Genomic DNA, 57,671 nt, shown 5'->3' on the forward strand with positions numbered 1-57,671 from the left:
TCTCGAGATGCCGGACATGCTGCGCGGCCTGCATCGGATCGTTGCCGACCTAATGTATGCGGAGAACTTCTACATCGCGCTGTACGACCGCGAGTGCGACAGCATCCGCTTCCTGTACTTCATGGACGTGGTCGATGCGACGCTGCCGGTGGAAGGCGATTCGATCCCACTGTCGCGCATCGAGCACGGCCTCACCTGGCACCTGATCCGCGACCGGCGCCCGCTGATGGGGAGCACCGCGGAGATGCGGCGGCAGGTTTCCGGCCCGCTGCGCCTGCATGGCGCGGACAGCAGCGACTGGCTCGGCGTGCCGATGATGCGCGAGGGCGAGGTCCAGGGCGTGGTGGTGGTGCAGAGCTATACCGGCCAGCGCCACTACACGACCGCGGAGATGTCGCTGCTGGCCTTCGTCGCCGAACACATCCTCACCGCCCTGGAACGCAAGCGCGGGCGCGCCGAACTCGAACAGCGCGTCGTCGAGCGCACCCAGCAGCTGGAAACGGCGAACCAGGAGCTGCGCCGCGAAGTGAGCGAACGCGAACGCGGCGAACGCCTGCAGGCCGCGCTGTACCGGATCGCCGCGCTGGCCAGCTTCGACGAGAGCAGCGCTTCCTTCTACCGGCACGTCCACGCCATCGTCGGCGAGCTGCTGGATGCGCGCAATTTCTACATCGCGCTGCGCTCGCCCGATGGCACGAGCGTGATGTTCCCGTACGCCGCCGACCAGAGCGCGCGCGAATGGCCGGCGCGCTCGTCGGGCCGCGGCCTGACCGAGTACGTGCTGCGCACGGGCCGGCCGCAGCTGGTGGACCACGCGCGCGCAAAGGCGCTGCTCGCGGAGGGCGAGATCGACTCATCGCTGATGGACGACGCTACCCGCGTATGGCTCGGCGCGCCGCTGCTCGGCATGGAAGGTTCGATCGGCGTGGTTGCGCTGCAGAGCTACGACGACGCGACCATCTACAACGAGCGCGACGCCGAGCTGCTGACCTTCGTGTCCTACCAGATCGCCAGCAGCCTGCAACGCCGCCACGCCGCCGAACTGCTGCGGCAGGCCAACGCGGAGCTCGAGGTGCGCGTGGAAGAGCGCACGCTCGAGTTGCGCGAGCAGATCCGCGTACGCGAGCAGATCGAAGCGCAGCTGCAGCACCAGGTGATGCACGACGCATTGACCCGCCTGCCCAATCGCGTCTACCTGCGCGACCGCATCGAACGCGCGATCGCGCGCGTGCGGCGTGATGTCGGCGACGGCTTCGGCCTGCTGTACATCGACGTCGACCGCTTCAAGGTCGTCAACGACAGCCTTGGCCACCGCGCGGGCGACGAGATGCTGCTGGAAGTCTCGCGCAGGCTCGCATCGTGCGTGCGCGAACCCGACACGGTCGCGCGCCTGGCCGGCGATGAGTTCGTGCTGCTGCTCGAGCACGTCGTGCAGCCGGAGGACTCGTGCAAGGTGGCGCAGCGCGTGCTCGAAGCGCTCGAGCAACCGATGCAGGTGGCCGGGCGCGAACTACGGATCTCCGCCAGCATCGGCATCGCCCTGGCCGGCAGCGACTGCGAATCGGCCGACCGCATCCTCCACGACGCCGACGCCGCGCTCTATCGCGCCAAGAGCACCGGCCGCAACCGCTTCGTCCTCTTCGACGAGGCGATGCACCGCACGGCGATGGGCGTGCTCGACATGGAGCAGGCGCTGCGCAGCGCGCTCACGCGCGACGAGTTCCTCCCGTACTTCCAGCCGATCGTGCGCCTCGACGACGAGCGCATCGTCGGCTACGAGGCGCTGTTGCGCTGGCGGCATCCGCAGCGCGGCATCCTCGGGCCGCCGGATTTCCTGAAGGTGGCCGAAGACAGCGGCCTGATCGAGGAGATCGACTGGCGGCAGTTCCGCCTCGCGCTCGAAGCCGCGCGCGAACTCGTGCAGGACGGCAGCTTCATCACGCTCAACGTTTCGCCGCGCCTGTTCGCCCACAACGACTTCGACCAACGCCTGATCGCGATGACGCGCGAAGTAGATTTCGACCCCCGCCGCCTGCGCCTGGAGGTCACCGAGGGCACGCTGCTGGGCGATCCGCAAACCGTCGCCGCGACGCTGCATCGGCTGCGCGATGCGCACATCGAGTCGGCGCTCGACGATTTCGGCACCGGCTACTCGTCGCTCGGCCATGTGCATCACTTCCCGCTGAAGATGATCAAGATCGACCGCAGCTTCATCACGCCGTTCGCGGCCGGCGTGGCGCCGCGCAGTTCGGCGGTGATCGAGGCGATCCTCGCGCTCGGCCATGCGCTCGGCGCGGAGATCGTCGCCGAAGGCATCGAAACCCAGTACCAGCGCGAAGTGCTGCAGGCGATGGGTTGCGTGTACGGGCAGGGCTTCCTGTTCTCGCGGCCGGCGCCGGCGGGGCACTGGCTCGCCGCTCTGCGCAAGTGATCCCGCGCGTCGTCGCGATCACTCGATCTGCCGCGCCGGATCGCTCAGTTCGAGTTCGCGCAGCACCACGCCGGCCTGGGTGCGGTTGCGCACGCCCAGGCGCTCGAAGATCGCGGTGAGGTGCGCCTTCACCGTGCGCTCCTGCACGTCGAGGCGGTCGGCAATCTGCTTGTTGAGCAGGCCTTCGGCGACCAGCACCAGTACGCGGAACTGCTGCGGCGACAGGCTCGCCAGGCGCGCGGCGAGATCGGCATCGTGCGTGGACGAGCGCGCGCGCGACACCGGCGCGCGCAACGCGGCGGGCAGCCACTGTTCGCAGGCGAGCACGGTGCGGATCGCCTCGCGCAGCTCGTCGAGGCCGGAACTCTTGGGCAGGTAACCCGCGGCGCCGTGGTCGAGCGCGCGGCGGATCACGCGCGGATCGTCGTTAGCCGACACGACCACGACTGCGACGCCCGGAAACTGCGCGCGAACCGCCGCGAGGCCGGCCAGCCCGTGGTTGCCCGGCATGTGCAGGTCGAGCAGGACCAGGTCGATGTCGGGTTCCGATTCGAGCACCGCCAGCACGCTTTCAAGCGAATCGGCCTCGCGCACGCGCAGGTCGGCGACGGCGTCGGCCGCGGCACCGCGCAGCGCGGCACGGAACAGCGGGTGGTCGTCAGCGATCAGCAGCGTGGGCATGCGCGCCTTGCAGCTCGAGGGTCATGAAGATGCTGTTCGGATCGGCGGTGTAGCGGCCGAACGGAGCGCACTCGGTGAAGCCGAAGGCGGCGTACAGCCGGCGCGCCGCTTCGAAGTAGGCCATCGAGCCAGTTTCCAGGCTCACGCATCGATAGCCGGACGCGCGTGCTTCGGCAAGCAGGTGCTCCAGCATCGTGCGTGCCACGCCCTTGCGCAGATGCGCGCGCGCGGTCCGCATCGACTTGATTTCGGCATGGGCACCGTCGAGACGCTGCAAGGCACCGCAGCCCAGTAGCGCGTCGCCATCGTGCAGCGTCCACACGCGCACATCGGGATGGCGGAGTCCGTCGAGATCGAGCGCGTGCTGGCTCTCCGCCGGCGCGGTCGCCTGCATGGCGGCGCGGTGTTCCCCCAGCAGTGCTGCAAACGCGGGGCTGTCGAGGTCGGCGTGCCGGATCTGCATCGCGCTACTGCACCGTCCAGCCACCGTCTACGTCGATCGTATGCCCGGTGATGTTCCGTGCCGCTGGCGACATCAAAAACGCGGTGATGCCGGCGAGTTCCTCGAAGGTGATGAACACGCCCTTCGGCATCGGCTTGAGCATGACTTCGCTCACCACCTGGGACTCGGGAATGCCGCGCGTGCGCGCCTGGTCGGCGATCTGCTTGTCGACCAGCGGCGTCTTCACGTAGGTCGGGCAGATCGTGTTGACGGTGATGTCGGTATCGGCCGTTTCCAGCGCGACCACCTTGGAGAAGCCGAGGAGGCCGTGTTTCGCCGCGACGTACGCGCTCTTGTACGGGGAGGCGACCAGCGAGTGGATCGAGCCGATGTTGACGATGCGGCCGAAGCCGCGTTCGCGCATGCCCGGCAACAGCGCGCGGGTGAGCCGCGCGACGCCGACCAGCATCACGTCGACCAGGAACTCCCACTTCTGCATCGGGAATTCCTCCAGCGGCGCGACGTGTTGAAGGCCTGCGTTGTTGACCAGCACGTCGACCGGGCGCGAGACCGCGCCGAGCGCGGCTTCGATGCTGTGGTCGGAGGTGACGTCCAGCGCGAGCGCCTGCGCGGAGCCGCCCGCCGCGCGCAGCGCTTGCGCCACGGTTTCGGCGGCGTCGAGGTTCACGTCGGTGACCACGATGTAGTGGCCGGCGTGCGCGAGTTCGGCGGCGATGCCGGCACCGATGCCGCTGCCGGCACCGGTGATGAGGATGCAGCGGGAAGCCATGGTGGGAGTGTCATGAAAGCCGCGGGAAACCGCAGCCTAGCAGGCGCGCATCGGCGCCTCGTGGTACCAAAGTACGATGCCGCGCGCGGTGCGGCTTGCTAGGGTCGCGGCATGACGAAGATGCCCAGGCTATCGGCGAGCCACGCCGGAATCGCACACGGTGCGGCCACGTTCTGCTGCCTCGTGCTCGCCCTGGCGGGCTGCGCCACCGGACCTCGACCACAGGAGTCTGCCGCCATGCTGGTTTCGAGCGTCCGGGTGACCACGCACCGCGACGGCGACGACCTGCTCACCGCGGGCCTGGGCCGCGACGGCCTGCGCGCCATGGTCGCGCCCGCCTTCGCCGATCCCGCGCATCCCACGCCGGTCGAACTCCGCCGCCGCGCGCTGTGGAGCAACTGGCGCGGCATCGCCGACCTGACGCCCGGCGGCGGTTACGGCGACTGGTACGGCAGCACCGCGACGGTGCCCGGCCGCGAATTCAGCGCACTGGCGACGTTGCCCGGCGCGAAGCAGCCGCATCGCGTGCTGGTGCAGCTGCCGGATGCGTTCGAGGCGGCGAAGCCATGCGTGGTGGTGGCCGCATCGTCGGGGTCGCGCGGCATCTACGGCGCGATTGCCGTGGCCGGCCCATGGGCGCTGCCGAAGGGCTGCGCGGTGGCGTACACCGACAAGGCCGCGGGCACCGATTATTTCGACCTAGATGCGGGGCAGGGCGTCGCGCTCGACGGCACCGTGGCGGGCGCCGATGCAACGCTCGCATTCGCACCCGCTGCGTCTCCCGCGCACGGCATCGCCGTCAAGCACGCGCATTCGCAGGACAACCCCGAAGCCGACTGGGGCCGCCACGTGAAGCAGGCGGCGGAGTTCGCCCTGCAGACGCTCAACGATGCGTATCCGCAGCGCGGTTTCACCTTCGCCAACACGCGCGTGATCGCCGTCGGTATCTCCAACGGCGGCGGCGCGGTGCTGCGCGCGGCCGAGCTCGAAGGCGACTGGCTCGACGCCGTCGTCGCCGGCGAGCCGAACGTCAATGCCGAAGGCGCGCGTCCGCTCTACGACTACACGACCGAAGCCGCGCTGCTGATGCCGTGCGCAATGCTCGATCTCGAAGGCCTGCCGGCTTCGCCGCTGTCCGCGCAGGCGCGCGCGATGGCGCCGGTGCGCTGCACCTCGCTCGCCGCGAGCGGTGTGTTGCCCGCGGGCGATATGAAGACGCAGGCGCGCGCCGCGCATGAAGCGTTGCGCGCGTCGGGCTGGACCGAGGCGGCGCTACGGTCGGGCGCGCTGTCGGTCGATTTCGACCTGTGGCGCGCGATCGCGGTGACGTATGCATCTGCTTACGGACGCTACGCGCCGGGCGAGCATCCCTGCGGCTACGGTTTTGCCGCGCAGAACCCCGACTTCACTCCGCGTGCGGCGAAGGACAGCGAACGCGCCGCGTGGTGGGCCGACGGCAGCGGCATTCCGCCGGGCGCGGGCGTCGGCATCATCGATACGAAACTCGCCGCGCCGGACTTCACCCTTGCCGGACTGCAGTGCCTGCGCGCGCTATGGACCGGGCAGGGCGCGGACGCCGATCGCGTGCGCGCCGGCGTGGCCGAATTGCGCGCCGGGCTGCCGCGCGCGGAGCTGCCGGTGGTGGTGATCCATGGCGTCGACGACGGCCTGGTGCCGATTACCTTTACCAGCCAGCCGTGGGTCGCGAAGGCGCAGACGGCGGGGCGCGACGTGCGCTACTGGCAGGTGCGCAATGCACAGCACTTCGATGCGTTCCTGGCGTTGCCGGACTATCGTGTGCGCTATGTGCCGCTGCTGCCGTACGTGTATGCGGCGCTCGATCGGGTCATGGCGCACCTGGACGATCCGGCGCAGCCGTTGCCGCCGAGTGCGGTGATCGAGACGGCGCCGGCGGCGGGTCCGCTGACGGCGGGGCAGTTGGCGATTCCGCACTGACGGCTGTTTGGCCGATACGAGTGTTAGCCGTACGACTCGCTCGCGATGATGTCCTGCTTCTCCCCGCCTGCGGGGAGAAGCTGCCCGAAGGGCTGACGCCGTAGGGAAGCACCCTTGGGGTGTGAGGGGCGCGAGCGCAGCGAGCTGCTTTAGCCGGCCCCGCACCCTGCATCGCTTCGCGATGCTGTCCCTCTCCCCGTAAACAGGGCGAGGGGAAAATTGGGCGTAGTTGCGAGTCGCCACACGGGCTCACGCCGCGGCACCTCCGCTTTTTTGCGACAATCCCCGCCCCTTTGCACCGGTTGCCGTATTCGTGGACTTCCAGGAACTGCTCGCCTTCGCCGAACGCCATTCCATGCTGTCGCTGGGACTGGTGGCGATCACCGCGGCGCTCATCTATACCGAGGTCGCGCACCTGTTCCGTGGCTACAAGTCCCTGCGGCCCGCCGAGCTGACCGGGCTCATCAACCGCGAGAACGCGCTGGTGGTCGACCTGTCGGCGAGCAACGACTTCGAAAAGGGCCACATCGCCGGCAGCAAGTCGGTGCAGGTCAGCCAGTTCGATCCCGAGAACAAGCTGCTCGCCGCGGCGAAATCGCTGCCGGTGGTGGTCGTCTGCCGCAACGGCCAGGCGTCGGCGGATGCCGCCAAACGCCTGAAGAAGGCGGGCTTCGAGCAGGTCTACTGGCTCGACGGCGGCATCGCCGCCTGGCAGCAGGCCGACCTGCCGCTGGTGAAGGGTCGCAACTGACCGCGGGGCGAGTTCGCGAAAAAGACTCTTGCGAAGCGCCTCCGACCGCCCCACGTCGAGTGCTACGGCGGTTGTCCTGACTGAAACGGCCGTCCCATCCGGCCATGCCATAATCGCCGCCTTTTCCGAAATACCTGCTGGAGTAACACTGATGTCCGAAGAACTTGCCAACGGCGCCGCCGCCCCCGAAGCCACCGGACCGGTGTTCACGGTCGAGAAGGTCTATGTCAAGGACGTCTCGTTCGAAGTCCCCGGCGCCCCGGGCGTGTTCAACGAGCAGGCGCAGCCGCAGCTGCAGATGAACCTGCAGCAGGCCGTGCAGCGCCTCAACGAGAGCGCCTATGAAGTCGTTCTTGGCATCAACCTGACCTGCGCCATCGGCGACAAGAGCATCTACGTCGCCGAAGTGAAGCAGGCCGGCGTGTTCGGCCTCGCCGGCTTCGACGCCGCGGCGCTCGACGGCATGCTCGGCGTGCATTGCCCGACCGTGCTGTATCCGTACGCGCGCCAGCTGATCAGCGACCTGATCCAGGCCGGCGGCTTCCCGCCGTTCTTCCTGCAGCCGATCAACTTCGAAGCCCTGTATGCCGAAGGCCTGCGCCAGCGCGCCGCCCAGCAGGCCACCGACGGCGCCAGCCTCGCCGGCGCCGAAACGGCCGGCAACGCCTGATCCCTGCGCCTGACGGCACCCACTCCGACGTGGTAGCGCAAGCGCCTGCAACGGTTGCGGTGGTGGGTGCCGGTTCCTGGGGCACCGCGCTTGCCGCCCTGATCGCCCGGCACGGCTGCAAGGTCGTGCTGTGGGGCCGTGACGCCCACGGCATCGCGACCCTCAATGCGCAGCACGAGAATACGCGTTACCTGCCCGGCATCGCGCTGCCCGACAGCATCGTCGCCACGACCGATCTTGCCGCCTGTGTCGGCGCGGCCGACCTGGTGCTGGTGGTCGTGCCTTCGCACGCTTTCGCCGAAACCCTGCGCGCCCTGGCGCCGTACCGACCCGCGCATGCGGGCGTGGCGTGGGCGACGAAGGGCTTCGAGCCCGGCAGCGGGCGCTTTCTGCATGAAGTCGCCGCCGAGGTGCTCGGCGAGGACGTCCCGCTCGCCGTAGTCACCGGCCCGTCCTTCGCCAAGGAAGTCGCGATCGGCCTGCCTACTGCGCTCACGGTGCATTCGGACACCGACGCATTCGCGCAGGATGTCGCCGACGTCCTGCATGGTCCCGCCTTCCGTGCCTACACCGGCGACGACATGCTCGGCGCCGAGCTCGGCGGCGCGATGAAGAACGTGCTCGCGGTCGCCACCGGCGTCGCCGACGGCATGCAGTTGGGCCTCAACGCCCGCGCCGGCCTGATCACCCGCGGCCTCAACGAGATGCTGCGCCTGAACCAGGCGATCGGCGGCAAGGCCGAGACCCTGATGGGCCTGGCCGGCCTCGGCGACCTTGTGCTGACCTGCACTGGCGACCTCTCGCGCAATCGCCGCCTGGGGCTCGCGCTCGGCCGCGGCCAGTCGATCGCCGATGCGGTGCGCGAGATCGGCCAGGTCGTGGAATCGGTGCAGACCGCCGACGAAGTCATGCGGCAGGCCGACAGGCATGGCGTGGAACTGCCGATTTCCAGTGCCGTGCAACAGGTGTTGCACGAAGAGCTGACGCCGGCGGAAGGCCTGAAGCTGCTGCTCTCGCGCGAGCAGAAGCCGGAGTATCCGGTCGGTTTGTTCGGCTGAGTCTGTCGCCGCAGCGGCCCTGCGCGCAGCGGCAAGACGCCCCCTTATCCGCTTCGGTACCTGCTCCCCGCACGTGGAGAAGGGTTAGCGCGGACCTGGCACTTCAGGGCGGAAGCGCTCCTGCTTGCTCGTCATTGCCGTGAAGGCGGGTATCCAGTGACTTTCGGGTTTGCCTTGCTCTCGTGCGTAAAGGCGCAAGAGCCCGAGGCAAGGTCGCGGATGACCAGGCTTCCGCTGTGATGAAGCACGGCCCGCCTTCGCGGGAATGACGACTGCAAATGCCGTGCGTACGAAGGCCGGCGCCATCCCTTCTGCGTCCACAACCTGCAGACAAAAAGAAGCCCGGAGATTCCGGGCTTCAAATACGCGACCCTTCCGGGGGAGAGAGAGAATTGTCGCGTGGAGCAATAGATGGAACGGACCGGGGAGGGGGAACCGGCCGTTCCGCCGCGCCTAGAACGTCAGGCGCGGACCAACGAAATACTGCGTGTCACCATCGGAGAACTTTACGTCGCCGGTGACGCCCCAGTTCTGGTTGAACTTCACCTGGGCGCCGACACGGCCGTAGAAGTCGCCGTCGAAGCGATCGCCGTCTTCGTAACCCGCCAGAGCGTAGCCTTCAAAGTTCGGTGCCAGCGCGCTGCGCACGCCAACCTCGGCGCTGTAGCCGTCGAGGCGGTCGTTGTCGCCTTCGATGTCGTAGTTCTCGTAGGCGACGCGGGCGAGTAGGTCGGTGTTGGCTGCGACCGGCTGGTTGTAGCCCAGGCCGACGCGCCACTGGTCGACGTCGATGCCTTCGAAGCGCACGCCGCCGATGGTTTCATCGTCCGTCTTCTGGCCGCTGTAACCGCCGAAGACGTGGAAGTTGTCGGCGATCGCGCCGGAGCCATTCACTCCCCAGCCGTCGGCATCGCCGGCGTCCGTGTTGGTGGCGACATAGCCTCCTTCCACATAGTTGTAGGACAGGCCATCGGCCGCGGAGGCGGCGAACGGGAGGGCGGCCATCAAAGTCAGGGCAAGCAGGGATTTCTTTTTCATAAGGTCTCAGCCTTTTGGTTTGTGGGGCCGGAGCTGACCGGGGAAATCGCCGGGGGGAAGAAGACCAGTTCCGGTGTGCGCCAGTATCCGAGCGGGGCCCGAATCCGGGCTTAATAACAAACTAACAAGTACAGGAACTATCCAGCTTCAGCGCGGTCGCGGCGGCAGAGGGCATGTCGACTCAGCAGGCATTCCGGCCGCTGAGCGGCGCCGCACCCGCCGAAAGACCGAAGCCCCGGCATTCCGGAGGCTTCGTGCTCCGCCACGCGGAAATAGCGATCAGAAATCGAACCGCACCTGCAGCTGCGCCAGGTCGGCATCCGCGTCCTCGACTTCGAAGCGGCTGTATTCGCCACGCAGGGCGACCCGATCGTTGAAGCGGTATTGCCCGCCGATGCCATAGGTCGGGTCGGTGCCGCTGTCGTCATCGTTGCCGGTCAGCCCGGGCAGCGAGGTGTCGACGTTCCAGCGGTGCACGCCGGCCTTGGCGTACAGCGCGAAGTTCTCGCTGACCGGCAGCGTGCCGACGGCGGTCAGGTAGGCGCTGTCGCCTTCCAGCGCCGGGCCGGCGACCTCCGGTTCGATCTTGCCAAAGTCCGCGTAGCCGGCTTCGAGCCCGAAGTAGCGGTTGAACTGGTAGCCGCCGAAGACGGAGAACGCGGTGTCTTCGTCGTCATAGGCGCCTTCGTCGACGAAGGACTGGCCGACGCCGGCGCCGGCGTAGAAGCCCGAGTCCTGGGCCTGCGCGCCGAACGCGGCGGCGCCGAGGGTGACCGAAAGAAGCAGGGTCGAAAGCAGCTTGGTCTTGCGCATTGTTCTGGTTCCTTGGATTCCGGCCGCGGATGTCGCGAGCCGACGCGTGGGTCCCGGCCCCATGCCGGGACTGCCATCGCAGCGGAACCTGTGTATGGGTCAACACCACTGGAACAATGCGGGAAACGGAGGATTCTTTTTCCCGTGAGTGGGACGATAGCCAAGGCCTACTTCGTGGCCGGCGCCGCGCCACCCGCGGGCACGATCCGCCAGACCTTGTTGCCGACGTCGTCGGCCACCAGTACGGCGCCGCGGTTATCGATGGCAACGCCGACCGGACGTCCGCGCGCCTCGCCCTTTTCATCGAGGAAGCCGATCAGCACGTCTTCGATCGGTCCCGAAGGTTGGCCATTGGTGAATGGCACGAACACCACCTTGTAGCCATTGAACGGATCGCGGTTCCAGGAACCATGCAAACCGATGAAGGCGCCATTCGCGTAGTGCGCGGGCAACAGCTTGCCGTCGTAGAACGCCAGGCCCAGGGCGGCGACGTGCGCGCCGAGCGCGTAGTCGGGCACCACCGCGCGCGCGACCAGCGCCGGATCCTGCGGCTTCACGCGGGTGTCGACGTGCTGTCCGTAGTAGCTGTACGGCCAGCCGTAGAACGCGCCTTCGCGCACCGAAGTGAGGTAGTCGGGCACGAGGTCGCTGCCGAGTTCGTCGCGTTCGTTCGCCACCACCCACAACACGCCACTCTGCGGTTGCCAGTCCAGGCCCACCGGGTTGCGGATGCCGCTGGCAAAGACGCGGCCCTGCCCGGTCCTGATGTCGATCTCGTGGATCGCGGCGCGTCCGGCTTCGATCTCCATGCCGTGCTCGGCCACGTTGCTGTTGGAACCCACGCCGACATAGAGCTTCGTCCCGTCGCGACTGGCGAGCAGGCTCTTGGTCCAGTGATGGTTGCGTGGTGCGCCGGGCAAGTCGGCGAGTTTCACCGGCGCCGCGCCAACGCTGGTTTCGCCATTGCGATAGGGAACGCGCATCACCGCGTCCGCATTGGCGACGTAGAAGTCATTGCCGACCAGCGCCATGCCGAAGGGCGACATCAGGCTCTGCAGGAACACGGTTCTGGTCTCGGCCACGCCATCGCCGTCCGCATCGCGCAGCAGGGTGATGCGATTGGCGCTGGGCGCCGCCGCGCCGGCTTTCTTGAACGCGGCCTCCATGAACACGCCGCGGATCGGATTCTTCGGCGGATCGGGCGTCGGCGGGCGATTGGTTTCCGCGACCAGTACGTCCCCGTTGGGCAGGACGTACAACCAGCGTGGATGCTCGAGCCCGGACGCGAATTCGTTCACCGCGAAACCAGGCGCCGCGGCGGGCGTTACGCCCGCGGGCCAGCCGGTCGCGGTCGCTACCTTGACGGTGGGAATCGGTGAGGGATTGGGTTCGGCGAGAACCGGATCCGGGCCGGTATCGGCCCTTGCGGTGAGGCGCGCGGATTCACCGCACGCGGCAATCGCCAGCAACGACAGCGCAAGCGCGGATACCTTCAGCACACGGGACATGGCGGCCTCCTCGCATGGCGGCAGGGCCGCCGCCTGCTGAGGCGAGGGTCGCGCAGGCGCTATGAAATCGACGTGACATCTCGCCAGGCGTGTTAACGACGCGTCAGCAATTCAGCGCGATGCCGCGTGCCAACGCCATTCGAACCCGACCGTGACGTTGCGCCCCGGTGCAGGTTCGTAATAGCGGCGGTTGCCCTCGTTGACGATCACCGAACCCGCATAGCGCCGATCGAACAGGTTGCCAATCGCAAGAAACACGCGGCCGTCGCCATCGCCGCGCTGCAGGCCATAACCCGTGCTTGCGCCGAAAACGGTGTAGGCGGCCGCACTCTCGTCATCGATGGTGTTCACGCGCACCGCACCGATGTACTGCGCCTGCAGCCGCGCGTGCCAGCCTGCATCGCTTCCCCACTGCACCCCGGCATGCGCGCTGGTACGCGGCACGCCCGGAATGTGCGTCCCGGCGGCAACGGGCACGTCGGGCACGGCGCAAGGCGTCCCGGCGCACGCAAGGAAACCATCGCGGAACGTCGCCTCCATCCACGTCAACGCGACTTCGCCGCGCCAGTGCGCCGACAGCGGAAAACGCGCGGACCATTCCGCGCCGTGGCGACGCGCATCGCCGGCGTTCTGGAATGTCGTGCGGCCACCGCTGCTGGCGGCGACGGCGAGTTCGTCGCGCGTATCGGCCCGGAACAGCACGAGCTCGGAATGGACCTCGCCACGGCGGAACTTCACGCCGGTTTCGACGCTGCGCGTGCGCGCCGGACGCAACGCGAAGTTGGGCCCGCTCCCGCCGTCGTTGCGATAGGCAAGTTCGTTGAACGTCGGTGTTTCGAAGCCGCGTCCCCAGGCGGCGAACCACCGCCAGTGCGGCGAAAACTTCCAGCCGAGCCCCGCCACGGGCGACGTGGCGCGATATCGCACTTCGCCGCTGTCGTCGGGATTGCCGGCAACAACATAGCGATCGCGCGAACGGAAACGGATGTCGCTATGGCGTACGCCGGCCATCACCGACCAGTCGTCCACGGGCGACCACGTCGCCTGCGCATACTGGTCGAACGCCCGTACCTCATCGTCCTGCGACAGGCGCAACGCGCCACGCACGCCCAGTTGAGTGCCGATGAAATTCTCGAAGCCGCGGCGATCCTGTCGTTGCCGGTCGACGCTGGCGCCGGCCACCACGTCGAACGGCCGCCCGGCGAGCGACGCCGTCCACGTCCAGCGTGCATCGACGCCCTGGTAAGGGGACGCGAGGTCCACCACGCCGCCGCCGCTGAGCGGATTGCCTTGCGTGGCGACGGGGATGGCGAGGACCTGCGTGGTTTCGCGCCGCCCCGCATACGCCAGCACCCGCCACTGCGACCGGCCGATGTCGTGCGTGACCGTCGCGCCGAGTTGCCGCTGCGCCACCGACTTGCGCGTGTCGAACCGGTGCGCACCGTCGGTCGCCTGCCGCGGGTCGTCGTCGAACTGCGCGCGATCGAGGCCGAGGGGATCCTGCACATCAGGCGCCGACAAGGCATTCGCCACGAGCGTCATCCGCGTATCGCCGCGCGCGACGTTGAGCTTGCCGTTGAACACAGTGCGCTCGGCGCGGCTGTGGTCGCGATAGCCGTCGGTGGCGAAGTGGTTGAGCCCGAGCACGTAATCGATGGCGCCGCGCCGGTCGCGCACTTCGACGCCAAAGCGACGGTTGCCGTCGCCGCCTGCGGCGGCTTCCATGCCGGCTTCCATCGGCGCGACCCCGTCGACCGTGAACAGCTGCAGCACGCCACCCGCGGCATTGCCGTACAGCGCCGAAAACGGTCCACGCAGCACTTCGATCCGCTCCGCGTCGAGCAGCGGGAAATGCGAAAGTTGGCCCTGGCCGTCCGGCATCGTCGCGGGAATGCCGTCGACATACAGGCGCACGCCGCGGATGCCGAAGCTCGCGCGCGTGCCGAAGCCGCGGATCGAGACCTGCTCGTCCTGGGCGAAGTTCTGCCGCGAACGCGCGAGCACGCCAGGCACGCCGAGCAGTTGCTCGGACACGGTCGCGCCGAGCGTGTCGCGCCGCACGTCGCGCATATGCACGACGCTGATCGCGGCAGGGACTTCATCGGTATCGCGCGGAGTGCGCGTCGCGGTGACCTGCACGCGATCGAGCGTGGTCACGTCATCGACGGGCGCCGCGTGCGCACTGTCCACGGCCAACAGGGCGAAGCAGCCGAGGCAGCAGTGAAAGGCGGCGTGCATGCGGATCTCGTTTGCGGACGCCGCAGCCTACAACAGCCGCTGGCGCCGGCATGTCGCCATGCGTGGGTGAAGCGTGAAGAACGCGCCGCCGCCGCCACGCCTCCTATACGAGCTCGGTCCTAACGTGCACGGGCATGAAGCGGCGGCATCGCGTCGCTGCCAAGCTCAAGAGGAGATCGCGATGAACACCAAAACGGACACGGCAATGAAGTTCGCGCGCATACCGTTCGCCGCCGCAGTGGTCCTGCTGCTCGGCCTGGCCGCCTGCGATCGCCGCGATGTCGAGGACGACACCACCGCGACGCCGGCCGAAGCGACCGCATCGCGCGAAGCCGGTACGCCACCACCCGCCACCGACGTCGAGGCACCCACGGCCACCAATGCGCCCGAACCGCCGGACGCCAGCGAAATGCCGGCCGGTTCGACTGCCCCGGGCACTGCACCAGCCGGGGCCACGACCACCTCGCAGGCCGATGCATTGGCGATGCTGATGACCGTCAACGAGCATGAGATCGCCGCGGCCGACCAGGCGCTCGGCAAGAACGTCACCGGTGCCGTCCGCGACTTCGCGCAGATGATGAAGACCGATCACAGCAAGAACCTCGCGGATACCACCAAGCTCGGCGGCGCCGCTTCCACGTCACCGGGCGTCAAGGCGCTGAAGGACAAGGGCGACGCCGACCTGCGCATGCTGGACGCGCAGACCGGCAAGGCTTACGAGAAGGCCTACATCGACGCAATGGTGAAGGGCCACACGGATGCGCTGGCGATGATCGACAACACCCTGCTGCCGGCCGCGACCGACACCAACATCCGCCAGCACTTCACCACGACCCGCGCGGCTGTCGCGCGTCACCTGGAGAAGGCGAAGGAAATCCAGGGCACGCTGAAGTAGGGCGCGTGTCTTCGTAGCGGATGTGATCCCCAGTCGCGCCGGCGTTGCCGGCGCGACATTTCTGCGCGCGACGGAAGGCGCGTTACGAAAGACGCTGCGCGTATTCGGCTTCGAGCCGCGTGTGCGTGCGCCACAATCCATCGGGCGTCTGCCCCGTCATGCGCGCGCGCAGGACGTTGAGGTGCGCGTGCCAGCCGGCGGAAACGCTGAGCATGCCCTCGCGCGTGGCCAGGCGGCTGTGGACCAGCAGCAGGTGCACCTGTTCACCCTGTTTCGTGAGTTCGAAACGCACCTGCGACGGCGCGTCGCCACTGCCGAAGGTGAAACCCAGTACGTGCGGTGGATCGAATTCGGTGATCACGCATTGCATCCGGTGCTCGCCGACGTTCGCGTACTTGGGCGGCGGCGGATCGTCGTTCTCGGTGAGCGTCGAATTGTGGAACTGCAGGTCCATGCGCCCGCCGGCATGTGGTTCCAGTTCGCCGCCGGCAAACCACTGCGCGCGCAACTGCGGATCGGTGAGGTATCGCCAGACGCGTTCGATCGGGCCCGGCAGCAGGCGCTCGATGCGCACGGTGTCGGGCGCGGTACGTACGCCGTAGTCGGCTTCGGGCATGGCGAGGTTGTTCATGGCTTTCTCCGTGGGGGGCGGGTGGCGGTGCTGCGTTTCGCAGGTCGCTTCGCAGCGGGCCTGGGGGCGTTCTCGGCCTTGAGCAGCGCCTCGAGGACGTCGAGTTTCTGGTTCCAGAAGCGTTCGTAGTGGCGTATCCATTCGGCGCCCGCGTGCAGCGGCCGCGCGTCGAGGCGGCAGGTGTGCACGCGGCCCTGCACTTCGCGCTGGATCAGGCCTGCGCGTTCGAGCATCTGGATGTGCTTGGACGCACCCGCGAGCGAGATGTCGAAGGGAGCGGCGAGTTCGCTGACCGTGCGCGGCTGCTTCGCGAGGTCGCGCAGCATGGCGCGGCGCGTGGGATCGGCGAGGGCGCGGAAGACGGCGTCGAGGCGTTCGGGTGATTTATCAACCATAGAGTTGAATATACACCGCGATTGGCGGTTGTCAACCGTTTGGTTGAGATATGACAACTCCCATGGTCCGCGTCTCTCTTTCTCCCGCTTGCAGGAGAAGGTCGAAGCGTGAAAGTCGCAGAAGCTCGGTGGATACGAAGGCTTTCGCCACGTCCCCTCACCCTGCGCCGCCTGCGCGGCGCTGTCCCTCTCCCCGCAAGCGGGGAGAGGGATTGCTTGCCTTTCTCCCGGCAAGTGGGCGAAGGATTGCTTGCCTTTCTCCCCGCGAGCGGGGAGAAGGTGCCCCGAAGGGGCGGATGAGGGGCGCGCCGCGCAGCGGCGCAAAGATCACTCCATGCAAACCGCTTCCACATTGTTCCCATCCGGATCGATCAGGAACGCCGCGTAATAGTTCGGCGCATAGTCCACCCGCAATCCCGGCGCGCCGTTGTCCTTGCCGCCGCTCGCAACGCCCGCCGCATGGAACGCATCGACGGCCGCGCGATTGCCCGCCTGCAGGGCGACGTGCGTGCCGCCGTGCGCCTTCGCGTTCTCGTACAGCCACAGCGCGGCGGCGCCTTTCGGGCCAAGACCGGCGCCACCTTCGTAACGCGAATCGAGCACATGGCCGAGTGGCGCGAGCACCGCTTCGTAGAAGCGCACGCTGGCATCGAGGTTCTTCACTTGCAGGCCGAGATGGTCGTACATGGGATTTCTCCGCTTTGGGGAGGCCAGCTTCGCGCGATCGCGGGCGACGTACTTGGAGAAAATTGCGCTGCGATCAGTGGCGCCGCCGGCCGGCCTGTGCCACCAGTGCCGCGATGCGTTCGCGATCGCCGCACGCGGCATGGCGGAAATGGCGCGGCGGCAATCCGGCGACGCGATGGAAGCTGCGCACGAAGTTCGACAGGTCGGCGAAGCCGGCCTCCAGCGCGATGTCGGTCACCGGGCGTTCGTCGCTGGCGAGCATGCGCGCGGCCCGGCGCAGGCGCGCGCGCAGCAGGTACTGGTGCGGCGTCACACCGACGACGCGCGCGAACATGCGCAGGAAATGCCATGGACTCAGGCCCGCCTGCGCGGCGGTGGTTTCGAGGTCGATGTCTTCGTGCGCGTGTTCGTCGAGCCACAACGCGCTCTCGATGGCGCGGTGGCGGTCGCGTGCATGCGCCTGCAGCGTGGTGCGGCGCTTGCCGTCGGCGAGGGCAAGGTAACGAGCGACCAGCAGCAGCCCGGCTTCGTCGACGCCGAAATCGTTGGCGCCGTCGGCGGCGGCCTGCGCGAGTTCGCCGAGCACGACCAGTTCCGGCAACGGCGGCAGTCCCCCGGCGCGCCAATGCTGCAGCTTTGCGCCGAAACTGTCGGCGAGTTCCGGCGCGAGCTTGAACGACAGGCATTCGTCGCCGCCGTGATGGTGCGCGTGCGTGCACAGGAATTCATCCCCCGCATGGCCCACCAGCACCGACCCGGCGACGAGTTCGAATTCCTCGCCGCGCGCGCGATAGCCGAAGCTGCCGCGGCGCACGTACGAGACCGACGTGAAGTCGTGATGTTCGACCTGCGCCGGTGTGTGCGGTCCGGCCTGGCAGCGGAAATCGATCACCGACAGCGCGCCGTGGTGCAGCGGCGATACGTGCATCGCAGCGCTGGGTTCGCTCACGGGCAGCAACCGTTCGGCCATGCCAGCAGCCTACGCTCCGGATGGCTACGCCGCCGTGGCGGAAGATGGCGCGCTGCGTTCCAGCAGCAGTGGTCAGGCGCCGCCTTCGAAACCGATCTGCCGCCACGCTTCGAAGACGACGACCGCGACGGTGTTGGACAGGTTGAGGCTGCGATTGTTGGGCCGCATCGGCAGTCGCAGGCGCCGCTCGTCACTCACGGCTTCCAGAACCGAGCCCGGCAGGCCGCGGGTTTCCGGGCCGAACAGGAACGCGTCGCCACGGCGATAACGCGGTGCGTCGAAACGCGTGCTGCCGCGCGTGCTCAGCGCGAACAATCGTGGTGGCGCGCCGTTTTCCTGCGCGATGGCGTCGAGTGCTTCGCCCAGCGATTCGTGCACCTGCAACGTGGCGTATTCGTGGTAGTCGAGGCCGGCCCGGCGCAGCTGCGCGTCCTCCAGCGTGAAGCCCAGCGGCTTCACCAGATGCAGGCGCGCGCCGGTGTTCGCGCAGAGGCGAATCACGTTGCCGGTGTTTGGCGGGATCTCGGGCTGGAACAGGATGACGTGGAACATGACGGACGGATTCGTTTGGATGAGATGGCTTGCACGCAGCGATATCCATCAACGCCGCGTACGGCAAGCGCTGGATATCACTGGCGCAATCCTACGGATCAGAGTCACCACGGCATCGGCTTGCCGAAGCGGTCGAAGAACCCGCCGCTGCGTTCCGGCGTTACCGCGTCAATCACCTGCACCAGGGCCGACACCGATTCCGCCGGCGTGATCTGCGCGCTGCTGCCGCCCATGTCGGTGCGCACCCAGCCGGGACACAACGCGATCACCGGGATGCCGCGTGATTCGAGCGCCTTGGCGAGCATCCGCGTGGCCATGTTCAGCGCGGCCTTGCTGATGCGGTAGCTGGGCGAGTGGAAATCGGGATCATCGCTGATCGAGCCCATGCCCGAGGAAATGTTTGCCACGGTCGCGCGCTCGGCGAGCTGCGAGGCGAGTGCCTGGGTCAGCAGGAACGGCCCCATTGCATTCGTGCGCAGGCTGTCGGCGAGGTGGGCTTCGCTCACGCTGCCCCAGCGTTCGCCCGAGTGCAGCACGCCGGCGTTGTTGATGAGCAGGTCGATGCCATCGGCGACCAGTGGCAGTTCATGGGCGAAGGCGGTACGCGATTTTTCATCGGCCACGTCGAGCGGGAGCACGTGCAGGCGGCCCGGATACTCGCCGGCGAGATGGTTGAGTTCGCTGGCCTTGCCGGGATGGCGGCAGGCCGCGATCACGTCGTCGCCGCGCGCGAGCAGCTGGCGGGTGAATTCCAGGCCGAGGCCGCGGTTGGCGCCGGTGACGATGCTGCGACGGGTCATGCGCGTGCTCCGCTCACGGGAAGGGCAGTATCCGCTTCCGGTCGTCGTTGCGGGGCCGTCATCGGTGGAGCGCTCCGCCGGGACCCACAGCGGAGTCCCACCGAAGCCCGCCCGCACGATCCACAAGGACTTGTGACCCATGTCCATCCGGTCACGCGCCGCTACCATGCCCCGCACGCGGTGGTTGGGGCCGACCACCTTCTGTTTCGTTCCTACCGTTGCCTTGCAGGAGTTCGCATGTCCCTCGCTTCGTTCAAGCGTGCCGCCCGTCCGCGCGCCGCCGTCCTCGCCGTTGCCCTGGCCACCGCAATCGGCGGCGCCGCCTTCCTGCCGCATGCCGCACAGGCCAAGGCGCCTGCCAGCGACGTCGCGATCCCATACGAAGAGTTCACGCTGCCCAACGGCCTGCGCGTGATCGTGCATACCGACCGCAAGGCGCCGATCGTCGCGGTGAACATCTGGTACCACGTGGGCAGCAAGGACGAGCCGGCCGGTCGCAGCGGCTTCGCGCACCTGTTCGAGCACCTGATGTTCAACGGCTCGGAGAACCATCCGGGCGAATACTTCGTGCCCTTCAAGCAGGTCGGCGTCACCGACCAGAACGGCACCACCAATACCGACCGCACCAACTACTTCGAGAACGTGCCGACCACCGCGCTCGACATGGCGCTGTGGATGGAGTCGGACCGCATGGGCCACCTGCTCGGCGCGATCGACCAGAAGACGCTCGACGAGCAGCGCGGCGTGGTGCAGAACGAGAAACGCCAGGGCGAGAACGAACCCTACGGCCAGGCGTTCGACGTGCTCACCGAGATCATGTATCCGGTCGGCCACCCCTATCACCACACCGTCATCGGTTCGATGAACGACCTCAACGCCGCGTCGCTGGAGGACGTGAAGAACTGGTTCCGCACCTGGTACGGCCCGAACAACGCGGTGCTGGTCCTGGCGGGCGACATCGACGCGAAGACGGCGAAGGAAAAAGTCGCGAAGTACTTCGGCGACATCCCGGCCACCCCGAGCATGGCGCAGCCGAAGATCGATCCGTCGCCGCGCCCGGAGTCCACGCGCTCGGTGATGGACGACAAGGTGCCGCAGACCCGCATCTACCGCGTATGGAACGTCGCCGAGTACGGCGCGGCCGACCTCGACCGCCTGCAGCTGCTCGCGCAGGTGCTCGGCGGCAGCCGCAGCTCGCGCCTGGACAAGCGCCTGCTGCACCAGGACAAGCTGGTCGACAGCGTCTCCGCCGGCGCGTATTCCTCGCAGCTCGGTTCGATCTTTCTCATCATGGCCGACGTGAAGCAGGGCGTGGATGAGAAGCAGGTCGAGGCGGTGATCGACGAGGAGCTGAAGAAACTGCTCGCCGAAGGCCCGGCTGCAAGCGAACTCACCCAGGCGCGCACGATGTTCAAGGCCGGCTTCGTCCGCGGCATCGAGCGCATCGGCGGTTTCGGCGGCAAGGCCGACACGCTCGCCGAATGCGCGGTCTACACCGGCAAGCCGGACTGCTATCGCGACAGCCTCAGGAACATCGAAACCGCGACCGCCGCCGACGTGCAGGCCACCGGCCAGCGCTGGCTCGGCAAGGGCGACCACACCCTGGTGATCGAACCGGGGGCGCGCACCGCGCTGCCGGAAGAACCCGCGGTCACGCCGGCGCCGCTGACGCTGCCTCCGGTGGATTCCAAGTACAGGGCGGTGAAGAGCGACGTCGACCGCAAGGCCGGCGTGCAGGTTCCGAAGGAATTCCCGGAACTGAAATTCCCGGCGCTGCAGCGCGCGACGCTGAGCAACGGCACCACGGTGGTCCTGGCCGAACGCCATGACGTGCCGGTCGTGCAGTTCAGCTATCTCTTCGACGGCGGTTACGCCACCGACGCGGGCAGGAAGTTCGGCACCGCCAACTTCACCTTGGGCATGCTCGATGAAGGCGCGGGGCAGTACGGTGCGCTGGCGTTCGGCGACCGGGCCGAATCGCTGGGCGCGAGCCTCGGCGCCGCGGCTTCGCTGGATGGCGGCAACGCGTATCTGTCGGCGCTGAAGGAGAACCTGGACCCGTCGCTGTCGCTGTTCGCGGACATGCTGCAGCGTCCACGCTTCGAGCAGCCGGACATGGACCGCCTGCGCGGCACCTGGCTCGCCGGCATCGCGCAGGAAAAGGCCGAACCCAACGGCGCGGCGACGCGCGTGCTGCCACCGCTGCTGTACGGCGAAGGCCATCCGTACGCGATGCCGCTCAGCGGCACCGGCACCGAGGAATCGATCAAGGCGCTAACCCGCGACGACCTGCTCGCCTATCACCGCAGCTGGGTGCGTCCGGACGGCGCCACGCTGATCGTGGTCGGCGACACCACGCTCAAGGACATCGTGCCGTTGCTGGAAAAGCACTTTGGCAACTGGAAGGTGGAAGGTCCCAAGCCGGCCGCGTTGCAGATCCGGGCCGTGGCGCGTCCAACCCAGCCCCGCGTGTTCCTGATCGACCAGCCCGGCTCGGTGCAGGCCAACATCTACGCCGGCGAACTGATGCCGTCGACCAAGGATCCGGACGCGATCAAGCTCGACATCGCCAGCACCGTGCTCGGCGGCGACTTCACCGCGCGCCTCAACATGAACCTGCGTGAAGACAAGCACTGGTCGTACGGCGCGCGCGCGTCGCTGCGTGATGCGCTGGGCCAGCGCCCGTGGCTGGCGGTGGCGCCGGTGCAGATCGACAAGGCATCCGAATCGATCGCCGAGATGCGCCGCGAGATCACCGAATACACCGACGGCAGCAAGCCGGCGACGCCAGCGGAAGTCGCGCGGATCCAGGCGATCAAGATCCGCAGCCTGCCGGGTGCGTACGAAACCGCCGGTTCGGTGATGAATACCATCGCGGGCATCGTCCGCTACCAGCGTCCGGACGACTACGTGTTCCAGCGCAAGGCCGAGATCGAAGCCATGGACGCGGCGAAGGTCGACGCGGCCGCAAAGGCGATCGATCCCGAGGCGCTGACGTGGGTGGTGGTCGGCGACCTCAAGCAGATGGAAGCCAAGGTGCGCGCGCTGAACATCGGGCAGGTGAGCGTCCTCGACGCCGACGGCAAGCCGGTGGCGCCGACGGCAGCGGACGCGGCGAAGAAGAAGTGATGACTCGCGAATGATGCGAGCAGCATCGTGTTGCCACGGGCCCGCCTTCGCGCGGGCCCGTGTGTTTCCGGACGCTCGAGGCAGTGCCGCCCACCTCGACTCGCCCGGATCCGCGCGCCGCGTTTTTGCCGCATTCACGCCGGCGGGCAACAATGCAGGTCGTTGCTACCGGAGATGCCCCATGCGTGCCGTCCTCGTTTCCGCCGCCGTCCTGGCCGTCGCCCTCGTTTCGGGCTGCACCTGGGTGCACATGGCGCAGGGCGCCTCCGCGGTGCGGGTCATTCCCGCCGGGGCCGCACCCTCGGGCTGTGAAATGCGCGGCGAAGTCGCGGTGTCGGTGAAGGGCAAGATCGGCTTCTACGAACGCAATCCGCTGCGGGTGCGCGAGGAACTGGAGACCCTGGCGCGCAACGAAGGCCCGGGCCTGCAGGCGGACACCGTGCAGCCGCTGACCGAGCCCAGGGAGGGCGAGCAGCGCTTCGCCGCCTATCGCTGCCGGTAGGGCGGGCCCAAGCCGCCTTCAGGTTGCGTCAGAAACCGGCCGGACCTGCGCCAGCCCATGCCGAAGACCGCCTTTCGCTGCCTGAACCCTGCATTTTCGCCACCGCTCCCGGGACTTGCGACCCACGGCCGGTGCAACCATGTCGACAAAGCGTTAATCTGACGTGCTTTTTTCGCCAAAACGGTTGCCACCATGCTGTTCCAACACGTTGCCATCGCCGGCCTGGCCCATATCGACGCTCCGCGCCGGTTGACCTCCGACGAGATCCACGCCCGACTCAAGCCGACGATGGATCGTCTGGGCATCAAGGCCAACGTGCTGCAGGACGTGGCCGGCGTGAACGAACGCCGCCTGTGGGATGGCGACATGCTGCCCTCCGACGCGGCGACGCTTGCGGGCGTCAAGGCGCTGGCCGACGCCGGCATCGATGCCGACCGCCTCGGCCTGCTGGTCAACACCTCGGTCAGCCGCGACTACCTCGAGCCGTCCACCGCCTCGATCGTGTCGGGCAACCTGCGCCTGGGCGAGCACTGCCAGAGCTTCGACATCGCCAACGCCTGCCTCGCCTTCCTCAACGGGATGGATGTGGCGAGCCGCATGATCGAGCGCGGCGAAATCGAATACGCCCTCGTGGTCGATGGCGAAACCGCCAACCTCGCCTACGAGAAGACGATGGAGCGCCTGAGCAAGGACGGCGTCACCGCCGAACAGTTCCGTGACGAGATGGCCACGCTGACGCTGGGTTCCGGCGCCGCGGCGATGGTGCTCGCGCGCGCCGAACTCGCGCCGGGCGCGCCGCGTTACCGCGGCAGCGTCACCCGCTCGGCCACCGAGTGGAACCACCTGTGCCGCGGCGACGTCAACCACGACCGCATGGTCGCCGACGGCCGCATGCTGATGATCGAAGGCGTGAAGCTCGGCCAGAAGACCTTCGCCGCCGCGCGCCAGGCGCTGGGCTGGGTGGTCGAGGAGCTCGACGAATTCGTCATCCACCAGGTCAGCAAGGCGCATACGCAGGCCTTCCTCAAGGCCTTCGGCATCAACCCGAAGAAGGTCATGACCATCTTCGGCGAGCACGGCAACATCGGCCCGGCCTCGGTGCCGATCGTGCTGAGCAAGCTGCGCGAAATGGGCCGCCTGAAGAAGGGTACGCGCGTCGCGTTGCTCGGCATCGGTTCGGGCCTGAACTGCTCGATGGCGGAAGTGGTCTGGTAAGCGCCTGCTTCGACTCATCGCAAAGGGCCGGCTTGTCCGGCCCTTTTCATTGGCATGATCCGGTTCGCCCGGCTGCTTCGTTTGGTATGCACCGGTTCGCCCGGCCCTTCATTTCACCGGCATGTGCAACGGCATGACGCGTTCCGACAAGACCTTTCCCGGCTATCCCTTCACTCCGCGGCGCTTCGAGGTGCGGCCGGGGATCGCGATGTCGTACCTGGACGAAGGTCCGCGCGATGGCGACGTGGTGGTGATGCTGCACGGCAATCCGTCGTGGAGCTATTACTGGCGCAATGTCGTTTCGGGGCTGAGTGACAGACACCGCTGCATCGTGCCGGACCACGTCGGCATGGGGTTATCCGACAAGCCCGGCGACGATCGCTACGAATACACGCTGCAGTCGCGCGTCGACGACGTGGCCACACTGCTCGAACACCTCGGCATCACCGGCCCGATCACGCTCGCCGTCCACGACTGGGGCGGCATGATCGGCTTCGGCTGGGCGCTGTCGCATGCGGCGCAGGTGAAGCGCCTGGTGATCACCAATACCGCAGCGTTCCCGCTGCCCGCGTCGAAGCCTATGCCGTGGCAGATCGCGTTCGGCCGCGACTGGAAATTCGGTGCACTGGTCATCCGTGCCTTCAACGCGTTTTCATCGGGCGCTTCGTTCGTCGGCGTCGAGAAGAAGATGCCGCGCGACGTGCGCCGCGCCTATGTGGCGCCGTACGACTCGTGGGACAACCGGATCAGCACCGTGCGGTTCATGCAGGACATTCCGCTGGGCCCGGACGACAAGGCCTGGCCGCTATTGGAAGCAGCGGGCAAGCGCCTGCCGGAATTCGCCGATCGCCCCGCGTTCATCGGCTGGGGCTTGAAGGATTTCGTCTTCGATCGCCATTTTCTCGACGGCTTCAGCAAGGCGCTGCCGAATGCCGAAGTGCACGCGTTCGAGGATGCGGGGCATTACGTCCTCGAAGACAAGGCCGACGTGCTGGTGCCGGCGATCCGCCGGTTCCTGGATGCGAATCCGATCGGCTGAGCCTACATATTCGCTACCGATCGCCTCCCTCGCCCCGCTTGCGGGGAGAGGGACAGCGTCGCGCAGCGACGCAGGGTGAGGGGCCGTGGCGCAGCGAGCCGAACCAACGGCAAGAGCGCCCCTCATCCGCCCTTCGGGCACCTTCTCCCCGCGCGCGCGGGGAAGGAAATCTGTTGTGCTTGCGTGAGGAAGGGGAAATCAAAGTTCCGGGAGTGGATTCTTGTCGATCTCTTCGACGCCCACCCAATCCTCCGGCGTCAACACCGCCAGCCCATGCGCGATCCGCGCCTTGTCGCACTGCGCGCTCGCCTCGCCGAACTCGTACGAAGCCGGCACCAGCGCGCACACCGACGGCCTCCGGTCATGGATCGTGCAACGGCTGTAACGTCCGATCTCCGCATCCAGCGCCACGCAGCGCGGATTCGCCTGCGACGTCCCGCGCATCACGCGCTCGTGCGTGCGCAGCGATTCGGTCAGCTCGATGGGCACCTGCCCGCCGAGCGCCGGATCGGCTTCCGACCAGTGGAAGCTGACGCGGAAGAACGCGCAGCAGGCGCCGCAGGTGAGGCAGGGATGGGACACGGAAACCGCAGGAGAGAGCCGGGCGCGCATTCTAGCCGCTGCCCCGCGGCCGGACTGCCGCTTCGGGCGACAATACGCAAATGACCGAAACCGTCTGCAACATTGCCGCCTCGCTGCCGCGCCTGGCGGCCGCTTTTCCCGACCGCATTGCGATGCGCTGCCCCGGCACGCGCGGCACCGACGGCTTCGCGCGGTACGACACCACGCTGACCTACCGCGAACTCGACGCGCGCAGCGATGCGATCGCCGCCGGCCTCGCGCAACGCGACATCGCGCGCGGCACCCGCTCGGTGGTGATGGTGCGACCGACCCCCGAGTTCTTCCTGCTGATGTTCGCGCTGTTCAAGTCGGGCGCGGTGCCGGTGCTGGTCGATCCGGGCATCGACAGGCGCGCGCTGAAACAGTGTCTGGACGAAGCGCAACCTGACGCCTTCATCGGTATCCCGCTGGCGCAGTTCGCGCGCGTGCTGCTGGGCTGGGCGAAGTCGGCGCGCGTGCGCATCACCACCGGCAAGCGCGCGCTGCTCGCGGACGCGACGCTGCTGCAGGTCGAGCACGAAGGCGCGCACGCGTTGTCGCAAACGGGCGCCACGCCGTTGGCCGACACGCAACCCGACGACGTCGCTGCGATCCTCTTCACCAGCGGTTCGACCGGCGTGCCCAAGGGCGTCGTGTACCGGCATCGCCACTTCGTCGCGCAGATCGCCATGCTGCGCGACGCGTTCGGCATCGAAGCCGGGGGTGTCGACCTGCCGACCTTCCCGCCGTTCGCATTGTTCGATCCCGCGCTCGGTCTCACCCCGGTGATCCCCGACATGGATCCGACCAAGCCCGCACTTGCCGATCCGCGCAAACTGCACCACGCGATCGCGCAGTTCGGCGTCGACCAGCTCTTCGGCTCGCCCGCGCTGATGGGCGTGCTGGCGAAACATGGCGAACCGCTGCCGACGTTGCGCCGGGTGACCTCGGCTGGCGCGCCGGTTCCCGCTGACGTCGTCGCGCGCATGCGCGAACTGCTGCCGGCCAACGCGCAGTTCTGGACGCCGTACGGCGCGACCGAATGCCTGCCCGTCGCCGTGATCGAAGCGCGCGAATTGCAGTCCACCCGCGCAGCGACCGAGCGCGGCGCCGGCACCTGCGTCGGCAGCCCGGTGCCGCCGAATGACGTCCGCATCATCCGCATCGATGACGGCGCGATCGAGGCGTGGTCGGATGCGCTGTGTGTGCGCAACGGCGAGGTGGGCGAGATCACCGTCGCCGGTCCGACCGCGACCGACAGTTACTTCAACCGCGAGGCGCAGACGCGCCTGGCGAAGATCCGCGAACGCCTGTCCGATGGCCGCGAGCGCATCGTCCATCGCATGGGCGACGTCGGCTACTTCGACGCGGAAGGCCGGCTGTGGTTCTGCGGGCGCAAGTCGCATCGCGTCGAAACCGTGACCGGACCGCTGTACACCGAGCAGGTCGAACCGGTATTCAACCTACACGCGGACGTGCGCCGCACCGCGCTCGTCGGGCTGGGTGCACAGGGATCGCAGACACCAGTGCTATGCGTGGAGCTCAACGAAGGCGTGCGTCGCGGCGAATGGTCGCGTATCGAACGCGAACTGCGCGCGCTGGCCCAGGCACGCCCGCACACCGCAGGCATCGCGCACTTCCTGAGTCACCCGAAATTCCCCGTGGATATCCGCCACAACGCCAAGATCGGCCGCGAAAAGCTGGCGGCGTGGGCGCAGCAGCAAGGAGTCGGCGCATGAAGATCCTGGTCACCGGTGGCGGCGGTTTCCTCGGCCAGGCGCTCTGTCGCGGACTGCGCGCGCGCGGCCATGAAGTCGTCAGTTTCAATCGCGGCCGCTATCCCGCGCTCGATGCCATCGGTGTACAGCAGGTGCAGGGAGATCTCGCGTTGCGCGACCCGGTGGTCGCCGCGTCGCAAGGCTGCGATGCGGTCTTCCACAACGCGGCCAAGGCAGGCGCGTGGGGCAGTTATCGGAGCTATTACGACGCCAATGTCGCGGGCACGCGGAACGTCATCGATGCATGCCGGACGCATCGCATCGGCAGGCTCGTCTACACCTCGACCCCCAGCGTCACCCATCGCAAGACCCATCCTGTCGAAGGCGGTACGGCCGACACCGTGCCCTACGGCGAACACCTGAAAGCACCGTATGCAGCGACCAAGCTCCTTGCGGAAAAACTCGTGCTCGCAGCGAGCGACACCGAACTCGCCACCGTCGCGCTGCGCCCGCGCCTGATCTGGGGCGTCGGCGACAACCAGTTGCTGCCGCGCCTGGTCGAACGCGCGAAGGCGGGGCGCCTGCGCTTCGTCGGCGACGGCAACAACCGCATCGACACCACGTATGTGGACAATGCGGCACAAGCGCACTTCGACGCCTTCGAGCGTCTCGCGCCGGGGGCCGCCTGCGCAGGCCGCGCGTACTTCATCAGTAATGGCGAGCCGCGCACGGTGCGCGAGATCGTCAACGGGTTGCTGCGCGCCGCAGGTGCACCGGAAGTGGAGAAGACGATCCCGTTCGGCGTTGCATACGCCGCCGGTGCGGTGTGCGAAGGCCTGTGGCACGTGTTGCCGCTGAAGGGCGAACCGCCGATGACGCGCTTTCTTGCCGAACAGCTCAGCACGACGCATTGGTATGACATGGCGCCCGCGCGGCGCGACCTCGGCTACGTGCCGCAGGTCAGCATCGAGGAAGGCCTGGCGCGGCTCGCGGCGGCGTACCGGAAGTGAAGCAACGTACGGATCAACGCCAGTTTCTCCGCGTGCAGCGGACGGCCGGAACGGCTGGCCCACCAGGGCGGACAGGCCGTGACTGTGGCGCGTTATGCCGATTGCATCCGGTAACGCCGCCACGCGGCATCCTCACGGGCCGCTAAGGCACCACGCGCGAGCATCGAGGCACACATCTGGGACGCGCCGCGCCGGAGGGTCTCATGCTCTACGGTTCCGCAATTTTCCTGGTCCTTGCCGTGGTCGCGGCGGCTTTCGCGCTCTCCGGCCTGCCCACGGTTGCCAGCACGCTGGCTTGGTTCTGGTGCGCGGTCTTCCTCGGGCTCGCGCTCTCCGCGGTCTGGCGCTGGCACGACGACCACCACCATCACCACCACTGGTGAATACCCGCGCAGCGGGCGATACCTGGCGTGGTCGTGCGGTAAATGATCGTGCGGTCGTTGACGCCGGCATCACCCGCCTGAAGGCCGTGTAGCCAGCGATTGCAGTCGTCACTGCGTTGCGACCGCACCTCGGCGAGCATGACCTTGCACCCGAAGGATGTAAGGAGGTCCGCATGCTGCACTACGCCGTTGTCTTCTTCGTCATCGCGATCATCGCGGCCGTGCTCGGCTTCAGCGGCATTGCCGGCGCGGCGAGCAACATCGCCTGGATCCTGTTCGTCATCTTCCTGGTGCTGGGCGTCGTCTCCCTGATCCGCCGCCGTACCTGACGCCTGCGATCCGCCACCCAGCGTCCTGCCGCCCGGCTGTAGGCGCGGGGCTACAATGCGCGCATGACCGAACGCGCGACGCCCTTCGACTCGCTCAAGCCCCTGGCTGGCCGCACGCTGGAGGCCGCGCTCAACCGCGCGTTGTCGCTCGATCCGGAGATCCGCGACGGACTGCGCGCCCTCGACGGTCGCAGCGTTGCCCTGCATGTCGCGGCGCCCGAACTCGCATTGCAGGTGACCGTCGCCGGCGACCGGCTGCAGGTCGGGCCGGTGCACTCCGACAGGCAAGCCGATCTTTCGGTCCGCAGCACGCTGGGCGGCCTGATTTCGCAACTCCCTTTCCTGCGTAACGACAACGCGCCGCCGGTGGGCAAGCTGCGCATCGAGGGCGACGCTGATCTCGCGCGTCGACTGCAGCGCCTGGCGGAACGTTTCGATCCCGACTGGCAGCAACCGTTCGCTTCGGTATTCGGCGATGTCGTCGGCGTGCAGATCGCCAATGCGCTCCGCGCCGGCCTGCGCCACGCGCGCGAGGCCGGCGGTGCGTTCGCCAGCAACGCGGCCGAGTACGTCACCGAGGAATCGCGTGATGTCGTGGGACGCGACGAACTCAACGCTTTCCACGATGACGTCGACAACGTGCGCGACGATGTCGAGCGCCTTGCCGTGCGCATCGCGCGCCTGCGCGGCCTGGGTTCGGGGAGCCCGCGCGCATGACGCCGGTGTTTCGCGCCTGGCGCATCGGCCGGGTGCTGTTGAGGTACCGCCTCGACGACCTGCTCGACGGCACGCCGGCCGAGCGCTGGCTGAAACTCGCGCGCCCGTTCGTGCCGCGGGCATCGGCCGAAGTCGCGGCGCAATCGCGCGGCGCGCGCCTGCGCATGGCGCTGCAGGAACTCGGCCCGATCTTCGTCAAGTTCGGGCAGATCCTCTCGACGCGGCGCGACCTGGTGCCGCTCGATGTCGCCGATGAGCTCTCGTTGCTGCAGGATCGCGTGAAGCCGTTCGACGGCGAAACCGCGCGCGCGATCGTCGAGGCGGCGCTGAACCGCCGCATCGTCGAGGCCTTCGCCTCGTTCGACACCGAACCACTGGCCTCCGCGTCGATCGCGCAGGTGCACGCGGCCACGCTGCATGCCGAAGGCGCCGCGGCGCCACGTGAAGTCGTGGTCAAGGTGCTGCGCCCGGACATCGAAAAACAGATCGCCGGCGACATCGCCTTGCTCAACGCCGTGGCCGGCGTCGTCGAACGCACGCATCCGGCGGCCGACAAGATCCGTCCGCGCGAGATAGTCGCGGAGATCGAGAACACGCTTGCTGCCGAACTCGACCTGCAGCGCGAAGGCGGCAACGCGAGCGTGCTGCGCCGCTTCTGGACGAACGCATCGGGAGTAGCGAGCGACGACCTGTACGTGCCGGAAGTGATCTGGTCGCACAGTGCCGAACGTGCGCTGACGCTGGAACGCGTGCACGGCATTCCCTCCGACGACATCGAAGCGCTCGACGCCGCCGGCATCGACCGCCACGCGCTCGCCGCGAAGGGCGTGCGCGTGTTCTACACGCAGGTATTCCGCGACAACTTCTTCCACGCCGATGCGCACGCCGGCAACATCTGGGTCGACACCGATCCGGCGCGCAAGGCGAATCCGCGCTTCATCGCGCTCGATTTCGGCATCATGGGCCAGCTCTCCGACGAGGATCAGTACTACCTCGCCGAGAACTTCATGGCGATCTTCAACCGCGACTACCGCCGCATCGCCGAGCTGCACGTGCAGGCCGGCTGGATGCCCTCGCACATCCGCATCGACGAACTCGAAGCCGCCGCGCGCGCGGTGTGCGAGCCGTATTTCACGAGGCCGCTGAGCGAGATCTCGCTGGCCGAAGTGCTGGTGAAGCTGTTCCGCATGGCGCAGCGCTACGAGCTCACGCTGCAGCCGCAACTGATCCTGCTGCAGAAGACCCTGCTCAACATCGAAGGCGTGGGCCGCCTGCTCGATCCGAAACTCGACATCTGGGCCGTCGCGCAGCCGGTGCTGCAGAAGATCCTCGTCGAGCGCTACAGCCCGCAGCGGCTCGCCAGCGAATTCCGCAAGCGCCTGCCCGAATTCGTTACCCAGGCGCCGGAAATGCCGCGCCTGCTGCATGCATGGTTGCAGCAGCAGGTCGAGGGCAAGCATGCACTGAACATGCAGTCGCAGGACCTGCGTGCGTTGACCCGCGCGCTGGAGAGCGTGCAACGGCGCACCGTCGCGGCGATTTTCGGCACCGGCCTGCTGGTCGTCGCGGCGTTGCTGTATTCACTCGAAGCCGGCGGCCCGCACCTGCTCGGCGTGCCGGCGTCGGCGTGGATCGCCGCGATCGGTGGCCTCTGGGCCTTGCGCGCCGCGTGGCCCCGGCGTTCGTAATGTAATTGCGCTGCACGGCCAGCGACGCCGTGCGACGATCGGCGACAGTGGCCCGGCACGATTCGGGCGTGACGCAGTCCTGGGGACGATCTTTTTTCCATTGATCCGATGCGAACCCTCCGCTCCCAGCCGCACGGAATGAATCGGTACCTGCCGGTGCTCACCGGGCTGCTGGCCTGGCTGGTCTGTGCCGCGCTCGTCACCCTGCTGCTGTATTACGCGGACGCAAAGGCGCGGCTCGAAGCCGCCGTCAACGTGCGCATCGCCTTGAACGACGCGCGCGACGCCATCGATCGCCGCCTCGAGACCGCATTGGCCGTGCCCGAAACCCTCGCCGCGGTGATCGCCGCGGAAGAGCGCATCGACAAGGGCACCTTCGAAGCGATTGCGTCGCGCCTGGTGCGGGCGAATCCGTCGATCCGCAACGTCGCGCTTGCGCCGGGCAACGTGATCACGGCCGTGCATCCGCTTCGCGGCAACGAAGCGGCGCTCGGACTGCATTACGCGGAGGTCCCCGCGCAATACGAAGCGGTGCAGGAGGCCATGCGCACGCGGCGCACGGTCATCGCCGGTCCCATCGCGCTGGTCCAGGGCGGCACCGGGCTGGTGAGCCGCACGCCGGTATTCGTGCGCGGCGCCGGCGGACGCGATACGCGTTATTGGGGAATGGTGTCGCTGGCGGTCGACGTGGCTCCATTGTTCGTCGACATTCGCCGGGTCGCCGATCACAACGGCCTGGACATCGCCGTGCGGCGAACCGGGGACGAAACCTTCTTCGGCGACCCCGGTGTCTTCGCGGCGAAACCGGTGTCGATGCATTACCCGCTTCCGGGCGGGGGACGCTGGGAGCTTGCGGCGGCGCCGCACGGCGGTTGGGCCTCGGTGCGCGCAGTGCCCTGGTATGTGCGTATCGGGTTGCATACCCTGGCGCTTGCACTGGGCTGGCTGGCGTACCGCATGTTTGCCAGTCAGGGTCGCGACCGCATGCTCGCCGGCCGTGACGCCCTGACGGGACTGCTCAACCGCAAGTCGTTCGATCGCCAGCTCGGCGAAGCGATGCTGCAGTCGCAGCCGCGCAGTTGCGCGCTGGTGCTGATCGACCTCGACCGCTTCAAGCCGGTGAACGACAACTACGGCCACCGCGCGGGCGACCTGGTGCTGCAGCAGGTCGCCGAGCGCCTGCTGCAGGTCGCGCGCGGCAGCGACACGGCCTATCGACTCGGCGGCGACGAATTCGCGTTGCTGCTGCAGGGCGAACGCGGCACGCGCGAGCTGTTCCATCTGGTCGAACGCGCCGCCGAGCTGATCCGCCAGCCGGTCGTGCTGCCGGACCGCCGCAGCGTCAGCGTCGGTGCGTCCACCGGCGTGGCGGTGTTTCCATCCGGCGACGAACCCGAGCGCGCCAGCGATGTCTTCGACCGCGCCGATCGCGCGCTGTACCGCTGCAAGGCGGAAGGGCGGAGCGCGGCGGCGGCCGCCGGTTCCGTGGCGTAAGCGCAGCAAAAAAACGGCCCGGACGGGCCGTTTCTTCGTTCACCGCGAACGTGCTACTTGCCGCCGGCTTCCGCCTCCGCACTCGTGCTTGCCGCCTTGGCGAAGTCGCCCGCGGCATAGACGCTCAGCATTTCCGGCCTGAAGTGCTTGCGGATCGCCGCGTTGACCTGATCCATTGTCAGTGACTTCAGCTTCGCGTCGACCTCCGCAGACCATGCCATCGTGCGGCCGAGATAAAGGTTGCGGGCCAAGGTCGCGGCAACGGTGTCGTCTTCGGCGCGCGCCTGCTGGCGCTGGGTGAGCATCGCACTCACCGATGCCTGCAGTTCGCTTGCGGTGATCCCGTCGCGCACCAGCTTGGCCACTTCCTCGCGCAGGCCGGTGACGAGTTTCTCGACGTTCTGTGGCGCGGCGATGGCCTGGATCGCCAGGTTGCCGGCGTTGTCCTTGCCGTCGGGGCTGGAATCGGCGCTGAGGCTGCTCGATACGCCGTAGGTCAGCCCTTCGGTTTCGCGCAGTCGTTTCCCCAGGCGCGAGGCCAGCGTGCTGCTGCCGAGAACATGGTTGGCGACGAGCAGTGCGGGATAGTCGGGATCGGTGTCGTTGAGCGGCAGGTTGAAACGCGCGGCGACCACCGCATTCGACTTGTCCGGCGTTTCCATCCGCTTCGTTTCCGGCGCGACCGCGGTGTAGTGCGTGTCGATCGGCACGTACGGCTTGGGCGATGCCCAACCGGGGAAAAGCTGGGCCAACTGCGCCTTCACCGCCGCCGGGTCGAAGTCACCGACGACCGCGATCTCGCCCTCCGCGGTGCCGTAGAAGGTGCGATGGAACGCGATCACGTCCTCGAGCTTCAGCGCCTTCCATTGCGCGAGCTGCTCATCGAGCGACTTGAAGTGCAACGGATGATCCGCGGGCCACGGGTCGAAGTGCGCGGCCATTGCCTGCGACACGGCGGTGTTGGGTTCCTTGCGCGCCGCTTCCAGTCCGGTGATCGCCTGCATGCGCAATTGCTCGAATTCGGCTTCGGGGAAAGCCGGGTTCTTCAGCAGGTCGGCGGCGAGCACCAACGCCTCGGCCAGCGTGCCGCGCCGCGTGTCGAGGTCGATCACGGCGCCCTGGATGCCACCGCCGACGCCGCCGGTCGTCCTGAGTGCATCGAGTTTCTGCGAGATCTGTTCGCGGCTCATCGACTTCGAACCCCGCATCAGCATCGCGCCCGCAACGCTCCCCGCGGGAGCAGGCACACGCTTGAGCGATTCGACGTCGCCGAAATGGAAGTTGACGGTGACCGACACCGTGTCGCCACGCGTGTCCTTGGGCAACAGCGACACCTTGAGCGCATGGCCCGGGCTGCCATCGCCGAGCACGAAGGTCTGCGTGCGCGCATCGATGTTCGCGGGCGAGGGATCGAAGGTTTCGCCGGCGGCGACCGCCGCCTTGCCGGCGTAACCGACCAGCAGCGACGCCACCGGGGCCGCTGGCGGAATCTCGGCGCGATCGATCCTGTCGGTCGGAACGAAGCGCCCGAGCGTGCGGTTGCTCGGCTTGAAGTAGGCGCGCGCGACGCGGTTGACGTCGTCCACCGCTACTTTCTCGATTTCGTCGCGGCGCAGGAAATACAGGCGCCAGTCGCCCGCGGCGACCGAACTGGTCAGGCCCATCGCGACTGCATTGACGTCGGTCAGGCTGCGTTCCCACGCGTTGGCGATGCGCTGCTTGGCCTGGGTGACTTCGTCGGCGCTGACGGGTTTGTCGGCAAGCTGCTCGACCTGGCGCAGCAGCTCGGCTTGGGTCTTCGCCATGTCGCCGTCCTGCGGCACCAGCGCGACCACGGTGGCGAGTCCGGCGTCGCGCAGGTTGTCGGTGCCCGCGCCGGTCGCCGCGGCGAGCTTGGCTTCCACCAGCGACTTGTGCAGGCGGCCCGACGGCGTGTCGCTGAGCACGTTGAACAGCACGCTCAGTGCGGCGCTGTCGGCATGGTTCACCGACGGCACGTGATAGGCGGCCATCAGTACGCGCATGTCGCCGCTGCGGCGCACGGTGATTTCACGCTCGCCGTCCTGGGTGGGTTCGAGCGTGTGGAAGGCAGGCAGTGCCGCCGCGGGTTTCTTCACCCTGGCGAAGGCGTTGCTGACCATCGCCAGCGTCTTGCCCGGGTCGATGCGGCCGGCGATCACCAGCGTCGCGTTGTCCGGCCGGTACCAGGTCCGATAGAACGCCTGCAGGTTGCCGATCGGCACGCCTTCGACATCGGAGCGCGCGCCGATGGTGGTATTGCCGTAGTTGTGCCAGAGGTACGCGGCGGAACGCACGCGCTGCGCGAGCACCGCGCCCGGGCTGTTCTCGTTGCGCTCCATCTCGTTGCGCACGACCGTCATCTCGCTGTCGAGGTCCTTCTTCGCGATGAAGGAATTGACCATGCGGTCGGCCTCCAGCCCGAGCAGCCAGGCCAGCGTGTCCTCGTTGGCGGGGAAGGAGCCGTAGTAGTTGGTGCGGTCGAACGAGGTGGTCGCGTTGGCGTTGATGCCGCGCTTCTTCAGCTCGCCGGGAATGTCGGTGTGCGAAGGGGTGCCCTTGAACAGCAGGTGCTCGAGCAGGTGCGCCATGCCGGTTTCGCCGTAGTTCTCGTGCACCGAGCCGACGCCGTAGGCGAGGTTGACCGTCACCGTCGGCGTGGTCGCGTCGGGAAACAGCAGCACGCGCAGGCCGTTGGGCAGCGTGTATTCGCAGATGCCTTCGATGCACGGGCCGGCGGCGACGTTGCGCGGCAGCGCGATCGAAGCGGGCGCGGCCGGTGTGTCGGCGTAGGCGGAGAAACTCGCGGCGAAAGCGAGCGAGCAGGCCAGCGCGAGCACGCGCGGGCGGAAACGATGGACCATGGATCCTTCCCTGTCAGTGGATGAAGTGCGTCGCAACGTGCTGGTCGGCGACAATAGCGATTGTGCAGTAGCCACCGCGTCACGGCGATTTCGATGAATGAGGCCACACCACTGCAGGAAGCTCTTTCGTCGCTGCAACTGCTGCACGTGGACGACGCGCTCGCCGTGGTCAACAAGCCCGCGGGGCTGATGGTCCACGACAGCAAGCTGGCGGGAGGTGAATCCGACTTCCTCGCCGATCGCCTGCGTGAACAGCTGCAACGGCCGATCTTCCTCGTGCACCGGCTCGACCGCGCGACCAGCGGCTGCCTGCTGCTGGCGTTCGATCGCGATACCGCGTCGCAGCTCGGCCAGCTGATGATGGCGCGCGATGCGGAGCGATCCCCCGTCGGAAAGCATTACTGGGCCATATGCCGCGGCTGGCCGGAACAACACTTCGTCGTCGACCATCCGCTCGATGGCGGTCCCGGCAAGCCTTCGAGGAAGCCGGCGGTGACGCGCTTCACGCGGCTGGCGACGTGCGAGCTGTCGCTGCCTTCGCAGGGGTTCGGGACATCGCGTTACGCACTGCTGGATGCGCAGCCGGAAACGGGTCGCTTCCGCCAGATCCGGCGCCATCTCAAGCACGTGTTCCATCACCTGATCGGCGACACGAGCCATGGCGATGGCCGCCACAACCGCAACTTCCGCATGCTCGGCGTCCATCGCATGCTGCTGCATGCGCGGCAACTGGCATTCACGCATCCGCGCACGGGCGAGCGCATCACCGCGACGGCGCCGGTGGATGCGGAATTCGCCAGGGCGCTGGCGTTGTTCGATATCGCCGAATAAACCAAACCCGCGCGCCGGCTTGTAGCCCCGCGCCGCGGCGCGCTGATTGCGTCGCGGCGTGAGGGTCATCGCGGCGCCCTACAATCGCGCCATGTTGCAGATCACCGACACCCTGACGATCCCCGGCGATGAACTCGTCGAACGCTTCGTGCGTTCGTCGGGTCCGGGCGGACAGAACGTCAACAAGGTGGCCACGGCGGTGGAGCTGCGCTTCGACATCGGCGCCTCGCCGTCGTTGCCCGAACCCGTGCGCGAACGCCTGCTGGCCAAGCGCGACCGCCGCGTCACCGACGAGGGCGTGCTGGTCATCAACGCGCAGCGTTTCCGCACCCAGGAGCGCAACCGCGAAGACGCGCGCGTGCGGCTGGCCGCCTTCATCGCTTCCGGCCTGCACGCACCCACCCCTAGAATCGCGACGAAGCCGAGCCGCGCGGCGAAGAGGCGCCGGCTCGACGCGAAACGCGAACGCAGTACGATCAAGCGCGGACGCACCAGCCGCAACTGGGATTGACGAAGAACAGGCCCGGCGGCGAGGGCGCAGGCAGGCACAGGGGACATCGGCAGGGCAGATGAACGACGACCAGCGACCCACCGTTTTGCCGCTGCCGCCGAATGCGCCACGGGTCAAACCCAGCGCCTTCACCCGATGGATCGGCCAGACCGCGCTCCGGGTGGGCGGCTGGCGCATGGAAGGCGAGTTCCCGGACATCCCCAAGCTCGTGCTGATCGGCGCACCGCATTCGTCCAACTGGGACGGCATCTGGGGGCTCGCGGCGAAGCTCGCGCTCGGGCTCGACATCAAGATCCTGGGCAAGGATTCGCTGTTCAAGATTCCGGTGATGGGCCTGGTGCTGCGGCGCCTCGGTGTCATACCGGTCGATCGCAGCGCCGCGCACGGTGTGGTCGAACAGTCCGCGGCCATGATCCAGCGTGCCGAAAAGTTCTGGTATGGGCTCGCCCCCGAAGGAACGCGCAAACCGGTGGAACGCTGGAAGACCGGTTTCTGGAAGATCGCCAAGGCCGCCGGCGTGCCGGTGCTGCCGGCCTATTTCCACTACGGCAGGAAGGTGATCGGCATCGGCGCGCCGTTCGCCCTGGGCGATGACATGGCCGCCGATCTGGCCCGTATTCGCGAGTGGTACCGCGGCGTGTCCAGGGGCAAGTTGCACGACGTCTGAGCGACGCAACCGCGCGAAGCGACACCGCACGATACGGCTGCGTCGAAATGTGACGAAATTGGCACTTGCTGGCCGCTACCCGGCAACTGGTGCGCATCGGTAACCGTGGCAGGCCTGTGGCCGGTCTGGCACGCGATATGCGTCAGATAGGGCAGGGACGTTGCAGGATCCGAACGCGACGCAACAGGGGGCGGTACCGGTCCCGGGGAGACCCGGACCGGTGATCGTGCGGACAGACAGGCGGGGGAACACGCGAGCCGTGTCGCTTCCGCGGGATGCGGGACGATCATGTACAAGCCGAGCCGGCGGGTTCTCACCACCTCTTTCGTCTTCTGCGCATTGCTGGGCGCGCTGGGCGTGTGGACGCTGCTGCATCCGGCCAGCGTCTTCGTGCAGCCGTGGCGCGCCGAGCGCACCGCGACGGCGGTCGAGGACGTGCTGCTCGGCCCGTATCCGGTCGAAGCCGACTTCGCCGCGCTCAAGCAGCGCGGCGTCACCACGATCATCAGCCTGCTCGAGCCGAACGTTCCCTACGAGAAGGTCCTGCTAAACCAGGAACGCGAACGCGCCGCGCGCTACGGCATGACGGTGCAGAACTTCCCGATGGGCAGCATCCTCGGGCAGAAGTTCGGCAACGACTACGCGAAGAACTCGAAGGCCGCCGCCGAAGCCGCGATCGCCGCCGAGGGCATTGCCTACATCCACTGCTACCTGGGCCTGCATCGCGCGCGCAACGTGCAGGGCTACCTCGCCCAGCACGTACGCTCGTCCAGCTACGCCGGCAGCACCGCGACCGCGAGCGCCGCCGACCTCGATGCCGAGCACATCGCGCAGACCGCCTTCGAGGCGCGCGACTACCAGCGCAGCCTCGATGCACTGGCGAAGATCTCCGACAAGGGCCTGCGCGCCGCGCGGCTGGAAGCCTGGAACTACTACCGCCTGCGCCGGATTCCCGAAGCGCGCGCGAGCTTCGAGAAGGTGCTGCGCGACCACCCGGGCGACATGGACACGCTGGGCGGGCTCGCCTACAGCAGCCTCGCCGACGGCAAGCTCGACGACGCCGAATTCGCCTTCACCCAGCTCCTCAGTGCGAAGAGCGACGACGTCTCCGCGATCGAGGGCATGGGCCATGTGCGCTATCGCCAGGGCCGCCAGGCGGAAGCGAAGACGCTGTTCGAGCGCGCTGCGCAGCTCAATCCGGACAATTCCGAAACCCGGGAGATGCTCGACCGGCTGCGAACGCCGCCGGCCGAGGGCGCCGGCGCGCCGGTCGCCGGCGTGACCGCTTCGCAATGAACAGATCCATCCCGCGTTCCAGCCGTTTTTCCGTATCGAACAAAAAGGCATTCCCGTGGACTTCCTGACTTCCGCCAACCCGCGCGTCGTATTCGCCTTCTGGCTCGGTGTCGTCGTAATCGCGATGGCGCTGCTGATGCTGGGGGTGATCCTGGTGATGCGCCAGGTGGTGTTGCGCCGCGAGCGTAACCGCATCCGCGCGGCGACGCGCTGGCACCAGATCCTGATCGACTCCGCGCAGGGCGTGAGCACGTCGCCACCGTCGCTGCCGCGTTCCGACCTTCCCGGTTTCGTCGATGCCTGGAACCACGTGCACCAGTCGATGGCCAACCAGGACGAGACGGCGCTGCAGCGCGTCGCGCAGGAAATCGGGCTGGAGCAGCAGCTGTACGTGGCGATCGACCATGGCAGCTTCCACAACCGCGTGATGTCGATCATCGCGCTGGGCTACCTGCGCAGCCGCACCCACTTCGACAAGCTGGCGCGTTATCTCGACGACCGCAGCACGATCATCTCGCTGAGCGCGGCGCGCGCGCTGATGCACATCGACCCGGCGCGCGCGGTGACGATGCTGGTACCGCACATCATGGCGCGCAACGACTGGCCGCAGGGCGGCGTCGCGCAGATCCTGCACGATGCGAGCCCGGAGCTGGTGTCGAATGAGCTCGGCCAGGCCACGCTGCAGGCGACGGCGGATGTCGCGCCGCGGCTGATCCGCTTCCTCGCCGACGTCAGCCCGGCCGCGGCCGCGCCGGTGATCCGCCGCGTCCTGCAGTCACCGCCGGACGATCACCTGGTGTCCACCTGCCTGCAGGTGATGACCGATCCGGCCGATCTCGACCTGATCCGTTCACTGCTTACCCATGAGCGCTGGCACGTACGCATGCATGCGGCCGCCGCGATCGGCCGCATGGGCCAGCCGGGCGACGAGCAGCGCCTGCTGCCGCTGCTGGGCGATTCGCAATGGTGGGTGCGCTACCGCGCCGCGCAGGCGATCAGCCGCCTTCCGAACATGGGCGGGGAAGCGCTGCACCTTCTCCGCGAACAACAGACCGACCGCTTCGCCTGCGACGTCCTCGACCAGGTGCTGGCGGAACGCAACATGGGAGTTAACCAATGAGCGCCGGATTCCTGGTCCTGCCGCCCGCCGTCGTGTCCGCGCTGGAATGGCTGCAGTGGGTGTTCTTCGCCTACTTCATCGTCATCAACGTGACGTACCTGGCGCTGAACTACATCTCGATGTTCGGGATCCTGCGGCACATGCACGAGCACGGCACGAAGTTCATGTGGAACAACTTCCGTGCCTACCAGCCGCCGGTGAGCGTCATCGTTCCCGCCCACAACGAGGAGCGCACGATCGTCTCTTCGATCCGCTCGCTGCTGCGCCTGGGCTATCCGAACTTCGAGATCGTCGTGGTCAACGACGGCTCGACCGACGGCACGCTTGCCGAAGTGGTGAAGGCGTTCTCGCTGGTCGAATTCCCCGAGGCCTACCGCAAGCGCCTCAAGACCAGGGACGTGAACCGCGTCTACGCGTCCCCCACGTTCCCGAACGTACGCCTGGTCGACAAGGTCAACGGCGGCAAGGCCGATGCGCTCAATGCCGGCATCAACTGCGCGCGCTATCCGCTGTTCTGCGTGGTCGACGCCGACTGCATCCTGCAGCAGGATAGCCTGGCGCGCGTGGTGCAGCCGTTCCTCGAGGACTCCACCACCGTCGCCGCGGGCGGCGTGATCCGCGTGGTCAACGGCTGCCAGGTGAAGGACGGCTTCCTCACCAACGTCGACCTGCCCAAGAAGATCCTGCCGCTGGTGCAGACGGTGGAATACCTGCGCGCCTTCCTGTTCGGCCGCCTCGGCTGGTCGCCGATGAACGCGCTGCTGATCATCTCCGGCGCGTTCGGCGTGTTCTACAAGGAACGCGTGATCGCGGCCGGCGGTTACCACGGCGACACCGTGGGCGAGGACATGGAACTGGTCGTGCGCCTGCACAAGCAGCTGCGCGAGGAGAAGCGCGACTACCGCATCACCTTCGTGCCCGATCCGATCTGCTGGACCGAGGCGCCGGAAGACCTGGGCTCGCTGCGCCGCCAGCGCATGCGCTGGCAGCAGGGCCTTGCCGAAAGCCTGTTCGGCAACTTCGGTCTGATGTTCCGCCGCAACGGTGGTGCGGTGGGCTGGCTCGCGTTCCCCTTCATGCTGTTCTTCGAATGCATCGGGCCCGCGATCGAAGTGCTCGGTTACGTTTCCATCATCGTGCTCGGCCTCGCCGGCGCGCTCTCGCCGGAAGCGTTCTTCGTGTTCCTGTTCGCATCCGTCGGCCTCGGCGTGCTGTTGTCGACCAACGCGCTGGTGCTGGAGGAACTGTCGTTCCACCTGTACCCGCGCCCGGGCCAGCAGTTCAAGCTGTTCCTGGTGTCGATCTTCGAGAACTTCGGCTACCGCCAGCTCACGTCCGTGTGGCGCCTGATGGGCCTGGTGCGCTGGCTCGTGCGCCTGCGCGGCCGTTCGCGCTGGGGCCGTGTCCATCGCAATGCGACGTGGCAGCACGAAGGTTCGCCCGACGACGCCGTTCCCGCACCGCATGTCGCCGGCATCTCGGGCGGCACCTGGCCGCCGCCGAAGCCGCCCGCGAAGGTGGACTGAACCATGTCCATTCTTTCGATGCCAATGTCTGCTTCCGTTTCGAACCAGGAGTGCTCCATGCGCCGTGTATCCCGCCTCACCGTGAAGGCACTCGCATTCGCCTGCGCGGTGACGCTGGCCTCCAGCGCGAATGCGCAAGACGCAGCCGCACAGGTAGAAGCCGCGCAAGTTGAAGCGACGCAGACCGCCTCGATGCAGGCACTGCCGCAGGACGCCAGCTACGACCAGCAGTTCGCCCACGCGCGTGACCTGGCTACCAATGGCCGTCGCGAAGAAGCCGTCGCGCTGTACACGGCGATGCTTGCGCAGTCGCCGGCCAACACCGACCTGCTGCTCGCACGCGGCCGCACCAACGCGTGGATGAAGCGCTGGCCTGAAGCCGAAGCCGACCTCACCGCGGTGACCGCCGCGAAGCCGGACTACGCCGATGCGTGGTCGGCGCTTGGCGACATGTACCTGTGGAACGATCGTCCGCAGCAGGCCGCGGGCGCGTATGCACGCTGGGCCGAGCTCGATACCGGTGATCCCGCGCCCGTGATCGCACTGGGCCGTGCGCATCGCGCTGCCGGCGACTTCGCCGCCGCGCGCGCCGACTTCGACGCGGCGCGCGCACGCGGCGCCGACCCGGCGCAGGTGGACGATTACGTCGCATCGTTGCAACCGCGCATCGCCGACCAGGAAGACGTGCTACCGCCGGGCTACCGGTGGGCGCTGCGCATCGGCGGCACCAACACCAGCTTCGATCCGTCCTCGCGCGAGGACTGGAACGAGTACGAGATCGCGCTGCGCCGCAAGTTCGATCGCGGCTCGCTCGCGCTGGAAATGCTCAGTGCCGATCGCTTCGGCAATCACGGCACGGCCTGGGCGCTGGACGGTTACGTTTCGCTGTGGGAGCGCGCCTACGCCAACGTGCGCTACCAGAACGGCGGCGACCTGTTTGCCGACAACGCGTGGCGCGCCGAGCTGTTCCAGGGCGTGGGCAGCGGCTGGGAGATCTCCGGCAGCTACGACCACATGGAGTTCGGCGATTCCGACACCGACATGTACGGCGTCGGCGTGGGCCGCTACTGGGGCAACTTCTACGCGCGTTATCGCCTGCTGCATGTGCCGGGCGTGGGTTCGGGCAGCCTCAGTCATCGCGCGCAGCTGCGCTACTACTATGCAGGCAATGCCGACGACTATTTCGAGGTCTATGCCGGCAATGGCCGCAGCCACGAAATCGACAACAGCGGCTTCGATCGCGTCGTCGGCAGCAGCCATTCCTCATTCGGCGCCAATTACGTGAACTACTTCGCGCCGCACTGGGGCTTCAAGCTGGGCGTGGGCTTCGCCAACGACGTGGACGGATTCGATGAGCGCAGCGTTTCCGCCTCGATCTATTCGCGCTGGTGAGGTGATGGCCGGTCGCAACGAGGGCCGGCCCCGCGCAGCCGCACTGTTTGTTTCCCTGGTGCCCGCGTTGCTCGCGGGCCTGGTGTGCTTGCGGGCGTGGGCGGCCTGGGCCGGCTGGCAGTCGCAACCGCTGAGCGCGCGCGCCATCGGCCTGGCGACATGCGACGATCTGCTCGCCTTCGGCCGCAGCCTGCCGCTTCTGTTCCTGCTTTCCTGGCCGCTGCTGCGGTTGCGCATCGCGCGCTGGCGCATGATTTCGATCGCAGTGCTATGGAGCGCGTGGCTCGCGGTGCAGATCGCGCTGGAGCAGTACTTCCTGGTCACGCAGGCGCCGCTCGGCGCCGACCTGTTCGGCTATTCGTGGAGCGAAGTCGCCACCACCGCACGGGGAGGCGCACGCGTGGATGCCATGACCCTGGCGGGTTGGCTGTTGCCGATCGCGGCGATGCTTGCGCTGCTGGCCCATCTGGCACGCAAGCCGCCGGTATCGAATGCGAAAGCCGCGGCCGCCGCGCTGATCGCCTGCGCCGGGTTGTGGCTGGTGCCGTCATCGCTGTTCGCGATGGAAGGCGAGGATGAGTCCCTGCAGGGAGCCACGCACAACAAGCTGGCGTACTTCGCCGGCGACAACCTGCGCTACTGGAGCGGCGATGCGTCGCCCACGCCGGGGATGGCCGCGAGCGCGATGGCGGCGACGCCAGACTCCACGCCACTGGATCCGGACTATCCGTTCCTGCATCGCGAGCAGACGCCCGACGTGCTCGGTCCGCTCCTGAGCACGGCGTCCGCGCAGCCGCCGCACTTCGTCTTCATCATCGTCGAAGGCCTCGGCCGCAGTTTTTCCGGCCCCGATGCGGCGCTTGGCAGCTTCACGCCATTCCTCGACGAACTCGCCGGCCGCAGCCTGTACTGGAGCAACTTCCTCGCGCCGCAGGGGCGCACGTTCGCCGTGCTGCCTTCGGTGTTCGGTTCGCTGCCGTTCGGCGAGAAGGGCTTTGCCGCGCTGGGCGAGCGCATGCCGCGCCACGCAGGCCTGCTCAGCGTATTGAAGCAGCAGGGTTATGCCACGCGCTTCTACTCGGGCTTCGACAGCGACTTCGACAACGAGCGCGCCTACCTGAAGCTGCAGGGCGTCGAGCGCCTCGTCGACAGCGACGGCTTCGGGCCCGGCTACGCACGCAATCCCCTCAGCGGCTGGGGTTACGACGACAGCGCGCTGGTTGCCCGCGTGCTCGCCGATCCGCCGCCGGCGGTGCCCAGCGTCACCGTGATCCAGACGATGTCGATGCACACCTCGTATCGCTTCGAAGGCCAGGATGCCTGGCGCCGACGCTTCGAGCAGCGCCTGGACGAACTGCATGTCGCCGACGCCGACAAGGAGCGCTATCGCGCCCATGCCGACATCTATTCGACGGTGATGTTCACCGATGACGCATTGCGCCGCTACTTCGAGGCAATGCAGCGTGCGCCGGAATACGGCAACACCGTCTTCATCGTCACCGGCGACCATCGTCTTCCTGAAATCCCGATGGACACCAGGATCGAGCGCTACCACGTGCCGCTGATCGTGTTCTCGCCGCTGCTCAAGCATCCGCAGCGCATCCGTGCCGTGTCCTCGCAGCTCGACATCACGCCCTCGCTGCTGGCGTATCTGGCCAACAACTACGCCCTGCAGCGGCCGGCCCAGGTCGCGTGGACGGGGAGCGGACTCGATACCGGAACCGGGTTCCGCAACGACCACGACATTCCGCTCAAGCACGCCAAGACGATCCTTGCCGACTTCGTCTCGGGTCCGTGGTTCATCAGCCACGACCAGCTGTACCGGCTCGAAGACGGCATGCGCATCGCGCCGCTCGAGGACGACGCGGCGAAGGCGCAGGTGCGGGGCCGTTTCGCGCGCTACCTGCAGGCGAATGAACACTTTGCGCGTACCTTGAAACTCTCGCCGGAAGCGGATGCGCCGAACCTGGTCGGCTACGCCGTGCCACCAGTTCCGCGTGCAGAGACATCGCCACCAATCGCACCGAAAACGCTGTACGTGCACGACATCGCCGCCCCGGAAGGCTCCGATGCGGCGACGGTTGAAGTCAGCGCGCGCTTCACCAACGCAACCGGCAAGCCGGGCGATGCGTTCGTTCCGCTGCTGGTGCTGAGCGATCGCGGCGGACGCCAGGTGCGCGAGAGTTACGCCACGCCGCTGCATCTGGCGGCGGGCGGCACCGGCGAGGCCAGGTTCGAGATGAAGCTGGAAGGCTTGCCGTCGGGCCAGTATTTCATCGCGGTGCTGCCGTCGCATCCCGATACGGGGCGGCGCGTGGGCGAGGGCGCTTATCGCATCCCGCTGAAGATCCGCTGCTGCGCACCAGGCGGCGGCGCGCTGGCGCGGCCGTGATCGTCCGTTCGGAGGTGGTCCGATGAAGCCAGTGCTGCGCGCACTTGCCGCATTCACACTGATGCTGCTCGCCTTTGGCGCAGCGGCTGCGCCGCCGCCGTCGCGCGCGGTGTGGACCTGGGAACGCGACAGCTACGCGATGCTGGAGTCGCCGGCGGCGGCCGAAGCGGCCTTCGACTTCCTGCGCAGCAAGCGCGTCGACACGATCTACATGTACGCCGATGCGTTCGAGGGCCGCAATCTCGTTGCCGACCAGCCGCAACGCTATCGCACCTTCATCGCGCAGGCGCATGCGCGCGGCTTCCGCGTGTATGCGTTGCTGGGGTCGGCTTACCTGCATACCGAGCGCTACATCTTGCCGGGCCAGCGAAAAGAGGCGGCGGCGATGCTGAAGCGCGTGCTCGATTACAACGCGGGCGCAGCGGCCGAAGCACGCTTCGATGGCGCCAACCTCGACATCGAGCCGCACCTGCTCGACGAATGGAACGACACCAATCGTGAAAACCTGCTGCGTGATTTCCTCGACGTGAGCGCCGCGTGGATGGCGATGAAGAAGGAATCCGGACAGACGCTGGCGATCGGCCCGGCGATGCCGTTCTGGTTCGACGGCATTCCGGTGGCATGGCACGGCCGCACGCGGCCCGCGAGCGAGCACTTCGCCGACCTCTACGATTACGTCGCGCTGATGGACTATCGCGACCACGCCGACGGGCGCGACGGCATCATTGCGCACGCCGCGAAGGAGATGGCGTACGCGGAGGAGATCGGAAAGCAGGTGGTCATCGGCCTGGAGCTCACGCCGAACGAGTTGAAGAAGGTAACGTTCCACCATCGCCACGAAGCGGACCTGGAGCGGGAGATGGCGGCTACCGAAGAGGCGTATGGGAAGTCGAGGGCGTTTGCCGGGTTCGCGCTACATCACTATCGCGGGTATCGCGAATGGGCAGAGAAGCAGCGTAGGAAGTAGTACAGGGCGAGGCATTCCCGGAGTGCACTGCGCAGGTACTGCCTTAGCTAGCTCTCGCTCTCGTTCTCGCTCTGTTTTTTTTGCGTCGTTGTCTGCTTTTGCTCGTCATTCCCGCGAAAGCGGAATCCAGTGACTTGGCTTTCGTTCTTGTTCTGTTCCTGATCGAAAACGCGGATTTCTTTTTCAGGACGAATGTCCGTTCCGGCGGCTTTGCTTTTTATCAAGCTTGGAAGTGCAACAAAAGCAGAAGCGTAAGTCGCTGGATTCCCGCTTTCGCGGGAATGACGAGCAACGACAACAACAACAGCAACAGCAACAGCAACAGCAACAGCAACAGCAACAGCAACAGCAACAGCAACCACAGCAGTCGGTCAGTGAATCGACCTGCGTCTACCGCTCCGACTGCCCCGTCTCGTCATATCCCCCGCGCTCGAACAACGCCGGCCGGATCAACTCGGTGAACGCCCGCGCCTGCGGCGACAGGAACTTGCCCTTGCGTACCACCACGCCATAGCTGCGCGACGGGAAATATTTCGCCAGCGACCGCGCCACCAGTCGCTCGCGATCCGCATCGGTCAGGCAGATCGCGGTGACGATGCTGATGCCCATGCCCATCGCCACGTACTGCTTGATCACTTCCCAGCCGCCGACTTCCAGCGCCACGGTGTACGGCACCCGGTTCTGCTGGAAGACCAGATCGACGAGCCGGTACGTGGTGAGGCGCTGCGGCGGCAGGATCAGGCCATAAGGCGAAAGATCGGAGAGCTGCAGTTCCGGCTTGCTCGCCAGCGGATGATCGCGCGGCGTGATCAGCATCGGTTCGAAGCGGTAGACCGGCGCGTAATCGAGGTCCGCGGGCACGTCGAGCATCGAACCCACCGCAAGATCGACCCCATCCGAACGCAGCAGCTCCAGGCCGCCCGCGCCGGTGACGTTGTGCAGGCTCAACCGGATCTCCGGGTGCTGCGCCTTGAACGCTTCGACGATCTTCGGCAGCAGGTAGAGGATGGTCGAACTGCCGGCCGCGACATGCAGCTCGCCCGCATCCAGTCCGCCCAACCGGTCCTGGAACACGGCGTCCAGTCCATCGAGGCCTTCAACCAGCGGCCGGGCGAGGTCGTACAGCTCCTGTCCCTCGCGGGTGAGGGTGATGCGGCGGCCGCTGCGCTCGAGCAGTCGCACCCCGAAGTCCCGTTCGAGCGCCTGCAATTGCAGGGTCACGGCCGGCTGGCTGAGGAACAGCGCCTCCGCCGCCCGCGAGACCGAGCCCAGCCGGGCGGTCTGGCAGAAGGCGCGAAGCGGCTTCAGGCGGTCGCCCTTGTAGGCGAAGCGGGGCGCGGGAGGCGGCTTGGCGGGCATCGTGACCTATTAAAAATTGCAATATAAGTGAAGCTTATGTGATGTATTGAAAAATCTTGATTGCCTTATAACACACGCCAGCGCATGGTCGAGCCCCGCTGTTCCGGAGCCCGCATCGATGTCGGCAGTTATCAAGTCCCGCGACGATTCCCCCCAGCAACCTCATTTCGAACCATCCGGAGTCGAGGTTCTCGCCCGGCACCCGGGCCAGGAGCTGCTGCTTACGCCGGCGGCGCTCGTCTTCCTGGCCGGCCTGCATCGCCGCTTCGAAGCGACCCGCCAGGCACGGTTGGCCGCCCGCCGCGAGCGCCAGGCCTTCTTCGACGCCGGTGGCCTGCCCGACTTCCGCGAGGACACCGCCGAGATCCGCGCTGCCGACTGGCGCGTCGCTCCACTGCCGGCCGCGTTGCGCGACCGCCGTGTCGAGATCACCGGCCCGACCGATCCCAAGATGGTCATCAACGCGCTCAACTCGGGCGCGAGCTGCTACATGGCCGACTTCGAGGACTCGACCTCCCCGACCTGGGCGAACCTGGTCACTGGCCAGCTGGCCCTGCGCGACGCCATCGCCGGGACGCTCGAATTCACGTCACCTACGATCAATAGCGTCGCGGGCAAGCCGGCTTCAACCAAGCACTACACGCTGAAGCCGTTCGAAGAGCAGTCCGTGCTGATCGTCCGCCCGCGCGGGTGGCACCTCGATGAGAAGCACGTGCTCGTCGATGGCGAAAAGCTGTCGGCTGCGCCGATTTCCGCAAGCCTTTTTGACCTCGGCCTGTTCGCCTTCCACAACGCGCATGCGCTCGCGGCGAAGGACCGCGGCCCGTACTTCTACCTGCCCAAGCTGCAGTCGATGGAAGAGGCGCAGCTGTGGAACGACGTGCTCGACCACATCGAAGCCGAACTGAAGCTCCCCAACGGCCAGCTCAAGGTCACCGTGCTGATCGAGACGCTGCCCGCGGTGTTCGAAATGGACGAGATCCTCTACGTCCTGCGCAACCGCGTCGCCGGCCTCAACTGCGGGCGCTGGGACTACGTCTTCTCCTACATCAAGATCTTCCGCAAGCACCGCGACAAGGTGCTGCCCGAGCGCGGCCAGGTGACGATGACGCAGCCGTTCCTGCGCGCGTACTCGGAGCTGCTGATCCAGACCTGCCACAAGCGCGGCGCGCACGCGATGGGCGGCATGGCTGCGCAGATCCCGATCGCCGGCGACGAGGCCGCGAACGAAGCGGCGCTGGCAAAAGTGCGCGCCGACAAGCTCCGCGAAGTCACCGCCGGTCACGACGGTACCTGGGTCGCGCATCCGGCGCTGATTCCGCTGGCGAAGCAGATCTTCGACGAGCGCATGCCGCAGGCGAACCAGCACGAGGTGCGCCGCCAGGAAGTTCTAGTCACCCGCGACGACCTGGTCAGGCCGAGCCTCGGCACGATCACCCGTGCCGGCTTCGAGAACAACGTCGAAGTCTGCGTGCGCTATCTCGCCGCTTGGCTCGACGGCAATGGCTGCGTGCCGATCCACTGGCTGATGGAAGACGCCGCGACCGCCGAAATCGCGCGTGCGCAGCTGTGGCAATGGCTGCACCACGCTGATCCGCGCGGCCAGGAGCCGCGCGCGGCAGGCCTCCACCTCGCCGACGGCAGCGAAGTCGATTTCGTCCTGTTCGAACGTGCGCTGCTCAACCTGCCCGGAAAGCTCGGTGATCGCACGAAGTTGCCCGGTGGCAGTCGCCTCAACGAAGCGATCGGGATGCTCGATCGCCTCACCCACGCCGACACGCTCGAGGAGTTCCTGACCCTGCCCGCGTACGCGCGCCTCGACTGAAATGAACCTGCTTTTGTCCTTGCTGTTGTTGTTGCTCGTGATTCCCGCTTTCGCGGGAATGACGAGCAAAACGAAAACCCAACAGACCGCCACCCCACCCACGAGGGATACGCCATGACCAAGCAAACCACCGCCGACCAGCTCCGCCACGACTGGCAGACCAACCCGCGCTGGTCCGGCATCTGCCGCCCGTACAGCGCCGAAGACGTGGTACGCCTGCGCGGCACCGTGCCGGTCGAGCATTCCATCGCCAGGCTCGGCGCGGAAAAGCTCTGGAATTCACTGCACACCGAGGACTTCGTCAACGCCCTCGGCGCGCTCACCGGCAACCAGGCGATGCAGCAGGTGAAGGCGGGACTCAAGGCGATCTACCTCTCCGGCTGGCAGGTCGCGGCCGATGCCAACATCGCCGGCGAGATGTATCCCGACCAGTCGCTGTACCCGGCCAACTCGGTGCCGCAGGTCGTGCGCCGCATCAACAACACGCTCCTGCGCGCCGACCAGATCCAGTGCGCCGAAGGCGGCGGCGACGTCGACTTCCTGCAGCCGATCGTGGCCGATGCCGAGGCCGGCTTCGGCGGCGTGCTCAACGCCTTCGAACTGATGAAGGCGATGATCGAAGCCGGTGCCGCCGGCGTGCACTTCGAGGACCAGCTTGCTTCGGTGAAGAAGTGCGGCCACATGGGCGGCAAGGTGCTGGTGCCCACGCGCGAAGCCGTCGAGAAGCTCGTCGCCGCGCGCCTCGCCGCCGACGTGATGGGCGTGCCGACGCTGATCGTCGCGCGCACCGATGCCGAAGCCGCCGACCTGCTCACTTCCGACGTCGACTCCAACGACCTGCCGTTCTGCACCGGCGAGCGCACGGTCGAAGGTTTCTACAAGACGCACAAGGGCCTGGACCAGGCGATCAGCCGTGGCCTCGCGTATGCGCCGTATGCGGACCTGGTGTGGTGCGAAACCGGAAAGCCCGATCTCGAGTTCGCGCGCAAGTTTGCCGACGCGATCCACGCGAAGTACCCGGGCAAGCTGCTTGCCTACAACTGCTCGCCGTCGTTCAACTGGAAGAAGAATCTCGACGACGCCACGATCGCGCGCTTCCAGAAGGAAATCGCCTCGTACGGCTACAAGTTCCAGTTCATCACCCTGGCCGGTTTCCACAGCCTCAACTACGGCATGTTCAACCTCGCGCATGGTTACGCACGCCGGCAGATGAGCGCGTTCGTCGAACTGCAGGAAGCCGAATTCGCCGCCGCCGAAAGGGGCTTCACCGCGGTCAAGCACCAGCGCGAAGTCGGCACGGGCTATTTCGACGCCGTGACCCAGGTGATCCAGAACGGCCAGTCCTCGACGACCGCACTGAAGGGCTCGACCGAGGAAGAACAGTTCCACGAACAGAAGGCCGCGGCCTGAGGTCGAGGTATCGCCGCCGGATTGGTTCGCCGATCCGGCGGCGATGGTGCTACGCCTGGTCCTTCGCTCCTGCGCGGCGGCCCGTCCGGATGTCTGCCTTACGCCTTTACTCGTTGGCGCTCTTGCTCGTATCGCCTCTACCTGTATGTCTTTGCTCCCACGCTCTGTTCGCACGCCTAGTTCCTGCGCCTTCGCTCCCGCGCTTTTGATCGTCATTCCCGCGAAGGCGGACGGCCTTTGTCCGTCATCCAGTGACTTCGGCTCTTGCTCCAAAGCCAGGCTCAAAAGCAAAGTCGTCGCGTGACCAGCCCTTGGTTGTGATGAAACGCTTCCCGCTTTCGCGGGAACGACGGGCAACAACAGCGACAACCTCCCGTTGAGCTTCGCAACGACCCAAGAGCTTGGCAAACCGCACATCGGCGAACTCCCAGGACATCCTGGCCCCGCCCCCACCCAACGGAGCTCCAAACCAAGCTGGCCGACCCTCCCTGCTCGCCACGTAATACCCCGGAGGCCAGGTGCTATCCTGAATTCTTCAGCAGGTCCGGAAACGTGTGGATGAACCGCAGGACCGCGACAGAATCGTCGCTGCAGGCTGCTAACTCTCCCGTGGCGCCCGATCCGGCGACCGCGGCACTCACACCTGCCGAACACGCGCTGTTCGCCGAAGTTGGCCGGCCACGCCGCTGCTATGCCGGCGAGACGCTGTTCCGCCGCGGCGACCTCGGCACCACCATGTACGTCATCGCCAATGGTGCGATCGACCTCGACTTCGGCGACGACCTGGTGTCCAAGCGCCTCGGTCCGCTGGAGTTCTTCGGCGAACTCGGCCTGCTGATCGGCGACCATGCGCGCAGCGCCGATGCCGTCGCCGCCACCGAAGGCGAACTGATCGAACTGCGCCACGAGGAATTCCAGCGGCTCGTCGATCGCGATCCCGGCATCGTTTCGCACTTCCTGCGCCGCGCCATCATGCGCGTCGTGCTCAACGAGCAGAGCCTCATCCGCCGCCTGCGCCGCCGCAACCAGGACCTGCAGACCGCGCTGGACTCGCTGCGCACCACCGCGCACCAGCTCAACCAGACCGAAGAGCTGATCCGCACCGACGAACTCACCGGCCTGCACAACCGCCGCGGACTCGCCCAGCACCTCGCCGAGCGGCGCCGCAACGGCACGCTGAAGCAGATGGGCCTGGTGCTCGTCGACTGCGACCGCTTCAAGCAGGTCAACGACGAACACGGCCACCTCGCCGGCGATCGCGTGCTGCAGAGCGTCGCCAGCATCCTGCGTTCGGTGGTGAGCGAGGGCGACATCGCGTGCCGCCTCGGCGGCGACGAGTTCTGCCTGCTCGTCAACGCCGACAGCCGCGAAGCCGTGCTCGGCTTCGCCGACTTCATCATCACCACCACGCGCGGCCTGCTGCAGATGCCGCGCCATGCCGAACCCGGAGACGGCCCGCTGACCTGCACCGTCAGCCTCGGTGCCTGCCTGATCGACGGCGAGCGCGACTGGAACGACTGGTACGCGCTCGCCGACATCGCGCTGTATCGTGCCAAGCGCCTCGGCGGCAATCGCGTCGAATGGCAGGACGACGTACTCGCGCCCGCTTGATGGACTGATCGCACATGGACACCGCGGTACAGACGTTCGAACCCACGCCCGAGCCGTCGCCGCGCCCGTCCGCCAGTGCGCCGCAACTGCGCACGCTGCTGATCACTGATCTCGTCGATTCCACCGGCCTGGTCGAACGCCTCGGCGATGCCCCTGCCAGTGACCTGTTCCGCGCCCACGACCACCTCGTCCTGAAGCTGCAGCAGCAGTGGCGCGGCCGCCTGATCGATCGTTCCGACGGCATGCTGCTGCTGTTCGAGCGGCCCATCGATGGCCTTGGCTTCGCCCTCGATTACACGCGCGGGCTGATCCTGCTCGGCGAGGAGCGCGGCATCGAACTGCGCGCACGCATCGGCCTGCACGTCGGCGAAGTGCTGACCTGGCGCAACAGCGAGGAAGCCGTCAGCGTCGGCGCCAAGCCGGTCGAAGTCGAAGGCCTCGCCAAGCCCATGGCCGCGCGCCTGATGGCGACCGCGCGGCCGGGCCAGATCCTGCTCTCGTCCGTCGCCGAACCGCTCGCCCACCGCGCCGCGCGCGAACTGGGCGAACGCGGCCTGCATCTCACGTGGAAGGCGTGGGGCCGCTGGCGCTTCAAGGGCGTGCCCGAGCCACAACACATCTTCGAAGTCGGCGAACCGGGCATCGCCCCGCTGCGCATGCCGCCGGATACGCCCAAGGCCTGGCGCGACATTCCGCTGTGGCGCCGCCCCGCGATGCTCGCTGCCGAAGCCGCGCTGCTGGCCGGCCTCGTGCTCGGCATGTGGTTCATCGCGCGGCCCGAACCCGCCATCGCCTTCAACCAGCGCGACTGGGTCGTCGTCGGCGACCTGCGCAACCTCACCGGCCAGAGCGCGCTCGACGACTCGCTCGAACAGGCCTTCCGCATCAGCCTGGAACAGTCGCGCCACGTCAACGTGCTCAGCGACCTCAAGGCCCGCGACACCCTCGGCCGCATGCAGCGCGCGCCCGATACCAAGCTCGACCGCACCATCGCTTCCGAAATCGCCCTGCGCGACGGCGCCCGCGCCGTGATCCTCCCCACCGTCGCCGAAATCGGCGGCCGCGTGCGCGTCAGCGCCGAAGTAATCGACCCGCGCACGCAGACCACCGTCTACACCGAAACCGCCGAAGGTACGGGCGTCGCTTCCACGCTGGATTCGATCGACGAGGTCACCGCGTCGTTACGCGGCAAGCTCGGCGAAGCGGTGAAGTCGATCGAGAAGGATTCGGTACCGCTGCCGCAGGTGACGACGAAGAACCTGGATGCGTTGCGGGCGTATGCGTTGGCGGAGCAGGCATACGCGCGCAGCAAGTACGACGAGGCCGAACGGTTCTATGCACGAGCTGCCTCGTTGGATCCGAACTTCGCATTAGCGCAGATGGGACAAATGCGCGTGAAGTACGCGGAGTCGGACACTCCGGCTGCCGTTGTGCATCTGCGCAAAGCACAAGAACTCCGCGATCACCTGCCTCCACGTGAAGCGCTGTATCTGGATGCCTGGGCGGCACGGTTCGATTTGTCGGCATCTGCGACAGACCGGTGGGAGGAGCTGGCACGCCTGTATCCCGACTACATGCAAGCGCACTCGAATTCGGCGATGTGGCTGGTGGCGGAAAACAGGTTCGATGAGGCGCTCACATACGCAGCCGCTGCACTCAAGTCTCCCAATGTCCTGAGTGGGTTGGATTACGACACGTCGGGTCGGGCCTACTTGGCACTAGGCCAATATGCGAAGGCGGGAAATTCGTTCGACAACGCGATCGCGCGTGGCTATGACGGCAGCTTGCACAGGCGGATGGCAGTGGAGGCGGCGCAGGGGAACTTCGCGGGCGCTTCCAAGCTGGAGCAGAGACTTCGGAATAGTGATCGCTACGCGTATTTCGAACGCGTCAGCTTCGCAGTGGACAGCGCGCGCTGGAAAGACGCGGTCAGGTATGCCCGGGCTGCATTGCAGTTGGTGGGTAGCACGACTGAATTCGATGCCCGCAATTTCCCGATGCAGCTGGGTGTGACCAAGTGGCTCAGTGGGGATGTCGCCGGGGCGCAGGAGCAGACTCTCGTTGCTGTCGATCGCTCATTGAAGTCTCTCGGCAAGGAATTCGATTCGGACGCCGTGGACGATGCATCGATCGCATTGGCTGCATCCTTGTTTGCGCTCCGATTGGGGGATGACTCGCCTGCGAAGCGAACGCTCGCTGCCCTTGAAGACAAGCATTCGTTGATGCAAGTCCAATCATTGAAGGAATTGAGCATCGTCGTGCGGGCAGAAATGTTGCGGCGCGAAGGCCGACCAGAAGAATCCGTGGCGCTGCTACGGCCTCTCCTCGCCGGCGACGAGCACTACCAGACCCGTCAGGTGTTGCTCAACGCCTACACCGATGCGGGAGACTTGAAACGTGCGCTCGAACAGGCACGATGGCTGCAGCAGAAACGCGGTTTCGCGTACACCGAACAGATGTGTGGTTTCTGCGTCCAGGCCCTTAATGTCGCCGACAGCAATCTGTCTGTCCTGAGCGAGGCAGAAATTTTCCAGGCGCTTGGCCGGCATGCTGAAGCCGCCAAGGCATTGGAGCGATTCGACCGGCGTTGGCCGGTCGAATCGCTGCCGGATCATTTGAGATCGCGTCGCGCCAATGTCGCGGCCTCAAAGGTCGGCGTGTTGTAAGCCAATCCCTGCACCATTGTCGCCTTCAGCTCTGCTTTCGCCTCAAGGATCTGCTCCTTGCTTGCAAGCTGAACCACGCTGCAGGCCGAGAACGGATCAGCCAGGTCTCGGGACGTTGACTTCACGGCCATATCGGCGGATCCGTAGCCGATGCTCTGGAGCGCAGCGACCGGGTCCGTTTGGAATTGCTCGCGGAATGCGTCATCCGAGCTAAGCAGCTCCAGCAGTCGTTCCGCGATGGCCGGGTCGATAGGCGCGGTCTGTTTCGGTCCAGCCATGTGATTCCCCCTGTCTCGCGCCCGTCCCCCGGACGCTTCATGCGCGAGACTAACCGTGGGGGTGGGTCCGGACAATGACGTGAATGGCCGGCGCCAGCCTCGACGGAGCAAAAGCTCGGCGAAACCACAAAAAGTACGGGAGCAGTCCTGAGGTTGTTCCCGTTTGCTACGTGGCCCATGGATTAGCTAAGTACGCGACCACCGCCAACACCCGCATCCAGCTGAGGCGTTGTGTGACTGAGGCGCTGGCGGTATTGCAAGCACAATGCGATCGCCGGATAGGAGTCCAGTCGACTGGTTTCGGAGACCCGCGATTCCGTCCCGAGTCCAGTGACTGGTACGGCATCCGTTTTTTCGCGCCACTCCCGCCTTCGCAGGAATGACGAGCGGGGACAGCCACCCAGCAATTGCGCATAGGTCCGCCGCAGGCAACAGGCAGAATGTGCCCGGGGCTTTTCAGGGGAAGGAAATGAAGATTCGCCGCTGCGCCGTGCTGTTCCTGGAACCGCGCGAGGAGGTCGGCTTCGACCTGCAGGAGCTGTTGAATGGCGGCGACGGCCTGCGCCGCGAGCGCCGCTGGGTCGCGCTCGCGCCGCATCTGGGCGAAGAGGTCGAGGTCGATGCCGATGAGCGCGAACTGCTCGGCGTGCTCAGTCCCAGCCAGTGGATCGATGCGAGCACGCTGGCCGCGCCTCCGCCGGCCGCGCTGCAACGCCTGCTCGGCGAAGGCCTGCTGATCGGCGACGACAAGCGCCACGCCGCGCACCGCGCATGCGATGAGGCCTTGCGCGCCGCCTACTGGCATCCGCTGGCCGCGACACTGCACGCCTTCACCCGCTGGAGCGGTGTCGACGCGGTGCAGAACATGAAGGACAGCGGCACCGAAACCGCGGTGCAAATGCGCGAGGTGCTCGGCGCGCCGCCCGTGGAAGCCGCCCGGCGCGTCGATGCGCCTTCGCAGCTCAAATTGCCGCGCATCGCGGCTACCGGTTTCGACCAACTGCTCGCGCGCCGCGTCACCTGCCGCAACTTCGATCCCGCGCGCGCGCTGCCATTCGAACTGTTCGCGCAGGTGATGCAACGCGTGTTCGCCGCGCAGGCTGAAGTGCGCGTCAGCGAAGACACCGTCTTCCTCAAGAAGAACGTGCCCTCTGGCGGCGGCCTGCATCCGATCGAGTGCTACCTCATCGTGCAGAACGTCGAGGATGTCGCGCCCGGCCTGTATCACTATCAAGCGGTCGAGCATGCGTTGGAGCCGTTGCCGTTGCCGGAGTCGTTGCGCGGCATGACCCTTGCAGCTGTGGCTAGCGGCGCTTCCGAAGTGGCGGGAGAGAGGGAGTTGGCCAGTGCGGATGCACCGGGCGCGGCCGAAACCATGGCTGTCGGAACGGGCAACGCCGTCGCTGCTACGGCAGCCGAACCGGCTGCTGTCGTTGCAGATGCAGCGAATGACGCACATAAGGCCGCAGTGGTCGTAATGGCTGGAGCGGACGGGCGGAACGCATCCGAAGCGGAGGCGTTCGCAGGCGAGGGGAGCGCACCGGCTCCGGATCGATCAGCCGGGCCTTCCACGGAGGGCGGACGGCGCGGCGACGTCACCGCGTCACCTGACCACGCGGCACCGATCGCCGCGTCCGCCCTCCGCCAATTCATACAGGACATGGTCGCCCAGCAGCACTGGTTCGCCGACGCCCACGTCGTGGTCGTCCTTGCCCCCCGCTTCGACCGCACCTTCTGGAAATACCGCCAGCACGCCAAGGGCTACCGCGTCGTCGCCCTCGAAGCCGGCCACCTCTCCCAGACCCTCT

General features: G+C 67.1%; 49 protein-coding genes (2 of these 49 running past the window's edge). 31 read left to right on the forward strand and 18 right to left on the reverse strand.

The features are described from left to right. Positions 1-2,431, forward strand: partial view of an EAL domain-containing protein gene (locus ASD14_RS14940; protein WP_056135673.1) — the 3' portion only. The gene continues 482 nt to the left of window position 1, outside the view; only the last 2,431 of its 2,913 coding nucleotides appear in the window; the start codon falls outside the window, past its left edge; the stop codon is at positions 2,429-2,431. A gap of 18 nt (positions 2,432-2,449) precedes the next feature. Here ASD14_RS14940 and ASD14_RS14945 read toward each other — a convergent pair whose 3' ends face one another. Genes ASD14_RS14945 through ASD14_RS14955 form a run of 3 tightly spaced genes read right to left on the reverse strand, consistent with a single transcriptional unit; the run spans position 2,450 to position 4,344 of the window. Beyond that, positions 2,450-3,112, reverse strand: coding sequence for a response regulator transcription factor (locus ASD14_RS14945; protein ID WP_056135676.1), 663 nt, complete (start codon positions 3,110-3,112; stop codon positions 2,450-2,452). After that, a complete protein-coding gene (locus ASD14_RS14950) occupies positions 3,090-3,575 on the reverse strand; it encodes a GNAT family N-acetyltransferase (RefSeq protein WP_056135680.1) in 486 nt (161 codons plus the stop codon). The genes ASD14_RS14945 and ASD14_RS14950 overlap by 23 nt, the downstream gene beginning before the upstream one ends. 4 nt (positions 3,576-3,579) lie before the next feature. After that, the gene (locus ASD14_RS14955) at positions 3,580-4,344 is read right to left on the reverse strand and encodes a 3-hydroxybutyrate dehydrogenase (RefSeq protein WP_056135684.1); all 765 of its coding nucleotides are present in this window, start codon (positions 4,342-4,344) and stop codon (positions 3,580-3,582) included. A gap of 237 nt (positions 4,345-4,581) precedes the next feature. On the opposite strand from ASD14_RS14955, the gene ASD14_RS14960 reads away from it, so the two are divergent. The 4 genes from ASD14_RS14960 (at position 4,582) to ASD14_RS14975 (ending at position 8,779) form a co-directional block, all read left to right on the forward strand. After that, positions 4,582-6,300 (forward strand): 3-hydroxybutyrate oligomer hydrolase family protein, encoded by a 1,719-nt coding sequence (locus tag ASD14_RS14960; protein ID WP_056135688.1) that lies wholly within the window; start codon positions 4,582-4,584, stop codon positions 6,298-6,300. A 313-nt stretch (positions 6,301-6,613) separates the two neighbouring features. Beyond that, positions 6,614-7,051 carry a rhodanese-like domain-containing protein gene (locus ASD14_RS14965; RefSeq protein WP_056135691.1) on the forward strand — a complete coding sequence of 146 codons (438 nt, stop codon included), beginning with the start codon at positions 6,614-6,616 and terminating at the stop codon, positions 7,049-7,051. 151 nt (positions 7,052-7,202) lie between these two features. Further along, complete coding sequence (secB, locus tag ASD14_RS14970) at positions 7,203-7,721, forward strand: protein-export chaperone SecB (protein WP_056135694.1); 519 nt, start codon at positions 7,203-7,205, stop codon at positions 7,719-7,721. Positions 7,722-7,750: 29 nt separating this feature from the next. After that, positions 7,751-8,779, forward strand: coding sequence for an NAD(P)H-dependent glycerol-3-phosphate dehydrogenase (locus ASD14_RS14975; protein WP_056135697.1), 1,029 nt, complete (start codon positions 7,751-7,753; stop codon positions 8,777-8,779). 453 nt (positions 8,780-9,232) lie between these two features. On the opposite strand, the gene ASD14_RS14980 is transcribed toward ASD14_RS14975, so the two are convergent. From ASD14_RS14980 to ASD14_RS14995, 4 genes are all read right to left on the reverse strand, one after another. Then, on the reverse strand, positions 9,233-9,817 hold the full coding sequence (locus ASD14_RS14980; protein WP_056135699.1) for a diffusible signal factor-reguated Ax21 faimly protein: 585 nt from the start codon (positions 9,815-9,817) through the stop codon (positions 9,233-9,235). Positions 9,818-10,096: 279 nt separating this feature from the next. Beyond that, entirely contained in the window at positions 10,097-10,630 is a 534-nt protein-coding gene (locus tag ASD14_RS14985; RefSeq protein ID WP_056135703.1) for an outer membrane beta-barrel protein, read from the reverse strand. 167 nt (positions 10,631-10,797) lie between these two features. Then, positions 10,798-12,138 carry a sorbosone dehydrogenase family protein gene (locus ASD14_RS14990; RefSeq protein ID WP_056135706.1) on the reverse strand — a complete coding sequence of 447 codons (1,341 nt, stop codon included), beginning with the start codon at positions 12,136-12,138 and terminating at the stop codon, positions 10,798-10,800. A gap of 111 nt (positions 12,139-12,249) precedes the next feature. Further along, complete coding sequence (locus ASD14_RS14995) at positions 12,250-14,376, reverse strand: TonB-dependent receptor (RefSeq protein WP_082539027.1); 2,127 nt, start codon at positions 14,374-14,376, stop codon at positions 12,250-12,252. Between the two features lie 181 nt (positions 14,377-14,557). On the opposite strand from ASD14_RS14995, the gene ASD14_RS15000 reads away from it, so the two are divergent. Next, positions 14,558-15,271: a DUF4142 domain-containing protein gene (locus ASD14_RS15000; RefSeq protein ID WP_056135709.1), complete on the forward strand. Its 714-nt coding sequence runs from the start codon at positions 14,558-14,560 to the stop codon at positions 15,269-15,271. 82 nt (positions 15,272-15,353) lie between these two features. On the opposite strand, the gene ASD14_RS15005 is transcribed toward ASD14_RS15000, so the two are convergent. From ASD14_RS15005 to ASD14_RS15030, 6 genes are all read right to left on the reverse strand, one after another. Next, positions 15,354-15,902, reverse strand: coding sequence for an SRPBCC family protein (locus tag ASD14_RS15005; protein ID WP_082539028.1), 549 nt, complete (start codon positions 15,900-15,902; stop codon positions 15,354-15,356). Beyond that, on the reverse strand, positions 15,899-16,297 hold the full coding sequence (locus ASD14_RS15010) for a metalloregulator ArsR/SmtB family transcription factor (protein ID WP_056135712.1): 399 nt from the start codon (positions 16,295-16,297) through the stop codon (positions 15,899-15,901). The genes ASD14_RS15005 and ASD14_RS15010 overlap by 4 nt, the downstream gene beginning before the upstream one ends. 327 nt (positions 16,298-16,624) lie before the next feature. Beyond that, positions 16,625-16,984, reverse strand: a complete 360-nt coding sequence (locus ASD14_RS15015; protein ID WP_056135715.1) for a VOC family protein — start codon at positions 16,982-16,984, stop codon at positions 16,625-16,627. A gap of 73 nt (positions 16,985-17,057) precedes the next feature. Continuing rightward, positions 17,058-17,954, reverse strand: a complete 897-nt coding sequence (locus tag ASD14_RS15020; RefSeq protein WP_200947075.1) for an AraC family transcriptional regulator — start codon at positions 17,952-17,954, stop codon at positions 17,058-17,060. Positions 17,955-18,026: 72 nt separating this feature from the next. Continuing rightward, positions 18,027-18,506 carry a tRNA (cytidine(34)-2'-O)-methyltransferase gene (locus ASD14_RS15025; protein WP_056135718.1) on the reverse strand — a complete coding sequence of 160 codons (480 nt, stop codon included), beginning with the start codon at positions 18,504-18,506 and terminating at the stop codon, positions 18,027-18,029. A 104-nt stretch (positions 18,507-18,610) separates the two neighbouring features. Then, positions 18,611-19,306: an SDR family oxidoreductase gene (locus tag ASD14_RS15030; protein WP_056135723.1), complete on the reverse strand. Its 696-nt coding sequence runs from the start codon at positions 19,304-19,306 to the stop codon at positions 18,611-18,613. A 237-nt stretch (positions 19,307-19,543) separates the two neighbouring features. On the opposite strand from ASD14_RS15030, the gene ASD14_RS15035 reads away from it, so the two are divergent. The 4 genes from ASD14_RS15035 to ASD14_RS15050 all read left to right on the forward strand — a co-directional run bounded on the left by ASD14_RS15035 (position 19,544) and on the right by ASD14_RS15050 (position 25,191). Beyond that, on the forward strand, positions 19,544-22,435 hold the full coding sequence (locus ASD14_RS15035; protein ID WP_056135726.1) for a pitrilysin family protein: 2,892 nt from the start codon (positions 19,544-19,546) through the stop codon (positions 22,433-22,435). 181 nt (positions 22,436-22,616) lie between these two features. Further along, entirely contained in the window at positions 22,617-22,937 is a 321-nt protein-coding gene (locus ASD14_RS15040) for a DUF4156 domain-containing protein (RefSeq protein WP_056135730.1), read from the forward strand. A gap of 192 nt (positions 22,938-23,129) precedes the next feature. Further along, positions 23,130-24,152: a 3-oxoacyl-ACP synthase III gene (locus ASD14_RS15045; protein ID WP_056135733.1), complete on the forward strand. Its 1,023-nt coding sequence runs from the start codon at positions 23,130-23,132 to the stop codon at positions 24,150-24,152. Positions 24,153-24,285: 133 nt separating this feature from the next. Beyond that, the gene (locus ASD14_RS15050; RefSeq protein ID WP_056135908.1) at positions 24,286-25,191 is read left to right on the forward strand and encodes an alpha/beta fold hydrolase; all 906 of its coding nucleotides are present in this window, start codon (positions 24,286-24,288) and stop codon (positions 25,189-25,191) included. 198 nt (positions 25,192-25,389) lie between these two features. Here ASD14_RS15050 and ASD14_RS15055 read toward each other — a convergent pair whose 3' ends face one another. After that, a complete protein-coding gene (locus ASD14_RS15055; RefSeq protein ID WP_056135736.1) occupies positions 25,390-25,773 on the reverse strand; it encodes a YkgJ family cysteine cluster protein in 384 nt (127 codons plus the stop codon). An 80-nt stretch (positions 25,774-25,853) separates the two neighbouring features. Here ASD14_RS15055 and oleC point away from each other — a divergent pair, with 80 nt between their 5' ends. The 7 genes from oleC (at position 25,854) to ASD14_RS15085 (ending at position 33,130) form a co-directional block, all read left to right on the forward strand. After that, a complete protein-coding gene (gene oleC, locus ASD14_RS15060) occupies positions 25,854-27,530 on the forward strand; it encodes an olefin beta-lactone synthetase (protein WP_056135739.1) in 1,677 nt (558 codons plus the stop codon). Continuing rightward, a complete protein-coding gene (gene oleD / locus ASD14_RS15065; RefSeq protein WP_056135742.1) occupies positions 27,527-28,519 on the forward strand; it encodes a 2-alkyl-3-oxoalkanoate reductase in 993 nt (330 codons plus the stop codon). Before oleC ends, oleD begins: the two co-directional genes overlap by 4 nt. Before the next feature lie 203 nt (positions 28,520-28,722). Further along, positions 28,723-28,902: a hypothetical protein gene (locus tag ASD14_RS15070; RefSeq protein ID WP_056135745.1), complete on the forward strand. Its 180-nt coding sequence runs from the start codon at positions 28,723-28,725 to the stop codon at positions 28,900-28,902. A 173-nt stretch (positions 28,903-29,075) separates the two neighbouring features. Continuing rightward, positions 29,076-29,231: a DUF1328 domain-containing protein gene (locus ASD14_RS15825; RefSeq protein ID WP_082539029.1), complete on the forward strand. Its 156-nt coding sequence runs from the start codon at positions 29,076-29,078 to the stop codon at positions 29,229-29,231. 63 nt (positions 29,232-29,294) lie between these two features. Next, positions 29,295-29,948 (forward strand): SCP2 sterol-binding domain-containing protein, encoded by a 654-nt coding sequence (locus tag ASD14_RS15075; protein WP_056135748.1) that lies wholly within the window; start codon positions 29,295-29,297, stop codon positions 29,946-29,948. Beyond that, positions 29,945-31,636 carry a ubiquinone biosynthesis regulatory protein kinase UbiB gene (gene ubiB, locus ASD14_RS15080; protein WP_056135751.1) on the forward strand — a complete coding sequence of 564 codons (1,692 nt, stop codon included), beginning with the start codon at positions 29,945-29,947 and terminating at the stop codon, positions 31,634-31,636. The genes ASD14_RS15075 and ubiB overlap by 4 nt, the downstream gene beginning before the upstream one ends. A gap of 138 nt (positions 31,637-31,774) precedes the next feature. Next, positions 31,775-33,130, forward strand: coding sequence for a diguanylate cyclase (locus ASD14_RS15085; RefSeq protein ID WP_056135755.1), 1,356 nt, complete (start codon positions 31,775-31,777; stop codon positions 33,128-33,130). A gap of 53 nt (positions 33,131-33,183) precedes the next feature. On the opposite strand, the gene ASD14_RS15090 is transcribed toward ASD14_RS15085, so the two are convergent. Next, positions 33,184-36,012 carry a pitrilysin family protein gene (locus tag ASD14_RS15090; protein WP_082539031.1) on the reverse strand — a complete coding sequence of 943 codons (2,829 nt, stop codon included), beginning with the start codon at positions 36,010-36,012 and terminating at the stop codon, positions 33,184-33,186. A gap of 93 nt (positions 36,013-36,105) precedes the next feature. Here ASD14_RS15090 and ASD14_RS15095 point away from each other — a divergent pair, with 93 nt between their 5' ends. From ASD14_RS15095 to ASD14_RS15135, 9 genes are all read left to right on the forward strand, one after another. After that, a complete protein-coding gene (locus tag ASD14_RS15095; protein WP_082539032.1) occupies positions 36,106-36,843 on the forward strand; it encodes a pseudouridine synthase in 738 nt (245 codons plus the stop codon). 91 nt (positions 36,844-36,934) lie between these two features. Further along, entirely contained in the window at positions 36,935-37,354 is a 420-nt protein-coding gene (gene arfB / locus ASD14_RS15100) for an alternative ribosome rescue aminoacyl-tRNA hydrolase ArfB (protein ID WP_056135762.1), read from the forward strand. A gap of 58 nt (positions 37,355-37,412) precedes the next feature. Beyond that, positions 37,413-38,021 carry a lysophospholipid acyltransferase family protein gene (locus ASD14_RS15105; protein WP_056135765.1) on the forward strand — a complete coding sequence of 203 codons (609 nt, stop codon included), beginning with the start codon at positions 37,413-37,415 and terminating at the stop codon, positions 38,019-38,021. Between the two features lie 288 nt (positions 38,022-38,309). After that, a complete protein-coding gene (locus ASD14_RS15110) occupies positions 38,310-39,317 on the forward strand; it encodes a tetratricopeptide repeat protein (RefSeq protein WP_056135767.1) in 1,008 nt (335 codons plus the stop codon). A gap of 55 nt (positions 39,318-39,372) precedes the next feature. After that, positions 39,373-40,437: a HEAT repeat domain-containing protein gene (locus ASD14_RS15115; protein ID WP_056135770.1), complete on the forward strand. Its 1,065-nt coding sequence runs from the start codon at positions 39,373-39,375 to the stop codon at positions 40,435-40,437. Continuing rightward, positions 40,434-41,963: a glycosyltransferase gene (locus ASD14_RS15120; protein ID WP_082539033.1), complete on the forward strand. Its 1,530-nt coding sequence runs from the start codon at positions 40,434-40,436 to the stop codon at positions 41,961-41,963. The genes ASD14_RS15115 and ASD14_RS15120 overlap by 4 nt, the downstream gene beginning before the upstream one ends. 57 nt (positions 41,964-42,020) lie before the next feature. Then, a complete protein-coding gene (locus tag ASD14_RS15125) occupies positions 42,021-43,355 on the forward strand; it encodes a YaiO family outer membrane beta-barrel protein (protein WP_056135773.1) in 1,335 nt (444 codons plus the stop codon). Positions 43,356-43,359: 4 nt separating this feature from the next. Then, complete coding sequence (locus ASD14_RS15130) at positions 43,360-45,747, forward strand: LTA synthase family protein (RefSeq protein ID WP_056135777.1); 2,388 nt, start codon at positions 43,360-43,362, stop codon at positions 45,745-45,747. A 22-nt stretch (positions 45,748-45,769) separates the two neighbouring features. Continuing rightward, positions 45,770-46,714 (forward strand): hypothetical protein, encoded by a 945-nt coding sequence (locus tag ASD14_RS15135; protein WP_157475466.1) that lies wholly within the window; start codon positions 45,770-45,772, stop codon positions 46,712-46,714. Positions 46,715-46,761: 47 nt separating this feature from the next. On the opposite strand, the gene ASD14_RS16160 is transcribed toward ASD14_RS15135, so the two are convergent. Together ASD14_RS16160 and ASD14_RS15140 are read right to left on the reverse strand one after the other, a co-directional pair. After that, complete coding sequence (locus tag ASD14_RS16160) at positions 46,762-47,076, reverse strand: hypothetical protein (RefSeq protein ID WP_157475469.1); 315 nt, start codon at positions 47,074-47,076, stop codon at positions 46,762-46,764. 28 nt (positions 47,077-47,104) lie between these two features. Beyond that, complete coding sequence (locus ASD14_RS15140; RefSeq protein WP_056135780.1) at positions 47,105-48,073, reverse strand: LysR family transcriptional regulator; 969 nt, start codon at positions 48,071-48,073, stop codon at positions 47,105-47,107. Between the two features lie 118 nt (positions 48,074-48,191). Here ASD14_RS15140 and aceB point away from each other — a divergent pair, with 118 nt between their 5' ends. The 4 genes from aceB to ASD14_RS15160 all read left to right on the forward strand — a co-directional run bounded on the left by aceB (position 48,192) and on the right by ASD14_RS15160 (position 55,585). Then, complete coding sequence (gene aceB, locus ASD14_RS15145; protein WP_056135781.1) at positions 48,192-49,898, forward strand: malate synthase A; 1,707 nt, start codon at positions 48,192-48,194, stop codon at positions 49,896-49,898. Between the two features lie 114 nt (positions 49,899-50,012). Beyond that, positions 50,013-51,308 (forward strand): isocitrate lyase, encoded by a 1,296-nt coding sequence (gene aceA, locus ASD14_RS15150; protein WP_056135785.1) that lies wholly within the window; start codon positions 50,013-50,015, stop codon positions 51,306-51,308. Between the two features lie 558 nt (positions 51,309-51,866). Then, positions 51,867-52,919, forward strand: coding sequence for a GGDEF domain-containing protein (locus ASD14_RS15155; protein ID WP_056135788.1), 1,053 nt, complete (start codon positions 51,867-51,869; stop codon positions 52,917-52,919). Between the two features lie 14 nt (positions 52,920-52,933). Beyond that, entirely contained in the window at positions 52,934-55,585 is a 2,652-nt protein-coding gene (locus ASD14_RS15160; protein WP_082539036.1) for a putative peptide modification system cyclase, read from the forward strand. Here ASD14_RS15160 and ASD14_RS15165 read toward each other — a convergent pair. Continuing rightward, a complete protein-coding gene (locus ASD14_RS15165; RefSeq protein WP_056135793.1) occupies positions 55,531-55,863 on the reverse strand; it encodes an NHLP-related RiPP peptide in 333 nt (110 codons plus the stop codon). The genes ASD14_RS15160 and ASD14_RS15165 overlap by 55 nt on opposite strands. A gap of 469 nt (positions 55,864-56,332) precedes the next feature. Here ASD14_RS15165 and ASD14_RS15170 point away from each other — a divergent pair, with 469 nt between their 5' ends. After that, positions 56,333-57,671: the 5' portion of a putative peptide maturation dehydrogenase gene (locus tag ASD14_RS15170; protein WP_056135796.1), read on the forward strand. It continues 191 nt past the right edge of the window; only the first 1,339 of its 1,530 coding nucleotides appear in the window; it begins with the start codon at positions 56,333-56,335; its stop codon lies beyond the right edge, outside the window.

The organism is Lysobacter sp. Root494 (assembly GCF_001427225.1).
GTDB lineage: Bacteria > Pseudomonadota > Gammaproteobacteria > Xanthomonadales > Xanthomonadaceae > Agrilutibacter.

Coding starts and splice junctions, on each gene's coding strand:
- ASD14_RS14945 (WP_056135676.1), bottom strand. CDS start 3,112: ATGCCCACGCTGCTGATCGCTGACGACCACCCGCTGTTCCGTGCCGCG.
- ASD14_RS14950 (WP_056135680.1), bottom strand. CDS start 3,575: ATGCAGATCCGGCACGCCGACCTCGACAGCCCCGCGTTTGCAGCACTG.
- ASD14_RS14955 (WP_056135684.1), bottom strand. CDS start 4,344: ATGGCTTCCCGCTGCATCCTCATCACCGGTGCCGGCAGCGGCATCGGT.
- ASD14_RS14960 (WP_056135688.1), top strand. CDS start 4,582: ATGCTGGTTTCGAGCGTCCGGGTGACCACGCACCGCGACGGCGACGAC.
- secB (WP_056135694.1), top strand. CDS start 7,203: ATGTCCGAAGAACTTGCCAACGGCGCCGCCGCCCCCGAAGCCACCGGA.
- ASD14_RS14980 (WP_056135699.1), bottom strand. CDS start 9,817: ATGAAAAAGAAATCCCTGCTTGCCCTGACTTTGATGGCCGCCCTCCCG.
- ASD14_RS14985 (WP_056135703.1), bottom strand. CDS start 10,630: ATGCGCAAGACCAAGCTGCTTTCGACCCTGCTTCTTTCGGTCACCCTC.
- ASD14_RS14990 (WP_056135706.1), bottom strand. CDS start 12,138: ATGTCCCGTGTGCTGAAGGTATCCGCGCTTGCGCTGTCGTTGCTGGCG.
- ASD14_RS14995 (WP_082539027.1), bottom strand. CDS start 14,376: ATGCACGCCGCCTTTCACTGCTGCCTCGGCTGCTTCGCCCTGTTGGCC.
- ASD14_RS15000 (WP_056135709.1), top strand. CDS start 14,558: ATGAACACCAAAACGGACACGGCAATGAAGTTCGCGCGCATACCGTTC.
- ASD14_RS15005 (WP_082539028.1), bottom strand. CDS start 15,902: ATGAACAACCTCGCCATGCCCGAAGCCGACTACGGCGTACGTACCGCG.
- ASD14_RS15010 (WP_056135712.1), bottom strand. CDS start 16,297: ATGGTTGATAAATCACCCGAACGCCTCGACGCCGTCTTCCGCGCCCTC.
- ASD14_RS15015 (WP_056135715.1), bottom strand. CDS start 16,984: ATGTACGACCATCTCGGCCTGCAAGTGAAGAACCTCGATGCCAGCGTG.
- ASD14_RS15020 (WP_200947075.1), bottom strand. CDS start 17,954: ATGGCCGAACGGTTGCTGCCCGTGAGCGAACCCAGCGCTGCGATGCAC.
- ASD14_RS15025 (WP_056135718.1), bottom strand. CDS start 18,506: ATGTTCCACGTCATCCTGTTCCAGCCCGAGATCCCGCCAAACACCGGC.
- ASD14_RS15030 (WP_056135723.1), bottom strand. CDS start 19,306: ATGACCCGTCGCAGCATCGTCACCGGCGCCAACCGCGGCCTCGGCCTG.
- ASD14_RS15035 (WP_056135726.1), top strand. CDS start 19,544: ATGTCCCTCGCTTCGTTCAAGCGTGCCGCCCGTCCGCGCGCCGCCGTC.
- ASD14_RS15040 (WP_056135730.1), top strand. CDS start 22,617: ATGCGTGCCGTCCTCGTTTCCGCCGCCGTCCTGGCCGTCGCCCTCGTT.
- ASD14_RS15045 (WP_056135733.1), top strand. CDS start 23,130: ATGCTGTTCCAACACGTTGCCATCGCCGGCCTGGCCCATATCGACGCT.
- ASD14_RS15050 (WP_056135908.1), top strand. CDS start 24,286: ATGACGCGTTCCGACAAGACCTTTCCCGGCTATCCCTTCACTCCGCGG.
- oleC (WP_056135739.1), top strand. CDS start 25,854: ATGACCGAAACCGTCTGCAACATTGCCGCCTCGCTGCCGCGCCTGGCG.
- oleD (WP_056135742.1), top strand. CDS start 27,527: ATGAAGATCCTGGTCACCGGTGGCGGCGGTTTCCTCGGCCAGGCGCTC.
- ASD14_RS15070 (WP_056135745.1), top strand. CDS start 28,723: ATGCTCTACGGTTCCGCAATTTTCCTGGTCCTTGCCGTGGTCGCGGCG.
- ASD14_RS15825 (WP_082539029.1), top strand. CDS start 29,076: ATGCTGCACTACGCCGTTGTCTTCTTCGTCATCGCGATCATCGCGGCC.
- ASD14_RS15075 (WP_056135748.1), top strand. CDS start 29,295: ATGACCGAACGCGCGACGCCCTTCGACTCGCTCAAGCCCCTGGCTGGC.
- ubiB (WP_056135751.1), top strand. CDS start 29,945: ATGACGCCGGTGTTTCGCGCCTGGCGCATCGGCCGGGTGCTGTTGAGG.
- ASD14_RS15085 (WP_056135755.1), top strand. CDS start 31,775: ATGAATCGGTACCTGCCGGTGCTCACCGGGCTGCTGGCCTGGCTGGTC.
- ASD14_RS15090 (WP_082539031.1), bottom strand. CDS start 36,012: ATGGTCCATCGTTTCCGCCCGCGCGTGCTCGCGCTGGCCTGCTCGCTC.
- ASD14_RS15095 (WP_082539032.1), top strand. CDS start 36,106: ATGAATGAGGCCACACCACTGCAGGAAGCTCTTTCGTCGCTGCAACTG.
- arfB (WP_056135762.1), top strand. CDS start 36,935: ATGTTGCAGATCACCGACACCCTGACGATCCCCGGCGATGAACTCGTC.
- ASD14_RS15105 (WP_056135765.1), top strand. CDS start 37,413: ATGAACGACGACCAGCGACCCACCGTTTTGCCGCTGCCGCCGAATGCG.
- ASD14_RS15110 (WP_056135767.1), top strand. CDS start 38,310: ATGTACAAGCCGAGCCGGCGGGTTCTCACCACCTCTTTCGTCTTCTGC.
- ASD14_RS15120 (WP_082539033.1), top strand. CDS start 40,434: ATGAGCGCCGGATTCCTGGTCCTGCCGCCCGCCGTCGTGTCCGCGCTG.
- ASD14_RS15125 (WP_056135773.1), top strand. CDS start 42,021: ATGCGCCGTGTATCCCGCCTCACCGTGAAGGCACTCGCATTCGCCTGC.
- ASD14_RS15130 (WP_056135777.1), top strand. CDS start 43,360: ATGGCCGGTCGCAACGAGGGCCGGCCCCGCGCAGCCGCACTGTTTGTT.
- ASD14_RS15135 (WP_157475466.1), top strand. CDS start 45,770: ATGAAGCCAGTGCTGCGCGCACTTGCCGCATTCACACTGATGCTGCTC.
- ASD14_RS15140 (WP_056135780.1), bottom strand. CDS start 48,073: ATGCCCGCCAAGCCGCCTCCCGCGCCCCGCTTCGCCTACAAGGGCGAC.
- aceB (WP_056135781.1), top strand. CDS start 48,192: ATGTCGGCAGTTATCAAGTCCCGCGACGATTCCCCCCAGCAACCTCAT.
- aceA (WP_056135785.1), top strand. CDS start 50,013: ATGACCAAGCAAACCACCGCCGACCAGCTCCGCCACGACTGGCAGACC.
- ASD14_RS15155 (WP_056135788.1), top strand. CDS start 51,867: ATGAACCGCAGGACCGCGACAGAATCGTCGCTGCAGGCTGCTAACTCT.
- ASD14_RS15160 (WP_082539036.1), top strand. CDS start 52,934: ATGGACACCGCGGTACAGACGTTCGAACCCACGCCCGAGCCGTCGCCG.
- ASD14_RS15165 (WP_056135793.1), bottom strand. CDS start 55,863: ATGGCTGGACCGAAACAGACCGCGCCTATCGACCCGGCCATCGCGGAA.